Origin of the sequence: Streptomyces sp. NPDC058307 (genome assembly GCF_042880295.1) — a bacterium.
In the GTDB taxonomy this organism is placed as follows: Bacteria; Actinomycetota; Actinomycetes; order Streptomycetales; family Streptomycetaceae; genus Streptomyces.
The window spans coordinates 1-42,198 of the sequence record NZ_JBHVYZ010000070.1 but is presented as its reverse complement, the minus strand read 5'-3'; the positions used below and the strand labels follow the sequence as shown (position 1 = coordinate 42,198).

37 protein-coding genes and 1 pseudogene are annotated in these 42,198 nt (G+C 71.1%); 16 read left to right on the top strand and 22 right to left on the bottom strand.

What is annotated here, in order from left to right:
• Positions 1 to 60 precede the first annotated feature (60 nt).
• Both ACFVYN_RS34690 and ACFVYN_RS34685 read right to left on the bottom strand, forming a co-directional pair.
• Positions 61 to 750 (bottom strand): SDR family oxidoreductase, encoded by a 690-nt coding sequence (locus tag ACFVYN_RS34690; RefSeq protein ID WP_390005907.1) that lies wholly within the window; start codon positions 748 to 750, stop codon positions 61 to 63.
• A gap of 221 nt (positions 751 to 971) precedes the next feature.
• Positions 972 to 1,859, bottom strand: a complete 888-nt coding sequence (locus ACFVYN_RS34685) for a class I SAM-dependent methyltransferase (protein WP_390005905.1) — start codon at positions 1,857 to 1,859, stop codon at positions 972 to 974.
• Between the two features lie 111 nt (positions 1,860 to 1,970).
• On the opposite strand from ACFVYN_RS34685, the gene ACFVYN_RS34680 reads away from it, so the two are divergent.
• Positions 1,971 to 2,783: a phytanoyl-CoA dioxygenase family protein gene (locus ACFVYN_RS34680; protein ID WP_390005903.1), complete on the top strand. Its 813-nt coding sequence runs from the start codon at positions 1,971 to 1,973 to the stop codon at positions 2,781 to 2,783.
• A gap of 120 nt (positions 2,784 to 2,903) precedes the next feature.
• Here ACFVYN_RS34680 and ACFVYN_RS34675 read toward each other — a convergent pair whose 3' ends face one another.
• Together ACFVYN_RS34675 and ACFVYN_RS34670 are read right to left on the bottom strand one after the other, a co-directional pair.
• Positions 2,904 to 4,622, bottom strand: coding sequence for a glycoside hydrolase family 6 protein (locus ACFVYN_RS34675; RefSeq protein WP_390005901.1), 1,719 nt, complete (start codon positions 4,620 to 4,622; stop codon positions 2,904 to 2,906).
• Between the two features lie 85 nt (positions 4,623 to 4,707).
• A complete protein-coding gene (locus ACFVYN_RS34670; RefSeq protein ID WP_390005899.1) occupies positions 4,708 to 6,117 on the bottom strand; it encodes a cellulase family glycosylhydrolase in 1,410 nt (469 codons plus the stop codon).
• 408 nt (positions 6,118 to 6,525) lie between these two features.
• On the opposite strand from ACFVYN_RS34670, the gene ACFVYN_RS34665 reads away from it, so the two are divergent.
• From ACFVYN_RS34665 to ACFVYN_RS34655, 3 genes are all read left to right on the top strand, one after another.
• A complete protein-coding gene (locus tag ACFVYN_RS34665) occupies positions 6,526 to 9,441 on the top strand; it encodes a glycoside hydrolase family 48 protein (RefSeq protein ID WP_390005897.1) in 2,916 nt (971 codons plus the stop codon).
• Between the two features lie 293 nt (positions 9,442 to 9,734).
• On the top strand, positions 9,735 to 12,401 hold the full coding sequence (locus ACFVYN_RS34660) for a cellulose binding domain-containing protein (protein WP_390005895.1): 2,667 nt from the start codon (positions 9,735 to 9,737) through the stop codon (positions 12,399 to 12,401).
• A gap of 156 nt (positions 12,402 to 12,557) precedes the next feature.
• Positions 12,558 to 13,196: a hypothetical protein gene (locus ACFVYN_RS34655; RefSeq protein ID WP_390005893.1), complete on the top strand. Its 639-nt coding sequence runs from the start codon at positions 12,558 to 12,560 to the stop codon at positions 13,194 to 13,196.
• A 48-nt stretch (positions 13,197 to 13,244) separates the two neighbouring features.
• Here ACFVYN_RS34655 and ACFVYN_RS34650 read toward each other — a convergent pair whose 3' ends face one another.
• Both ACFVYN_RS34650 and ACFVYN_RS34645 read right to left on the bottom strand, forming a co-directional pair.
• Positions 13,245 to 15,143 carry a rhamnogalacturonan lyase gene (locus tag ACFVYN_RS34650; RefSeq protein WP_390005891.1) on the bottom strand — a complete coding sequence of 633 codons (1,899 nt, stop codon included), beginning with the start codon at positions 15,141 to 15,143 and terminating at the stop codon, positions 13,245 to 13,247.
• 43 nt (positions 15,144 to 15,186) lie between these two features.
• On the bottom strand, positions 15,187 to 16,137 hold the full coding sequence (locus ACFVYN_RS34645; RefSeq protein WP_390005889.1) for a helix-turn-helix transcriptional regulator: 951 nt from the start codon (positions 16,135 to 16,137) through the stop codon (positions 15,187 to 15,189).
• Between the two features lie 40 nt (positions 16,138 to 16,177).
• Between ACFVYN_RS34645 and ACFVYN_RS34640 the strand changes: the two genes are divergently transcribed.
• Positions 16,178 to 16,657 carry a hypothetical protein gene (locus ACFVYN_RS34640; RefSeq protein ID WP_390005888.1) on the top strand — a complete coding sequence of 160 codons (480 nt, stop codon included), beginning with the start codon at positions 16,178 to 16,180 and terminating at the stop codon, positions 16,655 to 16,657.
• Positions 16,654 to 17,130, top strand: a complete 477-nt coding sequence (locus tag ACFVYN_RS34635; protein WP_390005886.1) for a hypothetical protein — start codon at positions 16,654 to 16,656, stop codon at positions 17,128 to 17,130. Before ACFVYN_RS34640 ends, ACFVYN_RS34635 begins: the two co-directional genes overlap by 4 nt.
• Here the strand turns inward: ACFVYN_RS34635 and ACFVYN_RS34630 are convergent.
• Together ACFVYN_RS34630 and ACFVYN_RS34625 are read right to left on the bottom strand one after the other, a co-directional pair.
• A pseudogene (locus tag ACFVYN_RS34630) lies at positions 17,099 to 17,663 on the bottom strand (class I SAM-dependent methyltransferase). The gene ACFVYN_RS34635 and the pseudogene ACFVYN_RS34630 overlap by 32 nt on opposite strands.
• Positions 17,664 to 17,667: 4 nt before the next feature.
• The gene (locus ACFVYN_RS34625; protein WP_390005884.1) at positions 17,668 to 17,973 is read right to left on the bottom strand and encodes a 4a-hydroxytetrahydrobiopterin dehydratase; all 306 of its coding nucleotides are present in this window, start codon (positions 17,971 to 17,973) and stop codon (positions 17,668 to 17,670) included.
• Positions 17,974 to 18,112: 139 nt separating this feature from the next.
• On the opposite strand from ACFVYN_RS34625, the gene ACFVYN_RS34620 reads away from it, so the two are divergent.
• The 3 genes from ACFVYN_RS34620 (at position 18,113) to ACFVYN_RS34610 (ending at position 20,730) form a co-directional block, all read left to right on the top strand.
• Entirely contained in the window at positions 18,113 to 18,934 is an 822-nt protein-coding gene (locus ACFVYN_RS34620) for a helix-turn-helix domain-containing protein (RefSeq protein WP_390005882.1), read from the top strand.
• A 66-nt stretch (positions 18,935 to 19,000) separates the two neighbouring features.
• Positions 19,001 to 19,864 carry a helix-turn-helix domain-containing protein gene (locus tag ACFVYN_RS34615; RefSeq protein ID WP_390005880.1) on the top strand — a complete coding sequence of 288 codons (864 nt, stop codon included), beginning with the start codon at positions 19,001 to 19,003 and terminating at the stop codon, positions 19,862 to 19,864.
• Between the two features lie 65 nt (positions 19,865 to 19,929).
• On the top strand, positions 19,930 to 20,730 hold the full coding sequence (locus ACFVYN_RS34610; RefSeq protein ID WP_390005878.1) for an SAM-dependent methyltransferase: 801 nt from the start codon (positions 19,930 to 19,932) through the stop codon (positions 20,728 to 20,730).
• A gap of 11 nt (positions 20,731 to 20,741) precedes the next feature.
• On the opposite strand, the gene dnaK is transcribed toward ACFVYN_RS34610, so the two are convergent.
• The 8 genes from dnaK to ACFVYN_RS34570 all read right to left on the bottom strand — a co-directional run bounded on the left by dnaK (position 20,742) and on the right by ACFVYN_RS34570 (position 30,670).
• The gene (gene dnaK / locus ACFVYN_RS34605; RefSeq protein WP_390005876.1) at positions 20,742 to 22,622 is read right to left on the bottom strand and encodes a molecular chaperone DnaK; all 1,881 of its coding nucleotides are present in this window, start codon (positions 22,620 to 22,622) and stop codon (positions 20,742 to 20,744) included.
• A gap of 49 nt (positions 22,623 to 22,671) precedes the next feature.
• Complete coding sequence (locus ACFVYN_RS34600; protein WP_390005874.1) at positions 22,672 to 22,911, bottom strand: hypothetical protein; 240 nt, start codon at positions 22,909 to 22,911, stop codon at positions 22,672 to 22,674.
• Positions 22,912 to 23,204: 293 nt separating this feature from the next.
• Positions 23,205 to 24,563, bottom strand: a complete 1,359-nt coding sequence (locus ACFVYN_RS34595) for a hypothetical protein (protein ID WP_390005872.1) — start codon at positions 24,561 to 24,563, stop codon at positions 23,205 to 23,207.
• A gap of 93 nt (positions 24,564 to 24,656) precedes the next feature.
• Positions 24,657 to 25,085: an OsmC family peroxiredoxin gene (locus tag ACFVYN_RS34590; RefSeq protein WP_390005870.1), complete on the bottom strand. Its 429-nt coding sequence runs from the start codon at positions 25,083 to 25,085 to the stop codon at positions 24,657 to 24,659.
• A gap of 61 nt (positions 25,086 to 25,146) precedes the next feature.
• Positions 25,147 to 26,913: a hypothetical protein gene (locus ACFVYN_RS34585; RefSeq protein ID WP_390005911.1), complete on the bottom strand. Its 1,767-nt coding sequence runs from the start codon at positions 26,911 to 26,913 to the stop codon at positions 25,147 to 25,149.
• A gap of 59 nt (positions 26,914 to 26,972) precedes the next feature.
• A complete protein-coding gene (locus tag ACFVYN_RS34580) occupies positions 26,973 to 28,034 on the bottom strand; it encodes an ATP-binding protein (RefSeq protein ID WP_390005868.1) in 1,062 nt (353 codons plus the stop codon).
• A gap of 76 nt (positions 28,035 to 28,110) precedes the next feature.
• Positions 28,111 to 30,204: a phage holin family protein gene (locus tag ACFVYN_RS34575; RefSeq protein ID WP_390005867.1), complete on the bottom strand. Its 2,094-nt coding sequence runs from the start codon at positions 30,202 to 30,204 to the stop codon at positions 28,111 to 28,113.
• A gap of 64 nt (positions 30,205 to 30,268) precedes the next feature.
• Positions 30,269 to 30,670 carry a hypothetical protein gene (locus ACFVYN_RS34570; protein WP_390005866.1) on the bottom strand — a complete coding sequence of 134 codons (402 nt, stop codon included), beginning with the start codon at positions 30,668 to 30,670 and terminating at the stop codon, positions 30,269 to 30,271.
• 83 nt (positions 30,671 to 30,753) lie between these two features.
• On the opposite strand from ACFVYN_RS34570, the gene ACFVYN_RS34565 reads away from it, so the two are divergent.
• Both ACFVYN_RS34565 and ACFVYN_RS34560 read left to right on the top strand, forming a co-directional pair.
• Complete coding sequence (locus tag ACFVYN_RS34565) at positions 30,754 to 31,527, top strand: MBL fold metallo-hydrolase (RefSeq protein WP_390005864.1); 774 nt, start codon at positions 30,754 to 30,756, stop codon at positions 31,525 to 31,527.
• The gene (locus ACFVYN_RS34560) at positions 31,524 to 32,138 is read left to right on the top strand and encodes a DedA family protein (RefSeq protein ID WP_390005862.1); all 615 of its coding nucleotides are present in this window, start codon (positions 31,524 to 31,526) and stop codon (positions 32,136 to 32,138) included. Before ACFVYN_RS34565 ends, ACFVYN_RS34560 begins: the two co-directional genes overlap by 4 nt.
• A 376-nt stretch (positions 32,139 to 32,514) precedes the next feature.
• On the opposite strand, the gene ACFVYN_RS34555 is transcribed toward ACFVYN_RS34560, so the two are convergent.
• The 4 genes from ACFVYN_RS34555 to ACFVYN_RS34540 form a co-directional block, all read right to left on the bottom strand.
• Positions 32,515 to 33,570 (bottom strand): MBL fold metallo-hydrolase, encoded by a 1,056-nt coding sequence (locus ACFVYN_RS34555; RefSeq protein WP_390005860.1) that lies wholly within the window; start codon positions 33,568 to 33,570, stop codon positions 32,515 to 32,517.
• Positions 33,567 to 34,811, bottom strand: a complete 1,245-nt coding sequence (locus ACFVYN_RS34550; protein WP_390005858.1) for an aminotransferase class I/II-fold pyridoxal phosphate-dependent enzyme — start codon at positions 34,809 to 34,811, stop codon at positions 33,567 to 33,569. The genes ACFVYN_RS34555 and ACFVYN_RS34550 overlap by 4 nt, the downstream gene beginning before the upstream one ends.
• A 157-nt stretch (positions 34,812 to 34,968) precedes the next feature.
• Positions 34,969 to 35,742 carry a hypothetical protein gene (locus ACFVYN_RS34545; protein ID WP_390005856.1) on the bottom strand — a complete coding sequence of 258 codons (774 nt, stop codon included), beginning with the start codon at positions 35,740 to 35,742 and terminating at the stop codon, positions 34,969 to 34,971.
• Positions 35,743 to 35,974: 232 nt separating this feature from the next.
• Positions 35,975 to 36,775, bottom strand: coding sequence for an RNA polymerase sigma factor SigF (locus tag ACFVYN_RS34540; RefSeq protein WP_390005909.1), 801 nt, complete (start codon positions 36,773 to 36,775; stop codon positions 35,975 to 35,977).
• A gap of 241 nt (positions 36,776 to 37,016) precedes the next feature.
• On the opposite strand from ACFVYN_RS34540, the gene ACFVYN_RS34535 reads away from it, so the two are divergent.
• Entirely contained in the window at positions 37,017 to 38,810 is a 1,794-nt protein-coding gene (locus tag ACFVYN_RS34535; RefSeq protein WP_390005854.1) for a thiamine pyrophosphate-requiring protein, read from the top strand.
• Here the strand turns inward: ACFVYN_RS34535 and ACFVYN_RS34530 are convergent.
• A complete protein-coding gene (locus ACFVYN_RS34530) occupies positions 38,767 to 38,943 on the bottom strand; it encodes a hypothetical protein (RefSeq protein ID WP_390005852.1) in 177 nt (58 codons plus the stop codon). The two genes, ACFVYN_RS34535 and ACFVYN_RS34530, sit on opposite strands and share 44 nt — an antisense overlap.
• Positions 38,944 to 39,065: 122 nt before the next feature.
• Between ACFVYN_RS34530 and ACFVYN_RS34525 the strand changes: the two genes are divergently transcribed.
• The 3 genes from ACFVYN_RS34525 to ACFVYN_RS34515 are packed head-to-tail and all read left to right on the top strand — an operon-like array spanning position 39,066 to position 40,465.
• Positions 39,066 to 39,452 (top strand): DUF2795 domain-containing protein, encoded by a 387-nt coding sequence (locus tag ACFVYN_RS34525; protein ID WP_390005851.1) that lies wholly within the window; start codon positions 39,066 to 39,068, stop codon positions 39,450 to 39,452.
• The gene (locus tag ACFVYN_RS34520; RefSeq protein ID WP_390005849.1) at positions 39,449 to 39,916 is read left to right on the top strand and encodes a CBS domain-containing protein; all 468 of its coding nucleotides are present in this window, start codon (positions 39,449 to 39,451) and stop codon (positions 39,914 to 39,916) included. The genes ACFVYN_RS34525 and ACFVYN_RS34520 overlap by 4 nt, the downstream gene beginning before the upstream one ends.
• Positions 39,917 to 39,922: 6 nt before the next feature.
• A complete protein-coding gene (locus ACFVYN_RS34515) occupies positions 39,923 to 40,465 on the top strand; it encodes a type 1 glutamine amidotransferase domain-containing protein (protein ID WP_390005847.1) in 543 nt (180 codons plus the stop codon).
• Positions 40,466 to 40,583: 118 nt separating this feature from the next.
• Here the strand turns inward: ACFVYN_RS34515 and ACFVYN_RS34510 are convergent, their stop codons facing one another.
• A complete protein-coding gene (locus ACFVYN_RS34510; protein WP_390005845.1) occupies positions 40,584 to 40,865 on the bottom strand; it encodes a DUF6158 family protein in 282 nt (93 codons plus the stop codon).
• 64 nt (positions 40,866 to 40,929) lie between these two features.
• Here ACFVYN_RS34510 and ACFVYN_RS34505 point away from each other — a divergent pair, with 64 nt between their 5' ends.
• Complete coding sequence (locus ACFVYN_RS34505) at positions 40,930 to 42,033, top strand: Vms1/Ankzf1 family peptidyl-tRNA hydrolase (protein ID WP_390005843.1); 1,104 nt, start codon at positions 40,930 to 40,932, stop codon at positions 42,031 to 42,033.
• Positions 42,034 to 42,198: the final 165 nt, after the last annotated feature.

The window sequence follows — 42,198 nt, the reverse complement described above, 5'->3', positions numbered from 1 at the left end:
GGCCTTGGGGCCCCCCCGCCGGCCTTCGTGTGTCCGGCGTCAACCGGTCTGCTCCGCGCGTCAGACGGGCTGCCCGATCGGCCGTACGACCACGGTGTTGATGTCGACGCCCTCCGGCTGCCGTACGGCCCACACCACCGAGTCGGCGATCTGGTCGGCGGTGAGCAGGTGGCCGGGCGGCAGGCTGCCGTAGCTGTCCCAGAACGGCGTCTCCACGCGGCCCGGAGCGATCAGGGTGACGCCGACACCGAACTCGGTGACCTCACGGCGGGCGTTCTCGGCGAGCCCGGTCACCGCCCACTTCGTGGCCCCGTAGATGTTGCCGGGTCCGTGGACGAACCCGGCGACGCTGCCGACCAGGACGATCCGGCCGCGGCTCTCCTTGAGGGCGTCGATGGAGGCGCGGATGAGGAGGGCGGGGCCGAGCACGTTGGTCAGCACCATCTCGGTCCAGCCGGCGGGGTCTCCCGCGGCCACGGTGTCATGGGTGGCGAAGCCCGCGTTGGCGACGACCGTGTCCAGCCGGCCGAACTCCTTGAGCGTGCCGTCGACGGCCGCCTTGACGTCCCCGTACTCGGCGGCGTTGCCGACGACGTCCGGGTTGCCCAGTTCCTCGGCGAAGGCACGCAGACGCGGCTCGCCCCGCCCCGTCACGGCCACGCGGTGGCCCGCGTCGAGCAGTTGCCGTGCGACCGCGGCGCCGATACCGCTGCCGCCGCCGGTGATGAGTGCGACCGGTGAGTCGGACATGGTTTCCCCCTGTGTTCTTCCGTCTGTGTTCTCTGTCGTCTCGTGGATGTCGGGGAGTACATCAGTTGGAGCCTTCTCGAAGTCAAGTGCCGCAGTCCTGGCGGTAGTCGGCCGACGGGAACCAGCGCCGCCACTGCGTCCGGGTGAGTTCCGCGGGCGCCCGGGCGCACACCGTGCGGGCGGCACGGTCGGGCTCCAACGGGTAGGTTCTGTCGGCGCCCTCAACCGGTGCGCACAGCCGTGTGCACCGTGTGCACCGCCAGCACGAACACATCCGCCCGCCGGTGCACACTCGCCGCGTCCTCGAGATCGAGCAGCCGGTCGAGAGTGTCCCGGTCATCGGGTTCCAGGAGCTCCCCGAACACGTCCCGCAGCCGCCCCAGCGACGCGGCGATGTACGCACGGGCCCGATCGGTCGTCGGCGCCGGAAGATCCAGCATGAAGCTGCGGGTGCCGGTGTGCCGCAGCCCGGCGGAGGCCATCAGCGCGGGCCAGTCCTCGACCTCGGAGACGGAGTCGGGCAGATCCGCCCGCATCTGCGCGAACCACTCCTCCTCCAGCGCGTCGAGCCGCGCCTGGAGCCCGGGCCGTCCGATCCCGATGTCCCGGGGCAGAAAGCGCGCCGGCAGCCGGCCCTCCAGCAACGCCAGCGTGCCGCCCCGTGCCAGCCGCGAGGCGAACGCGGCGATCCCGGCCCGCTGGTCCCCCAGGTGGTGCAGGCTCCGGCTGGCCCAGAGCAGGTCGACGGGATAGTCCAAGTCCTCGAGAACACCGGGCAGTTCACCGGCGAGGGCCCCGAAGCGGTCGGCGACGCCGAGCCGCTCGGCCCGGGCCCGCGCCCGATCCAGCAGCGGCTCGGCCCCGTCGACGGCGACCACCCGGGCGCCCGGAAACGCCTCGGCGAGCAGACAGGACAGCACCCCGGGCCCACTGCCCGCGTCGACGATGAGTCCCGGCTCGGTCTGCTTGTGCCCGAGCCAGGCCAGCGCCCGTTCGTACAGGGGCGTGAACAGTTCCGCCTGGGTCTCCAGGTGCTGGGCCATCCTGGACCAGTCGATGTCGGTGTGGTCGTGGTGGTGGTGACCGTGGGTGCCGTGCTCGTGCGCCATGGTGCCAGCCTCTCCTCGGGATGCGGCCAGCGTGCGCCGACGCACCGCGAGACGCCAGTGATGTTGCCACGACAGCAAAGAGCACGGCAAAGCGGACGCAAAGAAAACAGGATGCGCCCACCCCGGCCGGTCCTTCACGATGACCCCATGGACGACGAACTGGTGGAGCGCTTCCTCGAAGACGGATTCGTGAAGATCGAGGGTGCTTTCCCGCCCCGCGTCGCCCAGCACTGCGCGTCGCTGCTGTGGCGGGAGACGGGCTACGACCCCGAGGACCCGGCCTCCTGGAAGGACCCGGTGGTGTGGGTGGCCGGGATGGCACAGGGCCCGTTCGCGGCCGCCGCCAACTCGCCGGTCCTGCACGAGGCGTTCGACCTTCTGGTGGGTGAGGACCGCTGGCAGCCCCGCTACTCACTGGGCACTTTCCCGTTGCGGTTTCCGCACGCGGAGGAACCGGACGACGCGGGCTGGCACATCGAAGGCAGCTACCTCCCCGAGGACGCGCCGGCCGGGATGTACCACACCAACCTGCGCTCCCGGGACCGCGCCCTGCTGATGCTGTTCCTGTTCAGCGAGGTCACCGAGGCCGACGCCCCGACCCGTATCAGGGTGGGCTCCCATCTCGACGTACCGCCGGTCCTGGAGCCGTACGGCGAACAGGGCGCCTCCTTCCTGGAGTTGGGCCCGCAGGTGGACAAGGCCTCGGAACATCGTCCGCTCGCCCACGCCACCGGCAGGCCCGGGGACGTCTACCTCTGCCATCCCTTCCTGGTCCACGCGGCGCAACCGCACCACGGCACACGCCCCCGCTTCATGGCACAGCCGCCGCTGCTCCCGGCCGAGCCGTACGTGCTGGACCGCCCGGACGGCGACTATTCGGCGGCGGAGTTCGCGATCCGCCGGGGCCTGGCCACAGAGCACTGACCAGACCCCGGCGGGGTGATTCTCTTAGGGGCGCGGGTCTGTATCAACATGCGGCTCCGCCGCGCGGGCGCGACCAGCCACAACGGACCCGCAACTCACATCGAACCGCCCCCGGACCGGCTAGAGCGCCGGGTACGCGTTCTTCATGAGCTCCTGGAACTGCGCCGAGAACCAGTGCCCCGACAGCGGGGCGTTCGGCAGCGCACCGGACATGTTGTTGTTGTTGCGCGGGTTGCCGGTGTACGTCGGGTCGCACATCCGGTCGAAGCCCTTGCCCTCGTCGTTCGCGATCGCGGAGCTGGACCCGTCGGACTCACCCGGAGGCTTGACCCACACGTAGGCGTCGATCCCGGCGGCCGGGCTGGCCTTCGGGCGCTCACCGAGGCCGGCCCCGGACTGGTTGCACCAGTTGCCGACGTGGATACGCCGGTCGATCCGGCCGCCGTTGACGTAGGTGTCCACGTCCGTGGTGGCACCGGGACCGGTGGGCCGGGCGGTGCCGCCCCAGCCGTTGCGGGAGGTGTCGATCAGCATGCCGACGCCCGAGGGGAAGCCCTGGTTCACGGCCTCCTGCCGGAACGCCTGGGCGTAGGAGAGCTCGTCGGTGTACCGGTTCCAGTCCACCCACTTGGACTCGCGCACGGACTTGCCGTTCACGGAGTCGTTGATGGTGAAGTACTGCTCCTTCAGCGCGCTGTAGTTGGCGGTGTTGGTGATGAAGCCCTGCACGTCGTTGACCGTGGCGCCCTCGGCGGTGGCCGCCTGCTTGATCGTCTGGATGCTCGAAGAGAAGTTGTCGTCCCAGCCGAGCCAGCCGTGGTGACCGGCATCCACGTAGTTGTAGACGTTGGGTGCGTCACCGAGCTTGTTGAGCGCGTAGCCGACGCCCTTGACGTAGTTGCCGTTGGCCTTCATCGTGTCGCAGTTGGCGGTGGCCGTGGCCCGCGGCGAGACGTTGGTGACGAGGTTGGGCAGCGAGTCGAGCTCGACCGTGTTGACGATCCGCAGCGAGGCGTACTTGGGGTCGGCGAGGATCGCCGCGATCGGGTCGATGTACTGCGTCTTGTACTTGTCGATCTCCGTCGGGCCGAGTTCGCCGTTGGAGGCGAGTGCCGCGCAGTCACGGCCGGGCAGGTCGTAGATGACGAGCTGGACGACGAGCTCGCCGCTGCCCTTCTGCTCCAGGGCCTTGTCGAGGTGGGCGCGCAGTCCCATCCCGCCGTTGACGCCGTTGATCGCGGCGATCCGGTCGAGCCACACGGCGGTGGGCTGGTTGGAGATCCGGCTGCCACCGGGTTCGGCCGCGGCCTTCGCCGACCATTCCGGGTTCACGTACACCTTGGCGCCGGCGTACGGGTTGTCGACCTTGGTGCCGGGGGTGCCGGGATCGGTCGGAGGGGGGTCGGTAGGGCCGCCGCCGCCGTCGACGTTGCAGGTCACACCGTCGAGAGTGAAGGTGGCCGGGACGGCGTTGGTGCCGCTGTAGGTGCCCTGGAAGCCGAAGCTGGCCGAACCGCCGGTGGGGAGCGTGCCGTTGTAGCTCTCGTTGGCGGCGGTGACGGCCGTCCCGCTCTGGCTGACCTTGGCGTTCCAGCCGCTGGTGACCTTCTGGTTTCCGGCGTACGACCACTTCAGCGACCAACTCGACTTGGCGGCGCTGTTGTTGGTGATCGTGACGGCTGCGGTGAAGCCGGTGTCCCACTGGTTCTGCACCTTGTAGTCCACGGTGCAGGGGACGGCGGCGAGGCCCACGTCCCCGGGGGCGACTGCTAGCGCGGTCCCGGAGGCCCCGGCGACGAGCGCCAGGGCAGCGAGGAGCGCTGTTCTCGTACGACTCATGAGTGCGGGTTTCCTTCTCGTTCGCGGGTGTTGTCCGTCAAGCGGGTGCTGTGCGTCGAGCGGGTGCTGTGCGTCGAGCGGGGTGCTATCCGTTCAGGGCACGCAGATGGTCACGCAGCCCGGTGCCGAACGCTGTGGGTGTGCCGTCGTAGCTGCTGATCAGGGACGGTCCGGCAGAGCAGTCCCAGGTGTTCCAGGTCCAGCCGAGGTACGACAGGCCATGGCTGTCGAACCACTTCATGACCTGGTCGATGAAGCCGTGCGCGCAGGTGTTCTCGCCGATCTCCCCCGCCACGAGCGGGACTTGGGCGGCCACCGGCGCGAGCGTGGAGTTCCAGCAGCTCTCGGTGGAGCAGGTGTTGAAGTTGTACACGTGCCAGGCGGCGGCGAGATTGCCCGCCGGGTCGGCCGGTTTGTAGGTCAGCCACTGGCTGAGGTCGTTGGAGTAGGCGATCCCGCCGGCCAGGATCAGGTTGGTCGCGCCGGTGCCCCGGACGCTGTCGACGAGATCCTGCATACCGGCGACCTCGTACCCGATGCCCGGGCAGCTGCCGCCGTCCCGCCAGCACTGCCACGCCTGGGTGGTCGTGGAGGTGGCGCGGTCCGGGTAGGGCTCGTTGAACAGGTCGAAGACGACGGACCGGTCGCTCTTGAAGGTGTTGGCCACCGAGGCCCAGAAGGAGGGCGTGTACTGCATGTCGGGCATCGGCTTCTGGCAGCTTGCGTGCACGTCGGAGCAGCCGGCGGAGTTGCCGGTGTACTGCCCGTAGGTCCAGTGCAGTTCGACCACGGGTGTCATGCCGTGCGCCTTGACCTTGGCGACCAGGTCCTTGACGGCGTTGATGTAGTTCGCCCCGGCGTAGGCCGGGTCGATGTTGGACAGTCCCAGCCAGCACTCCTCGTTGAGAGGGATGCGGACCGTGTTGGCCTTCCAGTCGGCGATCGCCTTGACGGAGGCGTCGTCGACCGGGCCGTCGAAGATGCCGCGGCCCTGGACGCACATGAACTCGCCGCCGGACCGGTTCACCCCGAGCAGCCGACGGGTGGTGCCGGCTGCGTCCACGAGCTTGTTGCCGGAGACCCGAAGAGCCGGGGGTGTGCCCTCGGCCGGGTCCGTCGGGTCCGGCGTGGGCGAGGGCTCGGCAGCCGTGTTGCAGCTGGTGCCGTTGAGCTTGAACGAGGTCGGGACGGCGTTGCTCCCGGACCAGGACGCGATGAATCCGGCGCTGACGCTCGCTCCGGTGGCCAGCGAGCCGTTGTAGCTCTCGTTGGCAGCGGTGACCGTCGTACCGGACTGGGACCATGTGGCGTTCCAGCCCTGGGTGAGCTTCTGGCCGCCGGCGAAGTCGAACGTGAGGCTCCAACTGCTCACGGCGGCCATGTTGTTGGTGATTTTCACGGCACCCTGGAAGCCGCTGCCCCACTGGCTGGTGACGGAGTACTCCACCGAGCAGGCAGGGGCGGCGCCGGACGCCGTGACCACCGGCACCGTCACGGACCCGATAAGGGCGACCGCGCCGGCAACGGCTGCTGCTTTCCCCCGGGGGATGACCCCCGGACCCCCAGCAGAAAAACGGGCCGGCCGACGTGACCGGCGCGTCCTTCGCGGGGCGAACCTGAGTAAAGGTACTGAACGCGGGGGGTGTCGCATGAGCGACTCCTTGCAGACCAGCGCGCCGTTACGGACGCGTCGACTGATGGAACCGCTCCCACTGGTGCCAAGGAAGGTAGCGCCAAGTGACGGCAAAGAACAGGGGGGTCACTTGACTTTTCCCGAGACCGGTTCGTCGAATCTTTTCGACTCTTCAAGCACCTTGACCCCTTGAAGGCTCGTCCTCACTATGGGAGCGCTCCCACTGGTTCAAGCCTTGACTTCTCCGAGCCGCACAAGGAGGAACCAGCAATGCCCCCCACCAGGAGACGCCGGCCCGTCCGGCGATTGTGGACCGCTGTCGTGGCGGCCATGGCACTGCCGTTCGCGATGCTGAGTGCGGCTTCAACTCCCGCACAAGCAGCGTCAGTTCAGTGCAGTGTCGACTACAAGACCAATGACTGGGGCTCCGGTTTCACCGCGGATCTGACGATCACCAACCGCGGCACGGACGCCATCAACGGCTGGACCCTGACGTACAGCTACGCGGGCAACCAGAAGCTGAGCAACGGCTGGAACGGCACGTGGTCCCAGTCCGGCCAGGCGGTCACGGTCAAGAACGCCTCGTACAACGCGAACATCGCCGCGGGTGCCGCCGTCACCACCGGGGCGCAGTTCACCTACAGCGGCAGCAACGCCGCTCCAACCGACTTCGCCGTCAACGGCACGAGTTGCACCGGCGCCCACCAGCCGCCGATCACCGTGCTGACCAGCCCGGCCGCGGGCGCGGTCTACACCCAGGGCACCGCGGTCCCGCTCGCCGCGACGGCCGCCGCCGCGGACAACGCGACCATCAGCAAGGTGGAGTTCTACGACAACACCACACTGCTGGGCACCGACACGACCTCGCCGTACTCGCTCTCGGCCTCAAGCTTGACCGTGGGCAGTCATTCGCTCCTTGCGAAGGCGTACGACAGCCTGGGCGCGTCCGGTGAGTCGACACCCGTCGGCATCACCGTCGCCTCGGGTCCCGCGGTCGTCGCCTCGGCCACCCAACTCGCCGTCCAGCAGGGCAAGACGGGCACCTACACCGTGAAGCTGTCGACGCAGCCCTCGGCCAACGTGACCGTCACGACCGCCCGCACGAGCGGCAACTCGGGGCTCACGGTGACCGGCGGGGCCTCGCTGACCTTCACCCCGTCGAACTGGAACACCGCGCAGACGGTGACGATCACCGGCAACGCCTCCGGCACCGGAGCGGCGACCTTCGAGTCGACGGCGACCGGCCACGCCAAGGCCTCGGTGACGGTCACCCAGATCACGGCGACGGGCACGTACAACGCCCGCTTCCTGGATCTGTACGGCAAGATCACCAACCCGGCGAACGGCTACTTCTCCCCCGAGGGCATCCCCTACCACTCGGTCGAGACACTGATCGTCGAGGCGCCGGACCAGGGCCACGAGACCACGTCGGAGGCGTACAGCTACCTCCTGTGGCTGCAGGCCATGTACGGCAAGGTGACGGGCGACTGGTCCAAGTTCAACGGTGCCTGGGACATCATGGAGAAGTACATGATCCCCACGCACGCCGACCAGCCGACCAACTCCTTCTACAACGCCTCCAAGCCGGCGACCTACGCGCCCGAGCTGGACACCCCGAACGAGTACCCGGCGAAGCTGGACTCCTCGGTGTCGGTAGGCTCCGACCCGATCGCCGGTGAGCTGAAGAGCGCGTACGGCACGGACGACATCTACGGCATGCACTGGCTCCAGGACGTCGACAACGTCTACGGCTACGGCAACGCGCCCGGCAAGTGCGAGGCGGGACCGACCGACACCGGACCGTCGTACATCAACACCTTCCAGCGCGGTGCGCAGGAGTCGGTGTGGGAGACGGTGCCGCAGCCGACCTGCGACCAGTTCAAGTACGGCGGCAAGAACGGCTACCTGGACCTGTTCACGGGTGACTCCTCGTACGCCAAGCAGTGGAAGTTCACCGACGCCCCGGACGCCGACGCGCGTGCGGTGCAGGCCGCTTACTGGGCCGACACCTGGGCCAAGGAGCAGGGCAAGGGCTCCGACGTCTCCACGACCGTGGGCAAGGCCGCGAAGATGGGCGACTATCTGCGCTACGCCATGTACGACAAGTACTTCAAGAAGATCGGCAACTGTGTCGGTCCCTCCACCTGCGCGGCCGGTACCGGCAAGGACGCCTCGATGTACCTGCTGTCCTGGTACTACGCCTGGGGCGGCGCCACCGACACCTCGGCGGGCTGGGCCTGGCGCATCGGATCCAGTCACGCGCACGGCGGCTACCAGAACCCGATGGCCGCGTACGCGCTGAGCAACTACGCCGACCTCAAGCCCAAGTCGGCCACGGGCGCCTCGGACTGGAACACCTCGCTCGGCCGGCAGCTGGAGTTCTACCGCTGGCTGCAGTCCGACGAGGGCGCCATCGCGGGCGGTGCGACCAACAGCTGGGCGGGCCGTTACGCGACTCCCCCGGCCGGCAAGTCGACCTTCTACGGCATGTACTACGACGAGCAGCCCGTCTACCACGACCCGCCGTCCAACCAGTGGTTCGGCTTCCAGGCATGGTCGATGGAGCGGGTCGCCGAGTACTACCAGCAGACGGGGAACGCGCAGGCCAAGGCGGTCCTCGACAAGTGGGTCAAGTGGGCGCTGTCCAAGACCACGATCAACCCGGACGGCACGTACCAGATCCCGTCGACGCTTCAGTGGTCGGGCCAGCCCGACACCTGGAACGCGTCGAGTCCCGGCGCCAACAGCGGACTTCACGTCACCGTCGCCGACTACACCAACGACGTCGGAGTGGCCGCCGCGTACGCCAAGACCCTGACGTACTACGCGGACCGCAGTGGTGACACCCAGGCCGCTTCCACGGCCAAGTCGCTGCTGGACGGCATGTGGAACAACTACCAGGACAGCCTGGGCATCGCGGTGCCGGAGAACCGGGCGGACTACAACCGGTTCGACGACTCGGTGTACGTCCCGAGCGGCTGGACCGGGACCATGCCGAACGGTGACGCGATCAACGCGTCGTCGACCTTCGAGTCGATCCGGTCCTTCTACAAGAGCGACCCGGCCTGGTCGAAGATCGAGGCCTACCTCAAGGGCGGCGCGGTGCCGTCGTTCACGTACCACCGGTTCTGGGCCCAGGCGGACATCGCCCTGGCCATGGGGTCGTACGCGGAGCTTCTCGAATAGCCCCCGCCGAGCGCTCCGCGGGTTGGGCCGTTGATTGGCTGCGGGTCCGTTGTGGCTGGTCGCGCTCGCGCGGCGGAGCCGCACAATCGATGCAGTCCCGCGCCCCCAAGGGCGCGTCACCTCACCGCTCATCCTGCGGAACCGCTCGAAGGCTTCGCGTATAAGGCTCCGCCACCTGACGGCGGGGCCGAAACAGCCGGGCGGCCCCCTCCCGCACTGGGGGTCGCCCGGCAACTCTCGCACCAGACGGAAAGCGCTTACCCCACACTCCCCCTTTCCGGAAAGGACCCCCCGTGCGAAGAACCCGCATCCTCACGGCCGTGCTCGCGCTCGCGGCCGGGCTGCTCGCCGGCACCCCGCCCGCACTGGCGGCCGACAGCACCGCGAAGGTCTCGCTCGCCGCCGACACGTACACCTGGAAGAACGCCCGGATCGACGGCGGCGGTTTCGTGCCGGGCATCGTCTTCAACCGCAAGGAGAAGAACCTGGCGTACGCCCGCACGGACATCGGCGGCGCCTACCGCTGGCAGGAGTCCTCGAAGACCTGGACGCCGCTGCTCGACTCGGTCGGCTGGAACGACTGGGGGCACACCGGCGTGGTCAGTCTGGCCTCCGACGCCGTGGACCCGAACAGGGTGTACGCGGCCGTCGGGACGTACACCAACAGCTGGGACCCGGGCAACGGCGCGGTCCTGCGCTCCGCGAACCGGGGCGCGAGCTGGCAGAAGACCGACCTGCCCTTCAAGCTGGGCGGCAACATGCCGGGGCGGGGCATGGGTGAGCGGCTGGCGGTCGACCCGAACAAGAACAGCGTGCTGTATCTGGGGGCGCCGAGCGGCAAGGGACTGTGGCGGTCCACGGACTCGGGGGTCAGCTGGTCGCAGGTGGCGAACTTCCCCAACGTCGGCAACTACCAGCAGGATCCGAGCGACACCAGCGGCTACGCCAGCGACAACCAGGGCGTCGTCTGGGTGACCTTCGACGAGTCGACGGGAACGTCCGGGAGCGCCACCCGGGCGATCTACGTGGGCGTCGCGGACCTCCAGAACTCGGTGTACCGGTCGATGGACGCGGGCGCGACCTGGACGCGGCTCGCCGGCCAGCCGACCGGCTACCTGGCCCACAAGGGTGTCCTGGACGCGGCGGGCGGCTATCTGTACCTCTCCTACAGCGACAAGGGCGGGCCGTACGACGGCGGCAAGGGCCAGGTGTGGCGGTACGCGACGGCGACCGGCACCTGGACGAACATCAGCCCGGTCGCGGAGGCCGACACCTACTACGGCTTCAGCGGCCTCACCGTGGACCGGCAGAAGCCCGGCACCCTCATGGCCACCGCCTACAGCTCCTGGTGGCCGGACACCCAGATCTTCCGCTCCACGGACAGCGGGGCGACCTGGACGAAGGCGTGGGACTACTCGTCGTACCCCAACCGCGCGAACCGCTACACCATGGACGTCTCCTCCTCCCCGTGGCTCACCTGGGGCGCGAATCCCTCGCCGCCCGAACAGGCGCCGAAGCTGGGATGGATGACGGAGTCGCTGGAGATCGACCCGTTCAACTCGAACCGCATGATGTACGGGACGGGAGCGACCCTCTACGGCACGGAGAACCTCACGAACTGGGACTCCGGCAGTCAGTTCACCATCAAGCCGATGGTGCGGGGCCTGGAGGAGACGGCGGTCAACGACCTCGCCTCACCACCCTCGGGCGCCCCGCTGCTGAGCGCGCTCGGTGACATCGGCGGCTTCCGGCACACGGACCTCACCAAGGTCCCGTCGACGATGTTCACCTCCCCGAACTTCACCACGACCACGAGTCTGGACTTCGCGGAGACGAACCCGAACACGGTCGTGCGGGTCGGCAATCTGGACTCCGGGCCGCACATCGCCTTCTCGACGGACAACGGGGCCAACTGGTTCGCGGGGACCGACCCTTCGGGCGTGAGCGGGGGCGGGACGGTGGCCGCCGCGGCGGACGGCAGCCGGTTCGTGTGGAGCCCGGACGGCACGGGAGTGCAGTACACGACGGGCTTCGGCTCGTCCTGGGCGGCGTCGAGCGGCATTCCGGCGGGCGCGATCGTCGAGTCCGACCGGGTCGACCCTCGGACCTTCTACGGCTTCAAGTCCGGCAAGTTCTACGTGAGTTCGGACGGCGGGGCGACGTTCACGGCGTCCTCGGCGACCGGGCTGCCGAGCGGTGACAGCGTGCGCTTCAAGGCGCTGCCCGGGGTGAAGGGTGACGTCTGGCTCGCGGGCGGGGCGAGTGACGGGGCGTACGGTCTGTGGCACTCGACGGACGCCGGCACGAGCTGGACGAAGCTGTCGAACGTCGACCAGGCCGACACGATCGGCTTCGGGAAGGCGGCGACCGGGGCGTCGTACCAGACGCTCTACACCAGCGCGAAGATCGGCGGGGTCCGTGGCATCTTCCGCTCGACGGACAAGGGTGCGAGCTGGACCCGCGTCAACGACGACGCCCATCAGTGGGGTTGGACCGGCGGAGCCATCACCGGTGACCCGCGGGTGTACGGCCGCGTGTACATCTCGACCAACGGCCGGGGTGTGATCTACGGCGACACGTCCGACACCGGTGGAGGCGGCGGCACCGATCCGACGGACCCGCCGGACCCGACCCCGACGGGCGCCTGCGCGGTGACATACAAGATCACCAACCAGTGGTCGGGCGGTTTCCAGGCGGACGTCCAGCTGAGCAACACCGGTTCCAGTGCCTGGACCGGCTGGACACTCGGCTGGACCTTCCCCAACGCCCAGACGATCTCCCAGACCTGGAACGCCGAGTCCACCCAGTCGGGCTCGACGGTCACGGCGAAGAACGTCGGCTGGAACGCAAACGTGGCGGCGGGCTCCTCGGTGAGCTTCGGCTTCACGGGGAGCTGGTCGGGGACGAACGGGAAACCGACCGCGTTCAAACTGGGCGACCAGAACTGCACGGTCACCTGACGGCACCGCCGAGGGCGCGTACCGCACGGGTACGCGCCCTTTTCCCTGCGCACGGGGTCCCCAGGTCACAACTGGATCACCCCTCGTGCATATCTCTCACCCTTCCTTCACATTCTCCGTTACGCTCATTTCCCACGAAAAAACTCAGGGGGCACCATGTCGTACACGCAGCCGCCTCCGCCTCCTGACTCTCCGCCGCCCGGTTTCGGACCGCCGCCCGTTCCGCCCACGTCCCGGCCGGGCTGGACCCGCAAGCGGGTGCTCATCCCCGTCGCTGTGGGCGTCCTGCTCCTGGGCGTGGGCATCGGGGCCGCGGGCAACGGCGACGGCGGGGGCAAGAAGGCCTCCGCCGAGCCGGCCTCCGCCGAGCCGGCCGCCACCGTCACGGCCACGGTCACCGCTCGGGCGCAGGTCGACACCAAGGCGAAGCCCGCACCCACGGTGACCGTCACCAGGACGGCCACGGCGAAGGCCGAGGCGAACACGGCGGACAGTGCCGACACCGCCCCCAGTGGCAAGGCGGTCTTCAAGGTGTGGGGCTCCGCGCCCGCGGGCGTCGACATCACCTACGGCAGCGACGGCACCAACCTCCAGGGCAAGGGACTGCCGATGGAGAAGACACTGAGCGTCGACGAGAACTCCCTCTACTACCAGGTGACCGCTCAGCTCATGGGCGGCGGGAACGTCCAGTGCTCGGTCACCATCGACGGCAAGACGAAGAAGGGCCGGGCCCAGGGCGGTTACAACATCTGCTCCGCGCAGCTCAACAGCGATTTCAGCGGCGGCTTCAGTTAGCCGCCCGGGTGGGTGCGTGCTCCGCAGGGCGCACGCACCCACCTGTGTTCACGGCGTGTACACCGTCGGCCTCGGTGCCGTAGCCATGCCGTCGCCGATGTAGAAGCTCGGGTGCGGGGGCTGGTTGTAGGCGGTGTTCTGCCAGGCCAGGGCCGTGCGGTACTGGGTGTCGTGGAGGAGGGTCGTGATCCTCGTCGTCGTCTCGTACGGCGTCGAATAGATCCGCAGGGCCGTGTTGTCCGACGTCGGCCAGACGACCTCCTCGCGCCAGTCGCCCAGGATGTCGCCGGACAGGGACGGGGTCGCCTTGGTGCTGTTGTTGGAGTGGACCGACGCTCCGGTCAGCAGGCGGGTGTCGGACGAGGTGCCGTACTTGTCGATGTGAGTGCCGTCGAGGAGTTCACGGACCGTGTCGCCGTCCCACCAGGACAGGAAGTTGATGCTGGAGGGCTTGCGGCTGGCGACCACGGTGCCCTGCGGATCGCGGACGCCGTCGGCGCGCGACGACCAGGACTCGGCTCCGGCGCTGCCCGCCCAGATGTCCCCGGAGACGCCCCGGCCGTTGTCGCCGTTGGCGGCGGTGGACCAGATGATCTGGCCGGTCCTGGCATCGGCCATCCAGGAAGCGGGCTTCGAGCCGTCCTCGTCGACCTTGAACTCCTCCAGGCCGGGCCGTGCGGGGTCCAGGTCGCCGACGTGCATGGCGTCGCCGTGGCCGTTCTTCGTCGTCCACAGCCCGTCGCCGTTGTCGTCGACGGCCATCGAGCCGTAGACGATCTCGTCCCTGCCGTCTCCGTCGACGTCGGCGACGGACAACTGGTGGTCGCCCTGACCGTCGTAGCCCTTGCCGCTGTTGGTCGAGGAGTTGGTGTCGAAGGTCCAGCGGCGGGTGAAGGCGCCGTTCCGCCAGTCCCAGGCGGCGATCACCGTGCGGGTGTAGTAGCCGCGGGCCATGACCAGGGAGGGTCGGGCGCCGTCCAGGTACGCCGTCCCAGCGAGGAAGCGGTCGACCCGGTTGCCGTACGAGTCGCCCCATGACGACACCGTGCCCCGGGCCGGGACGTAGTCGACGCTCTGCATCGCCTTGCCGGTCTGCCCGTTGAACATGGTCAGGTACTCGGGGCCGGACAGGACATAACCGCTGGAGTTGCGGTGGTCGGCCGACGAGCTGCCGATCACCGCGCCCGTGCCGTCGACCGTGCCGTCCGCCGTCTTCACGGCGATCTCGGCCTTGCCGTCACCGTCGTAGTCGTACGCCTGGAACTGCGTGTAGTGCGCGCCGGAACGGATGTTGCGGCCCAGGTCGATCCGCCACAGCCGGGTGCCGTCGAGCTTGACGCCGTCCAGGATGGTGTTGCCGGTGTAGCCGGACTGGGAGTTGTCCTTGGCGTTGGTCGGCTGCCACTTGAGGACGAAGTCCAGTGCCCCGTCGCCGTCGAGGTCGGCCACGGACGCGTCGTTGGCCTCGTAGGTGTAGGCGACGCCGTCCGGGGTCGTGCCGCCGGCCGGCGGGCTGATCGGAACGTCCTTGTAGCCGCTGCGGAGTTGGACCGCGTGGACCGAGTCCGCCTGCTCGACACCGCCGACGACCGCGCGGACCGTGTAGTCGGCCTCGGCGGGCGCGCCGGAGTGGAAGTAGTTCGTGGAACCCGTGACCGGGGTCGAGTTGACCTTCGTGCCGGCGCGGTAGACGTTGAAGGACACGTCGTTCGGGTCGGTGCCGAGCCAGCGCCAGCTGACCAGGTTGCCGCTGCTGGTGTGCACGCTGACGACGCCCCGGTCGAGCTTCTCGACCTGGCGGGCGGTGGCGGCCTCGGCCGTGCCGGGCGACAGCGCGGTCAGACCGGCGGCCACGAGGGCCACGGCGGCGGTCGTCGCCGAGAGGAGGACCCGGCGTCTGCGGTGCGGGTGGGGATGCCGGTGGGGGTGCGGGTGCGGGTGCTGCACGGGGTGAACCTCCGAAGCTGTGGGGACGGACGGGTTCCACCCCTCAGTCGCCGCACGGAGAAGCCGAGTTGCCGTACCTTTCGGCCAGTTCGGCGACCGTTCGCGCCATCCGTGCGCGCAGCTCGGGGGGCTCCAGCACCTCGATGCCGGCGCCCAGGCGCAGGAATTCGCCATGGGCGTGCTCCACGGACTCGATGGGGACCCGGGCGAGGGTCCGACCTGCGGAATCGGTACGGACATGGGCCGCCCTCGGCAGCCGCACACCCGGCGCCAGCCGCACGAGCGCCTCGCTCCGGTACAGCCGGTCGTGGAAGTCCCGCTGGTACGCCGTCCACCAGGCAGCCAGATCGAAGCCCTCGGGACGAACGAACTCCTCTTCCGTGGAGGCCAGTTCGAGGATCTGGTCCACACGGAAGGTGCGCGGTCCCGGACCCGCGACGACGTACCAGCGGCCCGCCTTCGACACCAGTCCGTACGGTTCCAGCCGCCGCTCCACATCGGTCGGTTCGGCCCAGCGGCGGTACCGGACCCGGAGCACCAGGCTGCTCCACACCGCCTCCGCCACCGCCGGGAGGAACGGTGTCTGTTCGGCCTCCGCGTACCACCCGGGCGTGTCGAGGTGGAAGCGTCCGCTGATCCGGTCGGCGTGGGCCCGCAGTTCCGCCGGCAGCGCGGCCCGCACCTTCAGCCGGGCGGCGGCGAGGACGGGCCCCAGGCCCAGCTCGGCGGCGGGACCTGGCGCTCCGGCGAGGAAGAGGGCCTCGGCCTCCTGAGCGGTGAGGCCGGTCAGCCGGGTGCGGTAGCCGTCGAGCAGGCGGTAGCCGCCGGCGTGGCCCGCGTCGCCGTACAGCGGGACGCCGGCCGCGCTCAGCGCCTCGACGTCCCGGTAGACCGTGCGCACGGACACCTCCAGCTCGTCGGCGAGCTGGGCGGCGGTCATCCGGCCCCGGGTCTGGAGCAGGAGGAGGATCGAGACGAGTCGGCCGGCCTTCACTGACACAGGATGTCAGTGAAGCGGGCCTAGCGTCCCGCGCATGGCTTTCACCGAGAAACTGCTGACCGTGCCACCGCCGATCGACGTCGCCGGGCGGCACGTCAAGCGCTACCACGTCACCGCCGACCCGGCCGGCATCGCGCCGGAGGTCGAGAAGGGCGCGTACGAGATCCTCCCGGAGCTGCTGCCGGAACCGGACGGCACCCCGCCCGCGACCTTCGTCGTGCTGCACCGGGGTACGGACACCGGCGCCTACCTCAACGCCTACAGCTGGGTGTGGGACAACGTCCTCCACTTCCGTGGCGCCGCCGCCGGACAGCCCGCGCTCCACTGTCCGGACCTCGACCCCACGCACTTCGTCAAGCCGGACCTGCCCTGGATCGGCTGCGTCTGGGAGCTCCCGCCGATCGCGCACGAACGGGACGCCTGGGTACGGCACCTGCTCGCGCCCGAAGTCCCCGACCTGGAGGCCTACTTGGCGGATTCGCTGCCCGAGGGAACCACGGGGGACCGCTCATGAGCAGCCCCCACGACTTCGACTTCCTCCACGGCGAGTGGGAGGTCGTCAACCGCCGCCGCACCGATTTTCTGGATCCGGACAGCGGCTGGGAGGAGTTCCGGGCCACCAGCCGCTGCTGGCCGCTGTTCGACGGGGCCGCGAACATCGACGAGATCGACATGCCGCACCTGGAGGCCAAGGGCGCGACCCTGCGGCTCTTCGACCGGGCGACCGGGCAGTGGTCGCTGAACTGGGCCGCGAGCCGCAGCGGGACGCTGTTCCCGCCGGTCGTCGGGCGGTTCGAGGCCGGTCGCGGCGAGTTCTACGGCGACGACGCGTACGACGGGAAGGACGTGCGGGTGCGGTTCGTGTGGGCGGACGTCTCGGTGCGAGGGGCCCGCTGGGAGCAGGCGTTCTCCGTGGACGGCGGGGAGAGGTGGGTGACCAACTGGACCATGGACTTCAGCCGGCCTTCCGGAACACCGGGAGGCTGAACACCGGGTTGAACACCGGGTCGGGACGCGGGAGTTCCCCGTCCGGGAGCCCTCCAGCTCCTCGGCGAACCGCGGCGTGAGCGGGTCGCCGGGCGGCAGCCGGGTGAACACCCGGGAAGCGGGCCCGGTCGGCCGGGTGCAGGAGGTGGACGGCGGCGTACGACTCGACGAGCGGCGCCGCGTCCGGGGCCTGGCGCCACCTTGTCGACGGTGGTGACGTACACCCCGCCCGGCCTGAGCACCCGGGCGCACTCGGTGTCCTCGGCCCGCACGTCCTCGGGCCGGTCGAGGAGGTGCGGCAGCCACACGCTGGTGACGGCGTCGAACGCTCCGTCCGGGAACGGCAGCGCCCGGCCGTCGGCGATCACGACCGCGCCGGGCAGCCGCATGGCGGCCGTCCTGGCCATGCCGTACGTCAGGTCGGCGCCCGTGCCCCGGGTCGCCGGCCGGGCGGCGGCGAGCCTGCGGGTGACGATCCCGGTGCCGGAGGCCATGGCGTCGTGGGCGTCGGCCTCCTTGTCGTGGTCGAGCACCGGCTCACTGGGCTCCGTGGCCGGCGGCGAGCGCCTGAACCCGCTGCGCGAGCTCGAAGTCCTTCTCCGTGAGGGCACCGCCCGCGCTGTGCGTGTGCACGGACAGCGCGACCGTGTTGTAACCGAGGGTGAGGTCGGAGTGATGGTCGAGCTCCTCCTGGACCTGGGCGATGTGCACGACCATCGCCGTGGCGGCGAAGTGGGTGCCGAGGCGGTACGAGCGGGTGAGACGGACGTCGTCGACGGACCAGCCCGGCAGTTCCGCGAGCCGGTCCTCGATCTCCTTCTGCGACAGGGGTTCGACGGGCATGGTCTCGCTCCTTCCTTGGGGTCACGGGTGTTCTCAGCGTCCCACAGGTGTGCCGCTGCTGCCCTGGTCAGGAGGGTTCCGGTGGTCGGCCGGGGACACCTTCGGCCGGGTACGCCGCTCCTCGACTACGGTCGTACGTATGACCACTGCCCAGTCCGGTTCAGCCACCCCTCCCGGCCAGGGCGTGGGTCCCCTCCTGCGCGCCTGGCGGGAGCAACGGCGGGTCAGTCAACTGGAGTTGGCGCTGCGGGCGGACTCCAGTGCCCGGCACATCAGCTTCGTCGAGACAGGACGCTCCCGCCCGAGCGAGGAGATGGTGCTGCGGCTCGCCGAGCATCTGGAGGTGCCGGTGCGGGAGCGCAACGCGCTGCTGCTCGCGGCCGGTTACGCCCCGCGCTTCCCTCAGACCCCGCTGGACGATCCTGCCCTGGACGCCGTGCGGGAGGGGATCGAGCGGCTGATCCAGGGCTACGAGCCCTATCCGGCCCTGGTGTTCGACGCCGGGTATCACGTCGTGGCCGCGAACCGGGGGATCATGATGCTCCTCGACGGCGTCCCGGAGTCCTTGCTCCGGCCCCCGCTCAACACCATGCGGCTCACCCTGCACCCCGAGGGCCTCGCCCCGCGCATCCGCAACCTGCGGGAGTGGCGCGGCCATCTGCTGGACCAGATGCGACGGCAGATCGCCCTGCGCCGCTCGGAACCGCTGCGGGAACTGTACGAGGAAGTCGCGGCCTATCCGGTGCCGGGTCCGGAAGAGTCCGACGACGGACAACAGGCCGGACAGGTCCCCTACTTCGCGCTGCCGATGCGGATCGCGCACGAGGGGCGGACGCTGTCGTTCATCTCGTCGACGTCCACGTTCAACACCCCCATGGACGTGACCGTCGCCGAACTGGCCATCGAGACGTTTCTCCCGGCCGACCCGGCGACGGCGAAGTACCTTCACTCGCGGTCATGACCGGTGTGACCGGCACCGGGACATGGCACACTGCACGCAAGCTTCGACGCGTAGGGGAGGCGTGGCGTGAGTGAGCGGCGACCTGCGCCGACCGTGGGCCAGGTGGTGCTCGGCAGACGGTTGCAGGAACTGCGGGAGGCGGCCGGTCTCAAGCGTGAGGAGGCCGCGCTGGTACTGCGGGTGGCCCCCGCGACCGTACGGCGGATGGAGATGGCCGAGGTCGCGCTGAAGATCCCGTATGTCCAGGTGCTGCTCGAGACGTACGGGGTGCCCGAGGAGCAGGTCGGGGCCTTCGTCCAGCTGGCCGAGGAGGCCAACAAACCGGGCTGGTGGCAGCGGTTCCACGACGTGCTGCCCGAGTGGTTCAGCCTGTATGTGAGCCTGGAGGGCGCGGCCGGCATCATCCGCTCCTACGAGCCGCACTTCGTGCCGGGACTGCTCCAGACCGAGGAGTACGCGCGTGCCGTCATGGAGGCCGGGACGATCGGGCAGGTGGGTCCTGATTCGGTGGAGCGGCATGTGTCGCTGCGCATGGCCCGCCAGGAACTGCTGGAGCGCCCGAACGCACCCCATCTGTGGGTGATCATGGACGAGACGGTGCTGCGCCGCCCGGTGAGCATCCGCTCCCAGGTGATGCGTGAACAGCTGGACAAGCTGCTGGAGTTCGCCGAGCGCGACCGGATCACGCTCCAGGTGTGCGAGTTCGAACAGGGCCCGCACCCGGGGACGTACGCGCCCTTCTCGCTGTTCCGCTTCGCCGAGCCGGAGCTGCCCGACCTGGTCTTCACCGAGTACCTGACGGGCGCGCTGTACCTCGACTCCCGCCAGGAGGTCGCCACGCACCTGGAGGTGCTGGACCACATGTCGGCGCGGGCCGCGTCGGCGGAGCGCACCAAGAAGCTGCTGCGGGAGCGCCGCGAGGACTTCTGAGCAGCAGCATCACCGGACCACTGGGGCCCACCACACCGGTCCCACCACAGGGGAGAAGACACCGCATGACCGGATCCGACGCCGCAGCCCCCGCCATCGACACCAGCCGGCCGCACCCGGCCCGGGTGTACGACTGGTGGCTGGGCGGCAAGGACAACTACCCGGTGGACGAGGAACTGGCCCGCCGGATCCTCGCCGTGGACGGCACGGTGATGCGCGGGGCGCGCGCCAACCGCCGTTTCATGCAGCGGGCGGTACGGACGGCCGCCGAGGCCGGGATCCGCCAGTTCCTCGACATCGGCACCGGCATTCCCACCGAGCCCAATCTGCACCAGGTGGCACAGGAGGTCGCCCCGGAGTCGAAGGTCGTGTACGCGGACAACGACCCGATCGTCCTCCGGCACGCCCAGGCCCTCCTGCACAGCACCCCCGAGGGCGCCACGAACTACGTCCACGCCGACGTCCGCGACCCGGACACCATCCTGCGCCTGGCCGCCGAGACCCTGGACTTCTCTCAGCCGGTCGCGCTGTCCCTGGTGGCGCTCACCCACTACCTGAGCGACGACGCGTACGGCTTGCTCGAACGGTACGTCGCCGAGCTCGCCCCGGGCAGTTACGTGATCCTCTCGCAGGTCACGCCCGATCTGAGCCCCGAGGCCATCGAGAAGGCCGCCGAGCAGTTCCGCCGCAGCGGCACCCCCTTCTTCCCTCGTTCGCTCGCCGAGTTCTCCCGCTTCTTCGACGGCCTGGAGCTGCTCGGCCCCGGAGTGATCCCGGTGTCGGGCTGGCGCCCGGGCCCCGAGGACGTGGCGGCCCAGGCGGAGGGCATCGTGCCGGTGTACGCGGGGGTCGCGCGCAAGGTCTGACCCGTACGGCGCTACCCCTGCTGGTCCTTCGGGTCCCCCTGGTCCTTCTCGTCGTCCACGATCTCCGCGTCGACCACGCCCTCCTCCTCGTGCGGCGGGGAGGCCGGTTCGTCCTGCGGGGACTCCTGCGGGGCCTGCTGCTGGGCCTTGGCGTACATCTCCTGGCCCATCTTCTGGCTGACGGAGGCGAGCTTCTCGACGCCTCCCCGGAGGGTGTTCGTGTCGGCGTTCTCCTCCAGGAGCCGCTTGAGTTCGGTGACCGCCGACTCGACCTCCGTCTTCGTGTCGGCGGAGATCTTGTCGCCGTTCTCGCGGACGAACTTCTCGGTCTGGTAGACGAGTTGCTCGCCCTGGTTGCGGGTCTCGGCGGCCTCGCGGCGGTTGCGGTCCTCCTCGGCGTACTGCTCGGCCTCCCGCATCATGCGGTCGATGTCGTCCTTGGGGAGCGCCGAGCCGCCGGTCACCGTCATCTTCTGTTCGCGCCCGGTCGCGAGGTCCTTCGCCGAGACGTGCATGATCCCGTTGGCGTCGATGTCGAACGCGACCTCGATCTGCGGCACGCCCCGGGGCGCGGGCGGCAGACCCGTGAGGTCGAAGACGCCGAGCTTCTTGTTGTACGCGGCGATCTCACGTTCGCCCTGGTACACCTGGATGCCCACCGAGGGCTGGTTGTCGGTGGCCGTAGTGAAGATCTCCGAACGGCGGGTCGGGATCGTGGTGTTGCGTTCGATGAGCTTGGTCATGATGCCGCCCTTGGTCTCGATGCCCAGGGACAGCGGCGTCACGTCGAGCAGCAGGACGTCCTTCACGTCACCGCGGATGACACCCGCCTGGAGCGCCGCCCCGACCGCCACGACCTCGTCGGGGTTGACCCCCTTGTGCGGATCCTTGCCCGTCAGCTCCTTGACCAGGTCGGTCACCGCGGGCATCCGGGTCGAGCCGCCGACGAGGATGACGTGGTCGACCGCGGAGAGCTTGATGCCCGCGTCCTTGACCGCCTGGTGGAAGGGGGTCTTGCAGCGGTCGAGCAGATCCGCGGTGAGCTCCTGGAACTGCGCGCGGGTCAGCTTCTCGTCGAGGTGCAGGGGCCCCTCGGCGGAGGCGGTGATGTAGGGCAGGTTGATCGTGGTCTCGGAGGACGACGACAGCTCGATCTTCGCCTTCTCGGCCCCCTCCCGGAGCCGCTGCAGCGCCATCTTGTCGTTGCCGAGGTCGACGCCGTACTGCCCCTTGAAGCGTTTGACCAGGTGCTCCACGATCCGGTGGTCCCAGTCGTCGCCGCCGAGATGCGTGTCGCCGTTGGTGGCCTTGACCTCGATGACCCCGTCGCCGATCTCCAGCAGGGACACGTCGAAGGTGCCGCCGCCGAGGTCGAAGACCAGGACCGTCTGCTCCTCGCCCCGGTCGAGGCCGTACGCCAGCGCCGCCGCCGTGGGCTCGTTGATGATCCTGAGCACGTTGAGGCCGGCGATCTCCCCGGCCTCCTTGGTGGCCTGCCGCTGAGTGTCGTCGAAGTACGCGGGCACGGTGATCACGGCGTCGGTGACGTCCTCGCCGAGATAGGACTCGGCGTCCCGCTTGAGCTTCTGCAGGACCCGCGCCGACAGCTCCTGCGCCCGGTAGCGGGTGCCGTCGATCGAGCCCTGGTCCGGGAAGCGCCAGCTCGTGTCGCCCATGTACCGCTTCACCGAGCGCGCGGTGCGCTCGACGTTGGTCACGGCCTGCCGCTTGGCGACCTCGCCCACCAGTACCTCGCCGTTCTTGGCGAAGGCCACGACCGACGGTGTGGTCCTGGCTCCCTCCGCGTTGGCGACGACCGTGGGTTCACCGCCCTCCAGCACGGCCACCACCGAGTTCGTGGTACCGAGATCGATCCCGACCGCACGTCCCATCGCTGTCCCCTTCCGCCAGGGATGTCCACCAGGGAATTGCACCACCTGCTCAGTGGGACGGGTACCCCAGCGAACGCTCCTCGTGCCGTTCCGCGCGCAGCGCGACGGCCCGCCGCGGCCGGTCGGTGATCAGCAGGTTGGCCCGGGCCGGCCGCTGGTGCACGGCGACCCCGCTCGCGCCGCAGGCGCGCACCCGGCGCATCGGCAGGAGCCCGCTGAGCCGGGTGTCGGCGAGGCGGGACGGGGCGATCTCCTTGCGGTCGCGCCCCAGGGACAGCGCGGTGCGCACCCGGGGAAGGCCCGGGCGACGACCGCGACGGAACGGTCCTCCAGGGTCGTGGCGACGAAGCCGTCCGTGCCGAGCAGGGCGACCGCCCGGTCGAGCAGCTCGTAAATGAGCGACCGGCTTCCCCGCGATCAGCGACATCACCCTCGTCGACGACCGCATGGGACGAGCGGCCCGTTCGCTGAGCTCAGCGTGGGTGATCTCGCCGAGACGCGGACCGGTGCACCCCGCCCGGGGGTCGTGGTGGAGGACGAAGGCCCCGTCAGCCGTACGCCGGACGTCGTGGCGTGCGCCTCTCAGCTTCCGGACTGTGGGTGGGACGGTGACCGCGGGGCGGGCACCGGGGCGGCCGTCGGGGTCGCCAGCAGCGCGCCGGAGCGCTTGCTGACCCGTCTGAGCAGGAGGTATCCGATCCCGGCGAGGGCGATGAAGGGAAGCCAGGCCAGCAGGTAGGCCGGGAGGTAGTGGGCGTCGAAGATGGACCGCCGGCTGTCGACGTCGGAGGCGTTGGCCCCGAAGAACGCCAGCAGCAGCGTCGGCGGCAGGGCGATGCCGGTGGCCACCGCGACAAGCGCCGACACCGTACGGTCCCTGCGGTCGTCGCGCTCGGCGAGCTGGGCCTGCAGAGCGGCCGAGCGGGCGCTGATCACCGAGGTCAGACGCTCGACCATCCTCGCGGAGTTGTCCAGGCTGTCGGGGATGCCGAGGGCGTCGCGCAGCGAGGACTGGAACGCCTCCATGACCATCTCGGGGATCAGCAGGCTGTCGACGTACGCCTCGACGCCGAAGGCCAGGTCCAGCTGGAGTTCGTTCACCCCGTCGGAGAGCCGGGAGATCAGCCTGCGGATCTCGTACGGCGACTCGGCCGCGGCCTGTTCGTTGGCGCGCATGGTCTCGAAGGCGGCCAGCCGGGTGCGCTGCAGGACGGCGAGGGCGGAGACGATGCCGACGGCGACCAGGATCAGGCCGTTCTCCACGTGCCCGGCCCAGCCGGCGTGGACGGAGACCCCGCGGCCGTGCGCGGAGAGGGTGCGGCCGTGGCGGTGGAGGTGGGGCGGCCCGGACGTGGACAGCCGGCCGCGGTACACGATCTCGTTGAGCAGGGTGGGCGGGCGGATCTCGTCGGGGCCCAGCAGGTCGTTCTCCAAGTCGCCGCCGGGAAAGACCAGTTGGTGGACGTTCTGGCCGAAGGCGAGTGGCTCCCGCGGGGCGAGCCGGCCGCCCAGCGCGTCGAGCAGGGCTGTGCCGTCGAGCGTGATCCGGTCCCGGTCGAAGCAGGTGTCGGCGAGCCACGCGGCGAGGGCGGTGGGAGGCGTCTGTCCGGCGAATCCGCAGTCCAGGGCCAGGGTGATGTCCCCGCGCGGGGTGGCGAGGACGGCGATCTCGACGGACGCCAGGTCGAGTCCGTGGCCGCCGTGTGGCAGCCGCAGCTCCTCGGGGGCCACGTCCTCGACGAGTACCGGCACCGGCAGCACCGCCTCGCTGGAGGTCAGGTGGAGGGCGAAGCGGCCGAAGTCGAAGGTGTCGACGAGGGTGCCCAGCGCGGGCCGCCCCGGGTCCAGTCGGCCGGTGAGGCTGAACAGGACGACGACACGGGTGAGTTCACGGGTGCCGGAGTCGAGTGCCGCCGTACCGCCGGCCGTTCCCACAGTCATCGCGTTCCCTTTCGCACCACCGGACCGGCCCCCGAACCACGCGTCGCGCAGACCGCCCCGGACGAGCGGCCTGCGCGACCCGGCGCCTTGGGTTCAGGCGAGCTTGGCGTCCAAGGTGATCGGGACGGACTTCAGGGCCTGGCTGACGGGGCAGTTGGCCTTGGCGTCGTCCGCGGCGGCGGCGAAGCCCTCCTCGTCGAGGCCCGGCACGGTGCCCTCGACGGTGAGGTGGATGCCGGTGATGCCCTCACCCGGCTGGAAGGAGACGTCGGCCGAGGTGATGAGCTTGGTGGGCGGGGTGCCCGCACCGTCCAGGGCGTGCGACAGCGCCATGGAGAAGCAGCTGGAGTGCGCGGCGGCGATCAGCTCCTCGGGGCTGGTCTTGCCGTTCGCGTCCTGGGAGCGCGAGGCCCACGTGACCGGCTGTGCCTCGATGGCACCGGAGGAGTCGAAGTCGACGACACCGCTCCCCTCGAGGAGGTTGCCTTCCCAGACGGTGTGTGCGGAGCGCGTGGTAGCCACGGTCAGTCCTTTCGTGTGGTCCCGTTGACGGGGGTACGGGAACCATCCGATCACACTACGCTCAGCTCACGCGGAAGACCGGCCCGCGTGCGGTGAACGGCAGCCTGGCCCCCTGCGGGATCAGATAGGCGTGCTCGCGCCGCACCCGCAGCACATCGCACCAACCGTCGGTGATCACCAGCACGGGCGCGCTCGCGGGGAAGTCGTCGGCGCGGTGCAGCAGGTCGATGCCGGGCTGCAGGACGGTGCCGCCGCGGCCGTGCACCCGGACCCGTTCGGCGATCTCGGTCACGGGCAGGTAGCCGGCGTCGTGCGGGGCCGCGTCGCAGAACACGACCCGGGCGGCGGGTACGTCCCGGGCCTCGGCGTACGAGGCGATGGCGCCGAGTGCCTTGCCGAGCAGGGTGCGGCTCATCGACCCGGAGGTGTCCAGGACCACGCCGAAGGTGCAGCGGGCGACCTCCTCGGGCGGGAAGTGGCGGCCGGCGCGCGGGATGTCGGGGGTGGAGGACTGGCGGCGCGCGGGACGGGCGTAGGACCGCACGGGCTGTGGGCTGGGGACGAACTCGTCGAACCAGCGGGCGAGTTGCGCGTCCCAGGGCAGCGGCGGGTGGCTGAGGGCGCGGATCTCCTCGACCAGGCCGCCGGGCAGGAACCCGCGCTCCTGCCGCTGGTGCAGGTCGAGGCCACGGGCGAGGCCACGGCGGTAGAACTCGTCGAGGTCGACGTAGTCGCGCGGTGAGCCGAGCGGGCCGCCGAGGATGTCGCCGGCGCCCTTGCCGCGGAGGGTGGCGAGGCGGCGCATGCGGCGCAGGTCGCCGGCGATGCGGTCGTAGACCTCCTCGGAGGAGAGGCCGGTGAGCTCCGGGTCGTGGAGCAGGCCCTCGGGCATGGTGCCGATGCGCATCTCGGTCAGCCAGCCGTTGATGACGTAGTCGCAGGCGATGTTGAAGAGGTAGGGGTCGCGGGTGCCGCAGCGGTCGCCGTGGCGCAGGGCGGCGTGGAGCATCTCGTGGGCGAGGATGAACCGCCATTCCTCGTCGTCGAAGTGGCGCAGCGGGTTGATGTAGATCTCAGCGGCCTCGGCGTTGACGGCGGCGATCGCGATGCCGTGGGCGCGGGCGAGTTCGGCGTCGGCGACCAGGGTGATGCCGGCCGCGATGCCGCCGAGCAGCGGATAGGAGGAGATGAACCAGCTCAGGGCCTGCTGCCAGGGGCGTTGGGGGGCCACTTCCCCGGTGAGGGAGTCGCGGCGGCCGCCCGCCATGTCCATCGCCGCCGACACGGTCCGGGTCAGGGCGGTGGCGAACGCCAGCTGCCAGTCGGGCGGTTGGGACCAGCCCGTCCACCTGAGCAGCAGCTGGTCGGGGTCGGGGCCCGCCGTACCGCAGTGTTCGTAGACGGCCGGGATGCCGTCGCGCCGCCAGCGGGCGGCGAGCTGCTCCTCGTCGCCGTCGGGGTAGGAGGCGGGCAGGTGCTCGGGGGCCCGGCCGACGCGGAAGCCGAGCAGGAAGCGGTTGACGACGAGGCAACGGGCGGCGAGGTCGAAGCGGTCGGGCTGGGTGCGTTCGCCCTTGACCGCCGGGACGTGTCCGAAGCCGAGGTGGAGGACGGCGTGGGCGAGCGCCCAGGCCCAGGCGGCGGGCTCGGCGGTGGGGGTCCCCCCGCGCGAGTCTGTTCGAGCGCGGGGGAGGTCGGGGTGGGCGTGCAGGTCGCCGTCGGAGTCGACGACCACGAGCCCGTCACGGGGTGCGAACCGGCAGTCCGGCCGGCGGCAGACGTCGAACTCGACGGCCGCGAGCGCCGGGTTGGCCCGCATGAGCCGCATTCCCTCGGCGAACGCCTCGCCCGCGAGGTCGCGCTTCTTCCTCTTTTCGGGGCGGCGGCTCACCGCCGCGCCTCCACCAGCCGGGGCATGTCCCGGGCCGCCTCGACGAGGAACCAGGACGGCAGTACGGGGTTGCCGTCGTCGCCTGCGGCGATGACGGTCTGGGCGACCTCGACGGAGATCTCGGCGAGCTGGACCAGCAGCGACTTGGCGCGGTACGCGGTCTGCCGGCCGTTCGCCGACATGTGCTCCTTGCTGACCGGGAGTTCCTTGATCAGACGGCCGCGGAAGGACTCGGCGAGGTAGTAGAGCAGGTCGCGGTCCTCGAGGCGGTTCGGCCAGCGGGCGTCGCCCTTGACGATCGCCTCGATGCCGAACCGGCTGCGCACGATCTTGACGTAGCCGCAGAACGCGCTCGCGTGCCGGGGCGTCAGCGTGCCGTGCGCGAGGACCTTCAGGGTGTCCTCGTCGAGGTCCGGACCGAAGGAGTGCAGCGCGTCGGAGAGCATGTGCCAGGAGCGGGGCGTGGAGAAGGGCTCCTCGGTCTTCGGCGGCTTGGACCACAGGTGGTCGGGCCGGTCGGTGAGGTGGTCGAGGATCCAGGGATGGATGCCGTGCTCGGCGGCCCAGACCAGCCAGTCCTTCGCGGACGCCTCCAGGTGGACATGAGTGAGGCGGTTGACGAGGGCGGAGGCGATGGGCCGGGCCAGGGCGTTGTCGGTGGCGCGGTTGCCGGCGCCGATGACGATGGAGCCCTTGGGGAGTTCGTAGTCGCCGATACGGCGGTCCAGGATCAGCGAGTAGAACGCCTTCTGCACATCCGGGGTGGCCGCGTTCAGCTCGTCCAGGAACAGGCAGTACGGCTCGTCGCGCGCGATGGACTGGGGCGGGCAGAACACCGAGCGCCCGTCCCGGATCTGCGGCACCCCGATCAGGTCCTCGGGAGCGAGCTGCGTGCCGATCAGGCTCACGCACTCCAGGCCCAGCGAGGCGGCGAACTCCCTGACGAGGGAGGACTTGCCGATACCGGGGGCGCCCCAGACGAAGACGGGCCGCACGGTGGCGAGGCCGAGGAGGAGGTCGGGGATGCGGGAGGGCGAGACGGTGACGGCAGCCTGCAAAGCGGTGGCTCCAGAAAGTGTTCGAGAGGGGGACTCGAACAGTGTGAGCGCGGACCCCGGTCGGCGCAGCCGATTTTCAGGCGGCCCGCTCGTCCGCGCCGCCCTCGGTCACCAGGGGCACTTGGGGGCCGCCCGCTTCGTCGAGCCATCCCCGCAGCACGTCGTGGACCCGTTCCGCCCCGGCGAGTTCCTCGGGCGGCGCGGACAGGGCGAGCGGTGACAGCAGGAACGGTTTGCCCTGGGCCCCACCAAGACCACCGTGCGACCCGATCTGCTCCTCGAAGGCCAGCACCTCCCCCTCCGCCGGGTCGTACCACGAGTTGACCATGATGTCGGCGGTGTGCGGAAAGGAGTGCGTACGCCGTACCGCCTCGACCGCGCCGGGCCCGAAGTCGGCCAACGGCCCCGGTTTCTCGTCCAGTTGCTCCAGTGGGATCTCCGTGCCGAACGGTCCCAGCACCACCCCGCCGTGTTCCTCGCTGCGCACCAGGAGGAACCCGATGCCGGGATGGTTGGCGAGGGTGGGCAGCAGCGCCGGGTGGCGCGCGTCCATCTCCTCCTTGGTCATCCGGTGGTGGACGTCGGGGAAGGAGACAAGGCCGAGGTTGCCGGAGGCCAGCACGATCGGCTCGGAGTCGCGCGCGGGCCGGTACTGGTCGCGCCGCTCCTTGCCCGGCCGGCGCAGTGCGGCGCGGACGGCGGCGCGGGCCTCGGCCCCGCTGTGGGTGCGCTCGGCCTTGCGCGACACGGGCAGCCCGCAGCCGGCCCGGACCAGGTCGCCGAGGGTGAGCCCGTAGCGGGTGCGGAAGGTCTCGCCGGGGCTCTGGCCGTGGTCGGAGAGGACGACGATCCGGTACGGGCGCGGGGCGTGCTCGGCGACGTTCCCGATCAGCGCGAGCGAGCGGTCCAGCCGCTCCAGGACCTTCGCGGCGTCGCGGCTGGTCGGGCCGGAGTGATGGGCGACCTCGTCGTAGGCGACGAGGTCGGCGTAGACGGCCGTACGGCCTGCGAGCATGTCGCCCATCACGGCTGCGACCACGACGTCGCGCTCCACGACGGTCGCGAAGGCGCGGACCAGCGGGTACAGGCCCCCGCGGCCCACCCGCGGGCGCTCCTTGCGGGCCCGGGTGCGGGTCGACTGGCCGATCTCGCGGCCGACCTCGGCGACGAAGGACAGGGCGGTGCGGACGGCGTTGGCCGGGTCGGAGAAGTAGGCGAAGTAGCCGGCCCGGGAGCGGGTCTCCCGGCTGCGGCGGCGGGTGGCGATGGACAGGACGAGGGCCTGCTCCTCGGCGCCGCCGGAGAAGAGGTTGCCGCGGCTCGCGCCGTCGACGGTGAGCAGTCCGCCGTGTCCCGCCTGTTCCACTGCCCGCTGCTGGAGTTCGACGGCGCTGGTCGGGCGGTTGCAGACCATCACCTCGCCGCGGTCCTTCTCGTACCAGCGGAAGGCGGGGACGTCGTGGTTGCTGCCGTGCAGGATGCCCAGCTGGCTGGCGCCGGTCTGGCTGGACCAGTCGGTGCGCCAGGAGGTGAGCCGGTGGGTGGGGCGCACACCGCGGCCTGGGGTGTCACTGTGCCCCATCCAGCGGGCGATCGTGGGCATCAGGCCCTTGCCGACCGCGGCCAGCAGGACGTCGTGGCCGACGCCGTCGAGCTGGAGGAAGACCGTGCCGGGCGTGGCCGGGCCGACGGGGCCCCTTCTGCGGCGGCGGTCGGCGAGACGGTACAGGCGGCGCCGGTAGGCGTCGTCGTCGCGCACCGCGAGGGCGCCGCCGGTGGCGGAGGCGACCGCGGACATCACGGCGGCGACCACGACCGCGGTCTCCGGGGCGGCGTCGCCGCGCTCGGCGGGGTTCAGGCGCAGGGCGAGCAGCAGCAGCGCCCCGTTGAGGAAGAAGACGAGGAGCCCGAGCACCAGCGTCGGCACCAGCAGGAACAGCCGGACCAGCAGCGGCCATACGACGGCCGACAGCACACCGAAGGCGCCGGCGCCGAACGCCGCGGTGACCGCGATCCGGGTCGCGCTGTCACCGGTCGGGGACTGGAGCCGGAAGTCCGGCAGGATACCGGCCAGCACCAGCATCGTCAGGGTCGAGACGACCCATACCGTGACGCTCCGCCCCACCTGACTGGCCACCCGCCGCCAACGCGCCGCACCCACGCCCCGCACACCTCACGTCCTGGCCCGTCGTCGGTGCGGGCGCTGGGCCCAGCGTGTCATACGGGTCGGACAGTCAGCGTCCGTCGTATCCCGCCGTCGGCATCGACAGCCTGCGGTGCACCCTGGCCTTCATCTGGGCGTCGTAGAGGGGTTCCGCGAAGCCCACCGTCTCGACCCGCACCCCGCGGCGGGCGCATTCGGCGGTGAACTCCTCCACGGAGGACAAGGCGCTCTCCAGGACCCGCCGGCTGGGGGCGACGAAGAGGTCCCGCCCGGCCCGCACCCCGTCCCACAGCACGCAGTGGTCGGCGCGCAGGGCGCGCACCAGCAGTTCCCGCCGCACGGTGTACCCCCGCTCCGCCGCCCAGCGCGCGCACATCGCGTGCTGGCTGCGGGAGTCCACCAGGAAGGGATCGGCGTCCAGTTCCTCCAGCGGCGTCAGACTCGCGATCGCCGTGACACGGACCGCTCCCATGGTGTCCCCCTCACCTCCGGGTTTCGCCGCCGACCATACTCCAGCCCGTAGGCTTCGGGGAGTCGCGCGAAGGAGGCAAAGAGGTGCCGGTGGAGATCACCTGGTGGGGTCACGCCACCTGCACGGTCACGGATTCGGACGTACGTGTCCTCACCGACCCTCTGTTCGCCCGCCGGCTCGCGCATCTGCGCCGGCGCCGTGGACCGGTACCCCCGCCCGAGGCCCGGCGTGCGGACGTGGTCCTCGTCTCCCATCTGCACGCCGACCATCTGCACGTTCCCTCCCTGGCGCGGCTGGAGCCGGGCACGCACCTGCTCGTGCCCCGGGGCGCACCACGCCAGGTGCCGGGGCTGCGCCGGCTCACCGACCTGCGGGTGGACGAGGTGGTGCCCGGTGACGAGCGGCGCGTCGGCGACCTCCTGATACGCGTGGTGCCCGCGTGGCATGACGGGCGGCGGCTGCCGGTCGGGCCGCACCGCTCCCCCGCGCTCGGTTTCGTCGTCGAGGGCTCGGCGCGGACGTACTTCGCCGGGGACACCGGGCTGTTCGACGACATGGCCAAGGAGGTCGGGCCGGTCGACGTGGCGCTGTTGCCGGTCGGCGGATGGGGGCCGTACCTCGGGGAGGGGCACCTCGACGCGGGGCGGGCGGCCCAGGCGCTGGCCCGGCTGGAGCCGCACAGTGCGGTGCCGGTGCACTACGGGACGTACTGGCCGATCGGGATGGACGCGGTGCGGCCGCACGAGTTCCACGCGCCGGGCGCGGAGTTCGTGCGGCTGGCGGCGGAGTTCGCGCCCGGAGTGGATGTGCACCGGCTGGAGCACGGGGAGAGCGTGCGGCTGGGGGTTGCGCGGTGACCTGGCTCGCGGCCGCCACCACGGGGGCGACACCCGTGGCCGCGGGAGGGGCGATCGGGTATCCGACCCTGTTCCTGCTGGTGTTTCTGGGGGCGTTGGTGCCGGTGGTGCCTACGGGTGCTCTGGTGAGTTCGGCGGCCGTCGTGGCGTTCCATCAGACGGCGCCCCTGTCTTTGCTGTTCGTGTTCCTCACGGCCTCCCTCGCCGCGTTCCTCGGGGACATCGCCCTGTACTGGCTGGGGCGGCGTGGGATGAAGTCGAAGAACGGCTCGCGGTGGCTGAAGGCGCTCCGCTCCCGGGCACCGGAGGAGCGGCTCTCGCAGGCCCAGGGGAAGCTGGCCGACCACGGGGTGGCCGTCCTCGTGCTGTCCCGGCTGGTGCCGGCGGGGCGGATTCCGGTGATGCTGGCCTGCCTCATGGCGGAGTGGCCGCTGCGGCGGTTCATCCGCGGGAATCTGCCGGCCTGTCTGGCCTGGGCCGTGACGTATCAGCTGATCGGGATCCTGGGCGGGTCGTTGTTCAAGGAACCCTGGGAGGGAGTGCTCGCGGCGGTCGCACTGACCGTGGCGATGAGCGCGGCACCGACGGTGTGGAAGCGGGTCCGCTCCTAGGGACACTGCTGGACGCGTCTTTGAGGACACTGACAGGGGTGCCCTGAGGACCCTCCCAGCGGCGCTGCCGCGCGTGCTCCGGGGACCCTGCCAAGGGTGTTTCCGGGGGACGCTGCCGGGGGTGTGCTTCCGGGGATGCTCCTGCGGACGCTGCCTCGGATGCTTCGGGGTACTCCGGCGGATGCTTCCGGGAGCGCTCCCGAGGACGCGTCGCGGATACTCCCTGGGACCCTGCAAGGGGTGTTCAGGAGACGCTGCCAGGGGGTGCTCCTGCGGACGCTGTCCGCGGATGCCGGGAGCGTCCGCGGGACGCTGCCGCGGATGCTCCCGGGGACGCGCGCCACCGATGCTCCCGGGGAGCCTGCCAAGGGCGCTCCTACGGTCGCTCCAGCACCCGTGACCCGCCGACCGGCAGGTCCCACAGGTCCTCGCGGGGCAGGCCCGCCTTCGCCCACGCCTCCCGCACCCGCGTCAGGGGTTCCAGCACCGGCTCCGCCGACAGCACGAACGTCGCCCAGTGCATGGGGGCCATGCGGCGGGCGCCCAGGTCCTGGGCGGCTCGCACCGCGTCCTCCGGGTCGCAGTGCACGTCGCTGAGCCACCAGCGGGGGTCGTAGGCGCCGATGGGCAGGAGGGCGAGGTCGATGCCGGGGTAGCGGTGGCCGATGCGGGAGAACCAGTGGCCGTACCCCGTGTCGCCCGCGAAGTAGACGCGCTGCCCGTCCTGGGCGGTGAGGACCCAGCCGCCCCACAGGGTGCGGCAGGTGTCGGTGAGGGAGCGCTTGGACCAGTGGTGGGCGGGGACGAAGTCGAAGCGGACGCCGTCCAGTTCGGCCGCCTCCCACCAGTCGAGCTCGGTCACCGCGGTGAAGCGGCGGCGGTGGAACCAGCGGGCCAGGCCGGCCGGCACGAACACCGGGGTGTCGCGCGGCAGTCGGCGCAGGGTCGGGGCGTCCAGGTGGTCGTAGTGGTTGTGGCTGATGACGACCGCGTCGATGGGCGGCAGGGCGTTCCAGTCGATGCCGACGGGAGTGATGCGGGCCGGGGTGCCGAGGATGCGACGGGACCAGACCGGGTCGGTGAGGACGGTCAGGCCGCCGATCCGCACCACCCAACTGGCGTGTCCCGCCCAGGAGACGGCGACCGTGCGGGCGTCGACGGCGGGGAGCGGGGCGGGTGCGTAGGGCAGCTTCGGGATGTCGGCGAGGCCCTCGGGCCCGGGGCGTACGGCGCCCTCGCGGGCGAAGCGGGCCATGGCCTTCAGGCCGGGCAGCGGGGCGGTCAGGCGGTGGTGGAAGGACCTCGACCACACTCGGCGCTCACCCAGCGGGCGGGGTTCGGCGAGCGGCGGGGACGGGGGCGCGAACGAGGAGGGGGCCGGGGGCTCGTCGGCCACTCGCGTGCTGGTGGTCGACTCGGACTGCTGCGTCATCGAGGAGGCTCCCATCGCTGAGCGTCGTCGCGGAGGTCGTCGAAGACCGACTCCAGGGTGATCAACGCGCGTTGCACCTGTGGCAGTTCCAACGGCGTGGGTGACGTGAGGCATTCCGCGCGTTCCTCGTCGGAGCCGCCGAGCAGGGGGCCGGTGGACAGCCGTACGCGCAGCGCGCCGAGGTCGTCGCCGAAGCGGTGGCCGCCGGGTGCGGGCATGCCGAGCCGGGCGGTGAGGAAGTCCTCCAGGTCCTGGGCGTCCGAGACCCCGCGCGCGGTGAGCGCGGGGCGCAGCGGGCCGAGGTCGACGTAGAGATGGCGGCCGGCCCGCGGGGGCCGGCACAGCGCGCCCGCGCCGACGACCACGGAGTGCGCCGCGGCGGCCACGCGCGCGTGGAGGTGTCCGACGGCGGTGCGGCGGGCGGTGACCGGTTCGGGCTCGGTGAGGGCGTGGGCGGCGGCCGCCGCGACGGGGGCGGCGATGCGGGCGTCGAGGGCGGTCAGGATGTCCAGCACGCGTGCGCGGAGGCCGTCGCCGCTGCCGTCGGCCGGGAAGCGGGCGAAGGCGGCCGGCCAGCCGGTCGGAAGCAGGCTGCCGGCCAGGTCGGTGACGACGGTGACCCGCTCGGGCAGCATCTCGGCGGGGCTGAGCCAGACCGTCTCGTGCGGGGCGTGCACGGTGTCGCGCCAGGTCTCGTCGCTGACCAGGTGCAGGCCCTCCCCCGCGGCGGCCTCCACGGCCTCGTGCAGCACCTCGGGCGGGGCGACGGTGGCGGTGGGGTCGTCGGCGACGGACAGCACCAGCAGCCGTGGGTCACCGCCCTCGGCGCGCACCCGGCGCACGGTCTCCAGGAGGGCGTAGGGATCCGGGACACCGCCGCACTCGGCCGGTGTCGCCACGTGGAAGACGCGTCTGCCCAACAGGCGTGCGTACGGCGCCCACCAGGCGGCGCAGGGGCGGGGTACCAGGACGTCGCCGCCGAGCGCGGCGGTCAGGGCGAGCAGGAGGGCGGGGGCGCCCGGGGCGGCGGCCATGTGGCCGGGTTCGGCGGGCAGGCCGCGCCGGGCCGCGTAGGCGCAGGCGGCCTCCAGGAGCGGGGTGCCGCCACCGACCGGTTCGGCGTGGGAGCGGGCGGCCGCCGCGGCGAGGACGGCGGTGAGTTCGGGCAGGACCGGCAGCCCGTCCTCGGGCAGTGGAGGACCGTAGCGGACGGGGCCGTGGTCCTCCGGGTCGGTCCGCATGGTCACCTCCGTATGACGCTGTCCGGTGACTCGCCCGGTCCGCCGTGTCGTCTCCTTCGCGCCCGGGGCGCTCCTCGCGCTCCGAGTACCCACGGGGCCGCCGGCCCATGGGCGCCCGCGCGGGTTGCGCCTGTCACACGGACCTGAGGTTTCGTTCTCAGAGATCCGTCGCGGGGGCCTTGCGGCGCAGCCGGTACACGGCGCCCGCGGCGGCTCCAGCGATCAGCAGACCGCCGGCGACCAGGGCGGGCACGGAGTCGGTGAAGCTGCCGCCCTGACCGGCGTGCACGGGCCTCTGGACGGCCGCGGTGTCGCAGGTCCCGGCCCGTGACCCGGTGCTCGGCTCGGCCCGTGACCCGGTGCTCGGCTCGGTCCATGACTCGGTGCTGGGTTCGGTGCGCGGCTCCTTGCTCGGCTCGGCCCACGACGGGGTGCTGGGTTCGGTGCGCGGCTCGGGGCACGGGCGATGGCTGCTGTCGGTGGCGGCCCCCGCGCCGGCTCCACCGGTGACGGTGAAGGTGGCGCTCCAGGCCTTGCCCGGTGCGCGGTCCGCGGTCGGGCAGGTGCCGTCGACGGTCCACGCCGAGTCGGAGCCGACACCGCCGGCACCGTCCTCCAGTGCCGGGTCGGCGGCCACGCGCGCGGTGCCGCTGTAGGCGGGGCCGGAGACCTTGTCGTCGCTGCCGGACACCAGCTGCAGCCGTACGGTCTGCGACTCGAAGGCCTCGGAGGTGGCGTCGAGGGTGGCCGGCGGTGTTCCGGTGCCGGGATCGCAGGTGACGGACACGGTGACGCTGCCGCCCGGCTGGACACTGCTCGGGCTGACCTCCGCGGCCGGGTCCGCGAAGGCGCGCGGCGCGGCGGCGCCCAGGGTGATCCAGAGCGCGGGGAGGACGACGGACAGGGCCCGGAGACGGGCGGTGCGGCGCATGGGGTGGACTCCTTCGGCCGACGGCTGCGGGGCCCGTCGTCGGGCGTTCGGGGTCTCGACGACTGGACCGGGGCACGACGGTCGCACCCACGGCCATCACAGCCCGGCCCCCGCAGTCCCGCGCGCGGCCGGAGGCCATTGGCGGGACGGGAAGGGCCGAGCGGGTGACGCCGGGCGCCGTGGACGCCCGGCCCCGTAGACGCCGGGCGCCGTAGAAGTCGGTGCCCGGCCGTCAGCTGCCCGCGGCGTCGCGCATGATCTGCTCGCGCAGCCGGCCGCAGCAGCGGTTGATCAGCCGGGACACGTGCATCTGGGAGATGCCGAGCTGCTCGGCGATCCGGCTCTGGGTCATGTCGTCGAAGAAACGCATGTAGAGGATGGCGCGCTCCCGCTCGGGCAGGGCGGCCAGCCGGGGCTTGACGGACTCGCGGTCGACGACCGTGTCCAGGGCGGGATCGAAGGAGCCGAGGGCGTCGGCGAGCGAGTGGCCGTCCTCGCTGCCGGGCAGTTCGGCGTCGAGGGAGAGGGCGGTGAAGCTCTCCAGGGCCTCCAGGCCCGCCAGGACGTCCTCCTCGCTCAGGTTCGCGTGCTCGGCGATCTCGGCGACGGTGGGCCTGCGTCCCGGGATGGTCTGGGCGAGGTCCTGGGAGGCGAGGCGGACGCGGTTGCGCAGTTCCTGGACGCGGCGCGGCACGTGCAGGGTCCACATGTGGTCGCGGAAGTGCCGCTTGATCTCACCGGTGACGGTGGGGACGGCGTAGCTCTCGAAGGCGTTGCCGCGTGCGGGGTCGTAGCGGTCGACGGCCTTGACCAGGCCGAGGGCGGCGACCTGGCGCAGGTCGTCGTAGTTCTCGCCGCGGCCGCGGAAGCGTCGGGCGAGCCGGTCGGCCATGGGCAGCCAGGCCTCGACGACCTGTCCGCGCAGGGTGTCGCGCTCGGGTCCGGCGGGCAGTCCGGCGAGCCTGCGGAAGGCTTCGGCCGTGTCGGGTGCGTCGTCGTGCGGGTGGTGCTTCGCGCTCACTGGAGTGGGCATCTGCGTCGCAGCTCCCCGGATCGTGCTCGGGTGGACGATCGACGTCGGGAGCGCGTCCGGGTGCGGACGGGCGAGGCCGTGGCGGTCGATCGCCGCTTTCACGGAGGTGCCTCCGGTCCGAAGCACTGTGAGTGCGCCTGCCCCCGGCCCCGCGGGACAAACCCGGGGCAGGTTTTCCGGTGGCGTGCAGGGTGACTCGTAGGGCTGCTGCCTGTGCCATCCAGATCCGGGAGGTCAGCCCATGAGCACCAAGGTGTCCGATCACATCCTCGAGCGGCTGCGCGAGTGGGGTGTGGACCATGTCTTCGGCTATCCGGGCGACGGCATCAACGGTCTGCTGGCGGCCTGGGGCCGGGCCGACAACAAGCCGCGGTTCGTGCAGTCCCGGCACGAGGAGATGTCCGCGTTCGAGGCGGTCGGTTACGCCAAGTTCAGCGGCCGCATCGGCGTGTGCGCGGCGACCTCGGGGCCCGGCGCGATCCACCTGCTCAACGGGCTGTACGACGCCAAGCTGGACCATGTGCCGGTGCTGGCGATCGTGGGGCAGACGCACCGCACCGCGATGGGCGGGTCGTACCAGCAGGAGGTGGACCTGCACACGCTGTACAAGGACGTCGCCTCGGAGTTCGTGGAGACGGTGACGGTCCCCGAGCAGCTGCCGAACGTCCTGGACCGGGCGATCCGCACCGCGTACGCCCGCCGCTGTCCCACGGCGATCATCATCCCCGGGGACGTGCAGGAGCTCGACTACTCGGCGCCCACGCACGAGTTCAAGATGGTGCCCTCCAGCCTGGACCGCAGCGCCTGGACGGCGGTGCCGTCGCAGGAGTCGCTGGAGCGGGCCGCGGAGATCCTCAACTCCGGTGAGAAGCCCGCGATCCTGATCGGCCAGGGCGCGGCGGGGGCGCGGGCCGAGGTGGAGCGGATCGCCGAACTGCTGGGCGCGGGCGTCGCCAAGGCGCTGCTCGGCAAGGACGCGCTGAGCGACGAACTCCCGTACGTCACCGGCTCGATCGGCCTGCTGGGCACGCGTCCGTCGTACGAACTCATGCGGGACTGCGACACCCTGCTGACCATCGGCTCGTCGTTCCCGTACACGCAGTTCCTGCCGGAGTTCGGCAAGGCGCGCGGTGTGCAGATCGACATCGACCCGCACATGGTCGGCATGCGCTATCCGTACGAGGTGAACCTCGTCGGCGACGCGAAGGCGACGCTGCAGCGGCTGATCCCGATGCTGGACGTGGAGCGCGGCGGGCGTAAGTGGTACGACACGGTGTGCGGCAACGTCTCGCGCTGGCGCGAGGTGATGGAGCGGCGGGCGCAGCAGTCCGCCGACCCGATCAACCCGGAGTACGTGGCGCACGTCCTCGACCCGCTGCTGCCCGACAACGCGATCGTCACCTCGGACTCCGGTTCCACGGCCAACTGGTACGCCCGGCACCTGACCATGCGGCCCGGCATGCGCTCGTCGCTGTCCGGCACGCTGGCGACGATGGGCCCCGGGGTGCCGTACGCCATCGGCGCTAAGTTCGCGCACCCGGACCGGCCGGCGATCGCGCTGGTCGGGGACGGGGCGATGCAGATGAACGGCATGGCCGAACTGATCACCGCGGCCAAGTACCGGGATCTGTGGGAGGACCCGCGGCTGATCGTCGCCATCTGGAACAACCACGACCTCAACCAGGTCACCTGGGAGATGCGGGCCATGGAGGGCGCCCCGTCCTTCCTGCCCTCGCAGCAGCTCCCGGACGTGCAGTACGCCGCGTTCGCCCGCTCCCTTGGTCTGACCGGGATCCGGGTGGAGAAGCCGGAGGACGTCGAGGCGGCCTGGCGGGCAGGGCTGCAGGCGGACGGGCCCGCGGTCCTCGAGTTCCTCACCGACCCGGCCGTACCGCCGATCCCGCCGCACGCCACCTGGGAGCAGATGGAGGCCACGGCCGCCGCGGTCCTCAAGGGCGACGCCGACCGGGCGTCCATGGTGAAGCAGGGCTTCAAGGCGAAGGTGCAGGAGTTCCTGCCGGGGCGGGAGAAGTAGCCGTCGGGAGGGCGGCCGGTTCGAGCCGGTCGCCCTTCGGCTCGGGGAGCATCAGTTCCTCGTACCGGCCGAGCGCGAGCACCGCGGCGAGCATGAGGATCGGTATGAGCGCGGCGAGGACGACCATCGCCATGTCCTTCCCAGGGGAGGTGCGCGGGGGGTCCGGATCGGGTCTCCCCGCTTCGGTCCGGCAAACCCGGTGTCGGCCCCCGGTGCACGGGTACGCGGGGCGGACCCGAAGATGTGGAGGGAGTCATGCAGCGAGGCAGCGACAGGCTGAGCCGCCACCGTGACGACGAGATGAAGCACGAACTCCAGGGTCTGCTCCGCTCCGGGCATCCCACCCGCAGCGAGGAGTGGAACGACCCGGAGCCGACCGCCGACGACGATCCGCAGGTGTGGGGCGGGCCCGTGGCGCCGGGCAGCGACGGGGCGTCGTTGGAGACCGTCCGGCTGGAGCTGGCCCGGATCCTGGGCCGCAGCTCGTTCCCCGCCACCCCCGTGGAGCTGGTGCGGGTGCTGCGCCACGAACACGCCCCCGACCCACTCGTGGAGGCGGTGGAGGAACTGCCGCGCAAGGAGAACTACACCAATGTCCAGGAGCTCGCGCAGGCGCTGACCCGGACGGAGGGCACCCGGTGACGGCGGACCTCGTCAGGGATGTGATGACGCCCGGTGTGGTGGCCGTCCGCCCGGACGCCTCGCTGGTCGAGGCGGCGCGCCTGATGCGCGCGCAGGACATCGGCGATGTCGTCGTGGCCGACGGTCAGCGCGTGGTGGGGGTGCTCACCGACCGGGACATCACGGTCCGGGCCGTCGCCGACGGCGTCGACCCGCTGACGGTGAGCGCGCAGTCGGTGTGCACGCCGGATCCGCTGACGGTCGCCCCCGGTGACCCGGTGACGCAGGCGGTCGCCCTGATGCGGGCCCATGCCGTACGGCGGCTGCCGGTCGTCGAGGACGGCCTGCCCGTCGGCATCGTGACGCTCTCGGACATCGCCGAGGCCCGGGACCCGGGATCGGCGCTGGCCGACATCAGCCGCGCGGATCCGGCAGTCGCAGCGGATCCGGGAGTCACAGAAGAACTTTCCAGGAAAGGACCTTGAATCGTCATGCGCATCGCGTTTCTGACCGCGCCCGAGGGCGTCGAGCAGGTCGAGCTCACCGATCCGTGGCAGGCGGTGGTGGACGCGGGGCACGAGCCCGTGCTCGTGTCGACGAAGTCCGGCGAGATCCAGGCGTTCAACCATCTCGACAAGGCGGACACCTTCCCCGTGCAGGAGGTGGTGGGCGAGACGTCCGCGGACTCCTTCGACGCGCTGGTGCTGCCCGGCGGGGTGGCCAACCCGGACTTCCTGCGGACGGACGAGAAGGCCGTGGGGTTCGTACGGGACTTCTTCACCCAGGGACGTCCGGTGGCCGCGATCTGCCACGCGCCGTGGACGCTCGTCGAGGCGGACGTCGTACGGGGCCGGGTGCTGACCTCCTGGCCGAGTCTGCAGACGGACCTCCGCAACGCGGGCGCCACCTGGGTGGACGAGCAGGTGAAGGTCTGCGACCACGGCAACAACAAGCTGGTCACCAGCCGTAAGCCGGACGACCTGAAGGCGTTCTGCGAGACCTTCCTCGACGTGTTCTCCAAGTCGGCCGCCTGATCAAGGCCCAGTCACGTTCATGGGCGTGACCTGCTGACCATCGTGACCTGCTGACCATGTGGTCGGCAGGTCACCGTCGGTTCCGGGAGCGGTCGGCCCGGTCGGTCCAGCGGCCCGGTCAGTCCAGCGCCGGGGTCGCCGAGTCCCCCGCCCCGCGCTCCCGGGCGCCCTCACGGGTACGGCCCGCGGCCACGGTCCGGCGCGGGTGGCGGCGCAGGTACTCGCCCTCCAGCCGGGCCATGCGCTCGTTGTGGGCACCGAGCGCGTCGTTCGAGCCGTGGAGCAGCGTCTCGTGCCGGGTGCGGTGGATCGTCTCCAGCTCTTTCATGAGCTGCTGGTCGTCCAAGGTGCTGGGGTCGACTCCGGTCATGGTGGTGTCCCGCTCGTCGTGTTCGTTCATGCGCTTCGGGTACCCGCCCGGCGAGCATTACCGCACCGCCCCGAGCGGCATCCGGGAGGGAAACATGGATCTCGCTTTCCTGCATCCACTCTACGAACATCCGGGCCACTGGGCCTCCGTGTACGTCGACGCCCCCCGCCCTACCGAGGACACCCCCCACGAACAGCATCTGGCGGCGCTCGCGGTCTCCCGCGAGTTGTCCACCCAGGGCGCCGACGAGGCGACCTGCGTGGCCGTGCGCGAGGCGCTGGAGGAGCTGCGGCACTCGTCCGAACCGCACGGCCGGGCCGTCTTCGCGCGGGCCGGCCAGGTCGTCCTGGACCCGCCGCTGACCAGGTCCCCCGAGGGCAGCCTGGTCCGCTGGGCCCCGCTGCCGCACACCGCGCCCCTGCTGGAGCTGGCCGGCGAGGACCCGGTGTGCGTGGTGGCGTACGTCGACCGCAAGGGCGCCGACTTCGAGCTGCGCGGGGCGCTCGGCCGGCAGGCCGCCGGGTCGGTCACCGGCAGGCAGTGGCCCGTCCACCGGACGAGCAGCGCCGACTGGTCAGAGCGGCACTTCCAGCTGCGGGTGGAGAACACGTGGGAGCACAACGCGGGCGAGATCGCCGACGCGCTCGCCGTCTGCCAGGAGGAGACCGGTGCCGACCTGCTGATCCTGGTCGGTGACGAGCGGGAGAAGCGGGCGGTGCACGAGCGGCTGCCGAAGCACCTGCACGACCGGGTCGTGGAGGCGGAGCACGGGGCCGGGAGCCGGCTGCTCGACGAGGATGTGGAGCGGGCCCGTACCGAGCATGTACGGCGGCGCGCGGAGCGGGAGCTGGAACGGTTCCTCGCGGCCCGCACGCCGGGTGACGACGGCCGTCCGGGGGCCGTGGAGGGCGTGCCCGCGCTGGTGGAGGCCGCGCGTGAGCACCGTATCGACGAACTCCTGATCCGCCCGGACGGGCCCGACGCGCACCGCGAGGTGTGGGTCGGCGAGGACCCGGACCAGCTGGCGGTCCGCCGTACGGATCTGAAGATCCTCGGTGAGCAGAACTCCTGGTCGGTGCGCGCGGACGACGCGCTGATCAGGTCGGCGGTGGCAACGGGCGCATCGGCGCTGTCGGTGCCACCGGTGGCCGAGGAGGCGCCGGTGGGCGGTCTGGGCGCCCTGCTGCGCTGGACCTGAGCAGCCTCGGACGGGCCCGGTGACCGGCGGTCACCGGGCCCGTTCCACGCGTCGTTCGTCCCACACCGGCTCCGCCGTCTCACGCACCCGCCCGTCCGAGCCGAAGACCAGGAACCGGTCGAAGGACCGCGCGAACCAGCGGTCGTGGGTGACCGCGAGCACCGT

Excerpts from the sequence above, each read along its gene's own strand:
- ACFVYN_RS34690 (WP_390005907.1), bottom strand. The coding sequence starts at position 750 with ATGTCCGACTCACCGGTCGCACTCATCACCGGCGGCGGCAGCGGTATC.
- ACFVYN_RS34685 (WP_390005905.1), bottom strand. The coding sequence starts at position 1,859 with ATGGCGCACGAGCACGGCACCCACGGTCACCACCACCACGACCACACC.
- ACFVYN_RS34680 (WP_390005903.1), top strand. The coding sequence starts at position 1,971 with ATGCGCCCACCCCGGCCGGTCCTTCACGATGACCCCATGGACGACGAA.
- ACFVYN_RS34675 (WP_390005901.1), bottom strand. The coding sequence starts at position 4,622 with ATGAGTCGTACGAGAACAGCGCTCCTCGCTGCCCTGGCGCTCGTCGCC.
- ACFVYN_RS34665 (WP_390005897.1), top strand. The coding sequence starts at position 6,526 with ATGCCCCCCACCAGGAGACGCCGGCCCGTCCGGCGATTGTGGACCGCT.
- ACFVYN_RS34655 (WP_390005893.1), top strand. The coding sequence starts at position 12,558 with ATGTCGTACACGCAGCCGCCTCCGCCTCCTGACTCTCCGCCGCCCGGT.
- ACFVYN_RS34640 (WP_390005888.1), top strand. The coding sequence starts at position 16,178 with ATGGCTTTCACCGAGAAACTGCTGACCGTGCCACCGCCGATCGACGTC.
- ACFVYN_RS34635 (WP_390005886.1), top strand. The coding sequence starts at position 16,654 with ATGAGCAGCCCCCACGACTTCGACTTCCTCCACGGCGAGTGGGAGGTC.
- ACFVYN_RS34625 (WP_390005884.1), bottom strand. The coding sequence starts at position 17,973 with ATGCCCGTCGAACCCCTGTCGCAGAAGGAGATCGAGGACCGGCTCGCG.
- ACFVYN_RS34620 (WP_390005882.1), top strand. The coding sequence starts at position 18,113 with ATGACCACTGCCCAGTCCGGTTCAGCCACCCCTCCCGGCCAGGGCGTG.
- ACFVYN_RS34610 (WP_390005878.1), top strand. The coding sequence starts at position 19,930 with ATGACCGGATCCGACGCCGCAGCCCCCGCCATCGACACCAGCCGGCCG.
- dnaK (WP_390005876.1), bottom strand. The coding sequence starts at position 22,622 with ATGGGACGTGCGGTCGGGATCGATCTCGGTACCACGAACTCGGTGGTG.
- ACFVYN_RS34595 (WP_390005872.1), bottom strand. The coding sequence starts at position 24,563 with ATGACTGTGGGAACGGCCGGCGGTACGGCGGCACTCGACTCCGGCACC.
- ACFVYN_RS34585 (WP_390005911.1), bottom strand. The coding sequence starts at position 26,913 with ATGCGGCTCATGCGGGCCAACCCGGCGCTCGCGGCCGTCGAGTTCGAC.
- ACFVYN_RS34570 (WP_390005866.1), bottom strand. The coding sequence starts at position 30,670 with ATGGGAGCGGTCCGTGTCACGGCGATCGCGAGTCTGACGCCGCTGGAG.
- ACFVYN_RS34555 (WP_390005860.1), bottom strand. The coding sequence starts at position 33,570 with ATGACGCAGCAGTCCGAGTCGACCACCAGCACGCGAGTGGCCGACGAG.
- ACFVYN_RS34550 (WP_390005858.1), bottom strand. The coding sequence starts at position 34,811 with ATGCGGACCGACCCGGAGGACCACGGCCCCGTCCGCTACGGTCCTCCA.
- ACFVYN_RS34545 (WP_390005856.1), bottom strand. The coding sequence starts at position 35,742 with ATGCGCCGCACCGCCCGTCTCCGGGCCCTGTCCGTCGTCCTCCCCGCG.
- ACFVYN_RS34540 (WP_390005909.1), bottom strand. The coding sequence starts at position 36,775 with ATGCCCACTCCAGTGAGCGCGAAGCACCACCCGCACGACGACGCACCC.
- ACFVYN_RS34535 (WP_390005854.1), top strand. The coding sequence starts at position 37,017 with ATGAGCACCAAGGTGTCCGATCACATCCTCGAGCGGCTGCGCGAGTGG.
- ACFVYN_RS34530 (WP_390005852.1), bottom strand. The coding sequence starts at position 38,943 with ATGGCGATGGTCGTCCTCGCCGCGCTCATACCGATCCTCATGCTCGCC.
- ACFVYN_RS34525 (WP_390005851.1), top strand. The coding sequence starts at position 39,066 with ATGCAGCGAGGCAGCGACAGGCTGAGCCGCCACCGTGACGACGAGATG.
- ACFVYN_RS34515 (WP_390005847.1), top strand. The coding sequence starts at position 39,923 with ATGCGCATCGCGTTTCTGACCGCGCCCGAGGGCGTCGAGCAGGTCGAG.
- ACFVYN_RS34510 (WP_390005845.1), bottom strand. The coding sequence starts at position 40,865 with ATGAACGAACACGACGAGCGGGACACCACCATGACCGGAGTCGACCCC.
- ACFVYN_RS34505 (WP_390005843.1), top strand. The coding sequence starts at position 40,930 with ATGGATCTCGCTTTCCTGCATCCACTCTACGAACATCCGGGCCACTGG.